This is a genomic window from Halorubrum sp. GN11_10-6_MGM (genome assembly GCF_005435165.1).
GTDB lineage: Archaea > Halobacteriota > Halobacteria > Halobacteriales > Haloferacaceae > Halorubrum.
The window spans coordinates 54230-109825 of the sequence record NZ_SGUC01000007.1 but is presented as its reverse complement, the minus strand read 5'-3'; the positions used below and the strand labels follow the sequence as shown (position 1 = coordinate 109825).

55 protein-coding genes and 3 tRNA genes (1 of these 58 running past the window's edge) are annotated in these 55596 nt (G+C 70.4%); 23 read left to right on the top strand and 35 right to left on the bottom strand.

Annotated features, from left to right (window positions below; genetic code table 11):
• On the bottom strand, positions 1-10 hold the 5' portion of the coding sequence (locus EXE46_RS05855; RefSeq protein WP_137687547.1) for an NADP-dependent malic enzyme. It extends 2243 nt beyond the left edge of the window; the window shows 10 of its 2253 coding nt (coding positions 1-10); the start codon lies at positions 8-10; its stop codon lies beyond the left edge, outside the window.
• Between the two features lie 223 nt (positions 11-233).
• Between EXE46_RS05855 and EXE46_RS05850 the strand changes: the two genes are divergently transcribed.
• Complete coding sequence (locus tag EXE46_RS05850) at positions 234-1226, top strand: hypothetical protein (protein WP_137687546.1); 993 nt, start codon at positions 234-236, stop codon at positions 1224-1226.
• Between the two features lie 36 nt (positions 1227-1262).
• Here the strand turns inward: EXE46_RS05850 and EXE46_RS05845 are convergent, their stop codons facing one another.
• The 10 genes from EXE46_RS05845 to EXE46_RS05800 all read right to left on the bottom strand — a co-directional run bounded on the left by EXE46_RS05845 (position 1263) and on the right by EXE46_RS05800 (position 8113).
• Positions 1263-1988: a fumarylacetoacetate hydrolase family protein gene (locus EXE46_RS05845; RefSeq protein WP_137687545.1), complete on the bottom strand. Its 726-nt coding sequence runs from the start codon at positions 1986-1988 to the stop codon at positions 1263-1265.
• A 54-nt stretch (positions 1989-2042) separates the two neighbouring features.
• A complete protein-coding gene (locus EXE46_RS05840) occupies positions 2043-2549 on the bottom strand; it encodes a hypothetical protein (protein ID WP_137687544.1) in 507 nt (168 codons plus the stop codon).
• Positions 2549-2935, bottom strand: coding sequence for a hypothetical protein (locus tag EXE46_RS05835; protein ID WP_137687543.1), 387 nt, complete (start codon positions 2933-2935; stop codon positions 2549-2551). The genes EXE46_RS05840 and EXE46_RS05835 overlap by 1 nt, the downstream gene beginning before the upstream one ends.
• Positions 2932-3213, bottom strand: coding sequence for a ubiquitin-like small modifier protein 1 (locus EXE46_RS05830; protein ID WP_137687542.1), 282 nt, complete (start codon positions 3211-3213; stop codon positions 2932-2934). The genes EXE46_RS05835 and EXE46_RS05830 overlap by 4 nt, the downstream gene beginning before the upstream one ends.
• Positions 3214-3302: 89 nt before the next feature.
• On the bottom strand, positions 3303-3686 hold the full coding sequence (locus EXE46_RS05825) for a hypothetical protein (RefSeq protein WP_137687541.1): 384 nt from the start codon (positions 3684-3686) through the stop codon (positions 3303-3305).
• A gap of 101 nt (positions 3687-3787) precedes the next feature.
• Entirely contained in the window at positions 3788-4786 is a 999-nt protein-coding gene (locus tag EXE46_RS05820; RefSeq protein WP_137687540.1) for a phosphate uptake regulator PhoU, read from the bottom strand.
• A 183-nt stretch (positions 4787-4969) separates the two neighbouring features.
• On the bottom strand, positions 4970-5917 hold the full coding sequence (locus tag EXE46_RS05815) for a D-2-hydroxyacid dehydrogenase (protein ID WP_137687539.1): 948 nt from the start codon (positions 5915-5917) through the stop codon (positions 4970-4972).
• A gap of 94 nt (positions 5918-6011) precedes the next feature.
• Positions 6012-7229 (bottom strand): cystathionine gamma-synthase, encoded by a 1218-nt coding sequence (locus tag EXE46_RS05810; RefSeq protein ID WP_137687538.1) that lies wholly within the window; start codon positions 7227-7229, stop codon positions 6012-6014.
• 104 nt (positions 7230-7333) lie between these two features.
• Positions 7334-7442: transfer RNA gene (locus EXE46_RS05805), tRNA-Glu, on the bottom strand.
• Between the two features lie 104 nt (positions 7443-7546).
• On the bottom strand, positions 7547-8113 hold the full coding sequence (locus EXE46_RS05800) for a peptidylprolyl isomerase (RefSeq protein ID WP_137687537.1): 567 nt from the start codon (positions 8111-8113) through the stop codon (positions 7547-7549).
• Between the two features lie 110 nt (positions 8114-8223).
• Between EXE46_RS05800 and EXE46_RS05795 the strand changes: the two genes are divergently transcribed.
• Together EXE46_RS05795 and truA are read left to right on the top strand one after the other, a co-directional pair.
• Entirely contained in the window at positions 8224-8718 is a 495-nt protein-coding gene (locus tag EXE46_RS05795; RefSeq protein WP_137687536.1) for a universal stress protein, read from the top strand.
• Positions 8715-9671 (top strand): tRNA pseudouridine(38-40) synthase TruA, encoded by a 957-nt coding sequence (gene truA / locus EXE46_RS05790; RefSeq protein ID WP_137687535.1) that lies wholly within the window; start codon positions 8715-8717, stop codon positions 9669-9671. Before EXE46_RS05795 ends, truA begins: the two co-directional genes overlap by 4 nt.
• 54 nt (positions 9672-9725) lie before the next feature.
• Here the strand turns inward: truA and EXE46_RS05785 are convergent, their stop codons facing one another.
• Entirely contained in the window at positions 9726-10259 is a 534-nt protein-coding gene (locus EXE46_RS05785; RefSeq protein WP_137687534.1) for an Rrf2 family transcriptional regulator, read from the bottom strand.
• Between the two features lie 456 nt (positions 10260-10715).
• Between EXE46_RS05785 and nadE the strand changes: the two genes are divergently transcribed.
• Positions 10716-11699 carry an NAD(+) synthase gene (gene nadE, locus EXE46_RS05780; protein WP_137687533.1) on the top strand — a complete coding sequence of 328 codons (984 nt, stop codon included), beginning with the start codon at positions 10716-10718 and terminating at the stop codon, positions 11697-11699.
• A 33-nt stretch (positions 11700-11732) separates the two neighbouring features.
• On the opposite strand, the gene EXE46_RS05775 is transcribed toward nadE, so the two are convergent.
• Complete coding sequence (locus EXE46_RS05775; protein WP_137687532.1) at positions 11733-13202, bottom strand: M28 family metallopeptidase; 1470 nt, start codon at positions 13200-13202, stop codon at positions 11733-11735.
• 119 nt (positions 13203-13321) lie between these two features.
• Between EXE46_RS05775 and EXE46_RS05770 the strand changes: the two genes are divergently transcribed.
• Positions 13322-13392, top strand: a tRNA-Gly gene (locus EXE46_RS05770).
• 504 nt (positions 13393-13896) lie between these two features.
• Here the strand turns inward: EXE46_RS05770 and EXE46_RS05765 are convergent.
• Positions 13897-15324 (bottom strand): KaiC domain-containing protein, encoded by a 1428-nt coding sequence (locus EXE46_RS05765; RefSeq protein ID WP_137687551.1) that lies wholly within the window; start codon positions 15322-15324, stop codon positions 13897-13899.
• Positions 15325-15507: 183 nt separating this feature from the next.
• Here EXE46_RS05765 and EXE46_RS05760 point away from each other — a divergent pair, with 183 nt between their 5' ends.
• From EXE46_RS05760 to EXE46_RS05750, 3 genes are read left to right on the top strand one after another with little or no spacing between them, the layout of a single operon-like run.
• Complete coding sequence (locus EXE46_RS05760) at positions 15508-16335, top strand: NAD(+)/NADH kinase (protein WP_137687531.1); 828 nt, start codon at positions 15508-15510, stop codon at positions 16333-16335.
• Between the two features lie 46 nt (positions 16336-16381).
• Entirely contained in the window at positions 16382-16909 is a 528-nt protein-coding gene (locus EXE46_RS05755) for a hypothetical protein (protein ID WP_137687530.1), read from the top strand.
• A 50-nt stretch (positions 16910-16959) separates the two neighbouring features.
• Complete coding sequence (locus EXE46_RS05750) at positions 16960-17652, top strand: VTT domain-containing protein (protein ID WP_137687529.1); 693 nt, start codon at positions 16960-16962, stop codon at positions 17650-17652.
• A 320-nt stretch (positions 17653-17972) separates the two neighbouring features.
• On the opposite strand, the gene EXE46_RS05745 is transcribed toward EXE46_RS05750, so the two are convergent.
• The 3 genes from EXE46_RS05745 to aspS all read right to left on the bottom strand — a co-directional run bounded on the left by EXE46_RS05745 (position 17973) and on the right by aspS (position 20550).
• The gene (locus EXE46_RS05745; RefSeq protein ID WP_137687528.1) at positions 17973-18704 is read right to left on the bottom strand and encodes a DUF4382 domain-containing protein; all 732 of its coding nucleotides are present in this window, start codon (positions 18702-18704) and stop codon (positions 17973-17975) included.
• Between the two features lies 1 nt (position 18705).
• Positions 18706-19005 carry a hypothetical protein gene (locus EXE46_RS05740; RefSeq protein WP_137687527.1) on the bottom strand — a complete coding sequence of 100 codons (300 nt, stop codon included), beginning with the start codon at positions 19003-19005 and terminating at the stop codon, positions 18706-18708.
• A 240-nt stretch (positions 19006-19245) separates the two neighbouring features.
• Positions 19246-20550 (bottom strand): aspartate--tRNA(Asn) ligase, encoded by a 1305-nt coding sequence (gene aspS, locus EXE46_RS05735; RefSeq protein ID WP_137687526.1) that lies wholly within the window; start codon positions 20548-20550, stop codon positions 19246-19248.
• Positions 20551-21111: 561 nt separating this feature from the next.
• Between aspS and EXE46_RS05730 the strand changes: the two genes are divergently transcribed.
• On the top strand, positions 21112-21444 hold the full coding sequence (locus tag EXE46_RS05730; protein ID WP_137687525.1) for a hypothetical protein: 333 nt from the start codon (positions 21112-21114) through the stop codon (positions 21442-21444).
• A 44-nt stretch (positions 21445-21488) separates the two neighbouring features.
• Here the strand turns inward: EXE46_RS05730 and larC are convergent, their stop codons facing one another.
• Both larC and EXE46_RS05720 read right to left on the bottom strand, forming a co-directional pair.
• Entirely contained in the window at positions 21489-22967 is a 1479-nt protein-coding gene (gene larC, locus EXE46_RS05725) for a nickel pincer cofactor biosynthesis protein LarC (RefSeq protein ID WP_137687524.1), read from the bottom strand.
• A 128-nt stretch (positions 22968-23095) separates the two neighbouring features.
• Positions 23096-23287 carry a hypothetical protein gene (locus EXE46_RS05720; RefSeq protein ID WP_137687523.1) on the bottom strand — a complete coding sequence of 64 codons (192 nt, stop codon included), beginning with the start codon at positions 23285-23287 and terminating at the stop codon, positions 23096-23098.
• Positions 23288-23516: 229 nt separating this feature from the next.
• On the opposite strand from EXE46_RS05720, the gene EXE46_RS05715 reads away from it, so the two are divergent.
• The 4 genes from EXE46_RS05715 (at position 23517) to EXE46_RS05700 (ending at position 27017) form a co-directional block, all read left to right on the top strand.
• The gene (locus EXE46_RS05715; protein ID WP_137687522.1) at positions 23517-25739 is read left to right on the top strand and encodes a CDC48 family AAA ATPase; all 2223 of its coding nucleotides are present in this window, start codon (positions 23517-23519) and stop codon (positions 25737-25739) included.
• 72 nt (positions 25740-25811) lie between these two features.
• Positions 25812-26045, top strand: a complete 234-nt coding sequence (locus EXE46_RS05710; RefSeq protein WP_137687521.1) for a hypothetical protein — start codon at positions 25812-25814, stop codon at positions 26043-26045.
• Between the two features lie 74 nt (positions 26046-26119).
• Positions 26120-26653: a DUF5815 family protein gene (locus EXE46_RS05705; RefSeq protein ID WP_137687520.1), complete on the top strand. Its 534-nt coding sequence runs from the start codon at positions 26120-26122 to the stop codon at positions 26651-26653.
• 139 nt (positions 26654-26792) lie between these two features.
• Positions 26793-27017, top strand: a complete 225-nt coding sequence (locus EXE46_RS05700; protein WP_137687519.1) for a hypothetical protein — start codon at positions 26793-26795, stop codon at positions 27015-27017.
• A gap of 126 nt (positions 27018-27143) precedes the next feature.
• Here EXE46_RS05700 and EXE46_RS05695 read toward each other — a convergent pair whose 3' ends face one another.
• The gene (locus EXE46_RS05695) at positions 27144-28160 is read right to left on the bottom strand and encodes a hypothetical protein (RefSeq protein WP_137687518.1); all 1017 of its coding nucleotides are present in this window, start codon (positions 28158-28160) and stop codon (positions 27144-27146) included.
• Positions 28161-28404: 244 nt separating this feature from the next.
• On the opposite strand from EXE46_RS05695, the gene carB reads away from it, so the two are divergent.
• Positions 28405-31632, top strand: a complete 3228-nt coding sequence (gene carB / locus EXE46_RS05690) for a carbamoyl-phosphate synthase large subunit (protein WP_137687517.1) — start codon at positions 28405-28407, stop codon at positions 31630-31632.
• Positions 31633-31707: 75 nt separating this feature from the next.
• On the opposite strand, the gene EXE46_RS05685 is transcribed toward carB, so the two are convergent.
• Positions 31708-32301, bottom strand: coding sequence for a nitrous oxide reductase accessory protein NosL (locus tag EXE46_RS05685; RefSeq protein ID WP_137687516.1), 594 nt, complete (start codon positions 32299-32301; stop codon positions 31708-31710).
• A gap of 104 nt (positions 32302-32405) precedes the next feature.
• On the opposite strand from EXE46_RS05685, the gene EXE46_RS05680 reads away from it, so the two are divergent.
• Genes EXE46_RS05680 through EXE46_RS05670 form a run of 3 tightly spaced genes read left to right on the top strand, consistent with a single transcriptional unit; the run spans position 32406 to position 36093 of the window.
• The gene (locus EXE46_RS05680; RefSeq protein ID WP_137687515.1) at positions 32406-34451 is read left to right on the top strand and encodes a NosD domain-containing protein; all 2046 of its coding nucleotides are present in this window, start codon (positions 32406-32408) and stop codon (positions 34449-34451) included.
• Positions 34448-35233 (top strand): ABC transporter ATP-binding protein, encoded by a 786-nt coding sequence (locus EXE46_RS05675; RefSeq protein ID WP_137687514.1) that lies wholly within the window; start codon positions 34448-34450, stop codon positions 35231-35233. The genes EXE46_RS05680 and EXE46_RS05675 overlap by 4 nt, the downstream gene beginning before the upstream one ends.
• Complete coding sequence (locus EXE46_RS05670) at positions 35230-36093, top strand: copper ABC transporter permease (protein WP_137687513.1); 864 nt, start codon at positions 35230-35232, stop codon at positions 36091-36093. The genes EXE46_RS05675 and EXE46_RS05670 overlap by 4 nt, the downstream gene beginning before the upstream one ends.
• 37 nt (positions 36094-36130) lie before the next feature.
• Here EXE46_RS05670 and EXE46_RS05665 read toward each other — a convergent pair whose 3' ends face one another.
• Positions 36131-36484, bottom strand: a complete 354-nt coding sequence (locus tag EXE46_RS05665) for a hypothetical protein (protein WP_137687512.1) — start codon at positions 36482-36484, stop codon at positions 36131-36133.
• A 112-nt stretch (positions 36485-36596) separates the two neighbouring features.
• Between EXE46_RS05665 and EXE46_RS05660 the strand changes: the two genes are divergently transcribed.
• From EXE46_RS05660 to EXE46_RS05650, 3 genes are all read left to right on the top strand, one after another.
• Positions 36597-37109, top strand: a complete 513-nt coding sequence (locus EXE46_RS05660; RefSeq protein WP_137687511.1) for a helix-turn-helix domain-containing protein — start codon at positions 36597-36599, stop codon at positions 37107-37109.
• A gap of 75 nt (positions 37110-37184) precedes the next feature.
• Positions 37185-37874 (top strand): SCO family protein, encoded by a 690-nt coding sequence (locus EXE46_RS05655; protein WP_137687510.1) that lies wholly within the window; start codon positions 37185-37187, stop codon positions 37872-37874.
• A gap of 80 nt (positions 37875-37954) precedes the next feature.
• Entirely contained in the window at positions 37955-38608 is a 654-nt protein-coding gene (locus EXE46_RS05650) for a DJ-1/PfpI family protein (protein WP_137687509.1), read from the top strand.
• Between the two features lie 39 nt (positions 38609-38647).
• Here the strand turns inward: EXE46_RS05650 and EXE46_RS05645 are convergent, their stop codons facing one another.
• The 4 genes from EXE46_RS05645 to EXE46_RS05630 form a co-directional block, all read right to left on the bottom strand.
• Positions 38648-39115 (bottom strand): universal stress protein, encoded by a 468-nt coding sequence (locus tag EXE46_RS05645; RefSeq protein ID WP_137687508.1) that lies wholly within the window; start codon positions 39113-39115, stop codon positions 38648-38650.
• A gap of 54 nt (positions 39116-39169) precedes the next feature.
• Complete coding sequence (locus tag EXE46_RS05640; RefSeq protein WP_137687507.1) at positions 39170-39529, bottom strand: hypothetical protein; 360 nt, start codon at positions 39527-39529, stop codon at positions 39170-39172.
• Positions 39530-39587: 58 nt separating this feature from the next.
• Positions 39588-40640, bottom strand: coding sequence for an HTH-type sugar sensing transcriptional regulator TrmB (gene trmB / locus EXE46_RS05635; protein WP_137687506.1), 1053 nt, complete (start codon positions 40638-40640; stop codon positions 39588-39590).
• 151 nt (positions 40641-40791) lie between these two features.
• Positions 40792-41541, bottom strand: a complete 750-nt coding sequence (locus EXE46_RS05630) for a proteasome assembly chaperone family protein (RefSeq protein ID WP_137687505.1) — start codon at positions 41539-41541, stop codon at positions 40792-40794.
• A 200-nt stretch (positions 41542-41741) separates the two neighbouring features.
• Between EXE46_RS05630 and EXE46_RS05625 the strand changes: the two genes are divergently transcribed.
• Positions 41742-42812 carry a mechanosensitive ion channel family protein gene (locus EXE46_RS05625; protein ID WP_137687504.1) on the top strand — a complete coding sequence of 357 codons (1071 nt, stop codon included), beginning with the start codon at positions 41742-41744 and terminating at the stop codon, positions 42810-42812.
• Between the two features lie 44 nt (positions 42813-42856).
• On the top strand, positions 42857-44446 hold the full coding sequence (locus EXE46_RS05620) for an MATE family efflux transporter (RefSeq protein WP_137687503.1): 1590 nt from the start codon (positions 42857-42859) through the stop codon (positions 44444-44446).
• A 54-nt stretch (positions 44447-44500) separates the two neighbouring features.
• Here the strand turns inward: EXE46_RS05620 and EXE46_RS05615 are convergent, their stop codons facing one another.
• The 6 genes from EXE46_RS05615 to EXE46_RS16770 form a co-directional block, all read right to left on the bottom strand.
• Positions 44501-44728, bottom strand: coding sequence for a flagella cluster protein (locus EXE46_RS05615; RefSeq protein ID WP_137687502.1), 228 nt, complete (start codon positions 44726-44728; stop codon positions 44501-44503).
• Between the two features lie 100 nt (positions 44729-44828).
• On the bottom strand, positions 44829-46031 hold the full coding sequence (locus EXE46_RS05610) for a DUF418 domain-containing protein (RefSeq protein ID WP_137687501.1): 1203 nt from the start codon (positions 46029-46031) through the stop codon (positions 44829-44831).
• A 191-nt stretch (positions 46032-46222) separates the two neighbouring features.
• A complete protein-coding gene (locus tag EXE46_RS05605) occupies positions 46223-47287 on the bottom strand; it encodes a Gfo/Idh/MocA family protein (protein ID WP_137687500.1) in 1065 nt (354 codons plus the stop codon).
• Positions 47288-47373: 86 nt separating this feature from the next.
• Positions 47374-47865: a hypothetical protein gene (locus EXE46_RS05600; RefSeq protein WP_137687499.1), complete on the bottom strand. Its 492-nt coding sequence runs from the start codon at positions 47863-47865 to the stop codon at positions 47374-47376.
• A 122-nt stretch (positions 47866-47987) separates the two neighbouring features.
• Positions 47988-49766, bottom strand: coding sequence for a thiamine pyrophosphate-binding protein (locus EXE46_RS05595; RefSeq protein WP_137687498.1), 1779 nt, complete (start codon positions 49764-49766; stop codon positions 47988-47990).
• Positions 49767-49865: 99 nt separating this feature from the next.
• Positions 49866-53183 carry an LAGLIDADG family homing endonuclease gene (locus EXE46_RS16770; RefSeq protein ID WP_158413925.1) on the bottom strand — a complete coding sequence of 1106 codons (3318 nt, stop codon included), beginning with the start codon at positions 53181-53183 and terminating at the stop codon, positions 49866-49868.
• Positions 53184-53313: 130 nt separating this feature from the next.
• Between EXE46_RS16770 and EXE46_RS17035 the strand changes: the two genes are divergently transcribed.
• A complete protein-coding gene (locus EXE46_RS17035; RefSeq protein WP_199234111.1) occupies positions 53314-53457 on the top strand; it encodes a hypothetical protein in 144 nt (47 codons plus the stop codon).
• Between the two features lie 182 nt (positions 53458-53639).
• Here the strand turns inward: EXE46_RS17035 and EXE46_RS05580 are convergent, their stop codons facing one another.
• The 3 genes from EXE46_RS05580 to EXE46_RS05570 form a co-directional block, all read right to left on the bottom strand.
• Positions 53640-54398 (bottom strand): hypothetical protein, encoded by a 759-nt coding sequence (locus tag EXE46_RS05580; RefSeq protein ID WP_137687497.1) that lies wholly within the window; start codon positions 54396-54398, stop codon positions 53640-53642.
• A gap of 33 nt (positions 54399-54431) precedes the next feature.
• Entirely contained in the window at positions 54432-55142 is a 711-nt protein-coding gene (locus EXE46_RS05575) for a thermonuclease family protein (RefSeq protein WP_137687496.1), read from the bottom strand.
• Between the two features lie 250 nt (positions 55143-55392).
• A tRNA-Tyr gene (locus EXE46_RS05570) sits at positions 55393-55466 on the bottom strand.
• Between the last annotated feature and the right edge of the window lie 130 nt (positions 55467-55596).

The window sequence follows — 55596 nt, the reverse complement described above, 5'->3', positions numbered from 1 at the left end:
CTAGTCCCATGTCTCTCTCCATTCGTGAACGGAGTAAAAAGCTATCCGATGGTGTCGAATATACGATTCGACGTTCGACGATCCCGCTTCGAGCGTGAGGGACCTCGCAGCTCGCGCCGACCGCCGACGAACCGGTCGGCTGCCTCGCGACCGCTCCAGTAACGAACGGCCGTCTTCCGAGCCCGCGCTGCCGACCCGCAGTCGTTTAGGGCGGACGCGACGAAACCGAACGCATGAAGGTTCGCGGCGAACGCGAGTGCCAGTCCTGCGGCGCGCGGTGGTCGTACTACGAGACGGGCTCGGTCGCGTGTCCGAGCTGCGGCGACCTGCGGAGCGTCGGCGTCGACGCTCGCACCGCACACACCGACGCGCCCGTCTCGCTCGATCTCGCCGCTCACCGCGAGCGGTTCGGCGACGCGCCCGGGACCCTCCCTCGGTCGGGAGCCGACGAGCTCAAGTCCGACCTCCGGGAGTACTGCCGGAAGCGCGGGTTCATCCGCGGTGGACGCCTCGCGCCGCTCGACGGGACATACCTCGCGGCCCGCGAACTGCTGGAGGCGGTCGACTGCTTCGAGCGACTGCGCGACCCCACCGACGCCGACCGCGAGTACCTCCTCGCGCTGCTCGCCGGCGCCGCCGACGGCGAACGTCCGCCGACGGACGAGGTCCCGACCGCGCTCCGCGAGGCACGGGGGATGGCGGCCGTGCGCGCGGTCGAGGCGTACCGCAGCGACGCGCTCGACTTCCTCGACGAACTCGAGTCCCAGGCTGAAACCGAAGCCGACGACGAACGGGGCGTGAGGGACACCGCCGAGGCCGACGGGAGCGACGACTCTTCGCCGGTCACCGTCGACGGGAGCGACGACTCTTCGCCGGTCACCGTCGACGGGAGCGACGACTCTTCGCCGGTCACCGTCGACGAGAGCGACGACTCTTCGCCGGTCACGGCCGACGAGGGCGATGACTCACCGTCGGTCACCGTCGACGGAGCCGACCCCGTCTCCAGAGTCGCCCCCGCCCGCGCCGCGTTCGAGCGCCTGCGCGACCGAGTCGCGCGCGCCGACGCGCTCGGGGGCGACCTGCCCCCGGCGGCCGCGGACGCCCTCGTCGAGGCCGCGGAAGCGATCGGCGAGTACGTCCGGAACGGCGACGAGACGGCGCTGGCGACCGTCGACGACCTGATCGACGACGCGAGCGTCGACGACCTTGATCCCACCGAACGCTGAGACCAGTCAACGGTCACTCGGCCGAACCGAGCGGGATCACCCCGAATCCGGAGCAACCACCCGGTTCGAGAGCGTTCCGACCCCCTCGTAGGTGATCTCGACGCGCTCGCCGGGTTCGACGAGGCCGGGGTTCGCCGGGCTGCCGAACGCGATACAGTCGCCGGGTTCGAAGGTGAACCGCTTCGAGAGGTACGAGACGATTTCGCGAGGCCCGAACAGCATCAGCTCGGTGTTGGCGTCCTGTCGCAGCTCGCCGCCGACGGTCGTCTCGACGTCGAGGCTCGTCGGGTCCACGTCGGTCTCGATCCACGGCCCCAGCGGCGCCGACCCGTCGAACGCCTTGCGCGCGGTCCGCCCCTGCTGGTCGAGCGCGTCGACGTCGTTCATTACCGTGTAGCCGCGCACGACGTCCGGCACGTCCTCGGGGGCGAGGTCGCGGCACCGCTCGTCGATCACGGCGACCAGTTCGCCGGCGTACGTCAGTTCGTCGGTCCACGCTGGATACCGTATCTCCTCGCCGTGCGCGAGCAGACTCGCGGGAGGCTTGATGAAGAAATCGGGCTCTTCGGGCCGTTCGTACTCCATCTGGTCGAGCGTCTCGGCGTAGTTCCGGCCGACGCAGTACAGCGCGCTGGGCTCACACGGCGGGAGCAGTCGCCCATCGCGACCGACCTCGTACCGACCGTCGTCGGAGACGACCGCGCCGTCGACGTAGCGTCCAGCGACGGGGCCGTCCGGCGTGAGCAGTCGAGCGAGTCGCATGCCGGAGTGTCTGCGTTGCGGTCCGAAAAGGCGTCGGTGACGGCAGGGTTCGGGTCAGCCGTCGGTGTCCCCCTCGCCACCGCCCGCAGCTTCGGTATCGCGGGCGTCACCCTCCGTACCGTCGCGGGCGCCTCCCTCCGCGTCGACGCCGATCACGACGCCCGACCGGATCTCCAGGGCGGTGTCGAACTCCTCGCGCCGACCGCTCCCTGAGCCGATCCGCTCGACGGCCGCTTCGTGGGCGCGGACCACGGCGTCGCGCTCGCGCTCGGAGAGCCCGACGCGGTCGGCCACCGCGTCCCAGTGGTCGGGTTCGACGAGGAACGTCTCGCGGTCCGGCTCGACCGCGATCCGCTCGTATCTCCGGCGGTACGCGTCGATTCTCGGGCCGAGGTCGGCCTGAACGCGCGCGAGCAGTGCCGGCACGCGCGCGGCGGGGACGCTCGCGAGCGCGGCCGTCTTCACCAAGGCGGTCCCCTCGATCGGATACGGACCGCGGGCGCGATCCGCGTCGTCTGGGTCCTCGCGATCGGACCCCCCGTTTGCGTCGTCGTCGGACATCACCCGCCGGCGCGCATGGCCTTCTGCCGGTACTTCGGGAGGAGGTCGGCGAGCACGTCGGGGTCGCCGGCGAACTCGGCCGTCACCTCCGTGAGTTCGATGGCGGCCGCGGCGGTCACCGTCTCGGCGCTGAGGGTCACCCGCCAGCCGTCGCCGTCCACGCGCGTCGCCTCCGCCGGGTCGTCGGTCCCGACGAGTTCGCCGCCGAGGTTCCGGAGGTAGTGGGCGGCGAGTCTACGGGAGATCCCGCGGTACGCGACCGTCTCGCGTTCCCGGCCCTCCTCGGCCGGCGGGAGGCCCGGCGTGTCAGCCGCCGCGGCGCCCTCGTCCGCCCCGCTCTTCTCCTCCACGGCGTCCGCGTCCGCCGCCGCCCCGTCGTCGCTCATGCTCCCCCGGCGACCGGCGGGAACACCGAGAGCCGGTCGCCGTCCGCCATCGGCGTGTCGAGGCCGTCGAGGTGGAGCACCTCGCGCCCGTTCTTCAGGACGTTGATCTGGGGCGCGAGCCCGCCGTCGACGATCAGCCGCCCCGACATCCCCTCGTACTCCGACTCCAGTTCGCGCAACACGTCGCCGACAGTGGAGCCGTCGGCGAACTCCGCGTTTACCGTCTTCCCGCCGGCAGCCTCGCGAAACGTCGCGAAGAACCGCAGTTCCAGTTCCATATCCGTACGTCGTGTCGCGGCGGCTTAAAAGCGGCCGGCCGCGGAAGGCGCTCCGACAGCGACCCGCAACCAGCGCGAGTCCGTACCGGTTACAGGTCCGACAGCCGGATTCCGTCCTCAACCAGCCGGAAGTTCCGTTCACGGTCGAGGTCGTCGGCGAGCCACTCGTGGTCGTACAGCTGCCCGATGAGTTCGAGGTAGAGGTTCCGCCACGCGATCGCGTATATCGGCGACTGCCCCCACGCGCGCAGTTCCGGGACGAACTCGTGGTACGTGCTCGCCTGCGTCTCCATGCGCTCGACCGCGTCGGCGACGACCTCGGCCGCCTCGTCGGGCTCGGCCTCGTCGAGCGCGTCGTTCAGCCGCGACTGGATCCCCGCGATAGCGCGTCGCATGTCGCGTTCGGCGGTCCCCTCCTCCTCCGGAAGCGACTCCACGACGCCCCTCGGTACGCCGAGTTCGATCTCTGGCATGCGATCACCTCGGGAGAGCGCGCTGAAAAAACCCGTTCACCCGGCAACGACGAGCGCGACGCCCAGCTTCTCGGCGGCGGGAGGCCTCGGCGGAACGTTGCTCACGGCGTCGGCGCGGCCTTCTGGAGGGCCGTTTCCGCGATGTTCCCACCGTAGTCGGCCGATCGGAGGACGGAGTCGACGACGAGCCCGAGCAGCTGCGCGCGCGTCGGGTCGAGTTCGCGAAGCAGTTCGTCGATGGCGCGGACTCGCTCGTCGATCGCTCTGACGCCGGTCCGCGCGTCGTTCGCCCGACGCGTCGCCGCCTCGGTGTCGTCCTCGAACAGCGCTTCCATCGCCGTGTCGATCACGTCGACGGCGTCGCCGTGGAGGTCGCTCACCGCCTCGACGACCGCCTCGGGCAGGGGCTCGTCGATGTTCAGCGTCAGGTGGGCGATCTTCGTCGCGTGGTCGCCGATCCGCTCCAGCTGGCGGGCGCTGGAGTGGTAGTCGAAACACTCCTCGCGCGGGAGGCCGAGCTCCTCGGCGGCCTTCGGCGTCCGCAGCGTGGCGCGAAAGATGCGCGAAACGACGAGCCACAGCCGATCGAGGTCGTCGTCGCGGCCGATCACGTCGCGCGCGAGGTCGTGGTCGTGCTCCGCGAGCGCGGTGATCGCGTCTTCGAGCATCGACAGCGATATCAGCCGCATTCGCGTGACCGCGGTGTGGATCGACAGCTCCGAGGAGTCGAGTAAGTCCTGAACGACGACGCGGTCGCGCGTCTCCTCTAACACCTCCAACCCGACGAGGCTCTGGACCGCGTCGCGGATCGACGAGCGCTGCTCGGTGGTGATCTCCCCGGCCTCCAGCTCGATGACGTCGAAACCGCTGACGTACATCGTCGTCACCGCGCGCCGGAGCGCCTGCCCGGACAGGTCGGTGATGTCCAGCGTCCCCCGCGTCCGCTCCGACTCGGACAGGGGCGTGAGAAACAGCGAGTCGCCGTCCGGGTGGAACTCGATCTCCGTCCCGGCCTCGACGTCGTTGTCGGTCGCCCACGTCTTCGGGATCGAAACGGTGTACGTCGAGCCGCCGGTGACCTGGACCTTCCGCGTTTCCATACCTCGCCCTCCGGAGCGGAACACCTTAATTTTGATCAAAATATATACCCCGATTCAAAAACGGAGGGCGATTCGACCGAATACGCCTTTCCAGCCGTTCAGGTAGGCATACGAATTGATATTACCAAACAAATAGAACTATATAGATGTATGTACTTCGGGCGTTCTGGCCCTCAGTAGCGTTCAGACCACGCGGTTCCGCAGCTCGTCGCCGGCCTCCAGCCGCGCGACGTTGTCGGCGAGGATCTCCGCGACGCGCTCGTAGTACTCGGGCGTGTGACCGGCGTTGTGCGGCGTGATCGTCGCGTTCGACAGCCCCCACAGTGGGTGGTCTTCCGGCAGCGGTTCCGGGTCGGTGACGTCGAGCGCCGCGCCGCGGATGCGGTTGTTCCGAAGCTCCGTCACCAAGGCGTCGGTGTCGACCACCGGACCGCGAGCGATGTTGACGAGGATCGCGTCGGGGCGCATCGTCCGCAGCGCGTCGGCGTCGACCAGCCCCCGCGTCGCCTCCGTGAGCGGACACGCTAACACGACGTACTCCGCGTCGGTGACCGCCTCGTGGAACTCGTCGAACCCGTACACCTCGTCGGTCGGGCCGCCCTTCTCGGGGGAGTAGCGCACGCCGACCGTGTCGGCGTCGAACGACTCCAGCCGGTCGACGACCGCCTGCCCGATGGCGCCGAGCCCGACCACGGCGACCGTCGACCCGTACACCTCGGTCGTCTCGTAGGTGCGCCACTCGCGGCGGGTCTGCTGGCGGTACGCTCGGTGGAACTGTCGCGCGTGCGCGATCATCGATCCGATCACGTGTTCGGCGATGTTCGGTCCGTGAACTCCCGACGCGTTCGTCACGGCGACTCCGTGGTCGGCGAGCAGGTCGCGCGGCAGGTGACCCGTCCCCGCGAACACGCAGGCGAACAGCTCCAACTCCTCCGCCGCGGCCAGCAGCTCCTCGTCGATGTTGAGCCCGACGGCCACCCGCGCCGTCCGGATCAACTCGCGCTCCTCGGCGGGAGTCCGGGCCCGCGCAACCTCTGCGTCCGGGAGTCGCTCGCGGATCGCCGCCGCCAGTTCGTCGGGGCCCAGCCCGTGGATCGTCTGTCGAAGCACCAAGACGTCTGGATCGCTCATGGGGAGGAGACTCGACGCGGTCGGTATAAATGGTGGTCGTCCGGCAAACGCCGCTGTCGCCCCCGCGGCGCGAGACGGTGGCAGGCTGAGACGCCTACGACAGCGCGGCGTCGAACGCCGCCCGGAGGTCGGCTTTCATGTCGTCGACGTGTTCGATCCCCACCGAGACCCGGATGAGTCCGTCGGTGAGTCCGGCCGCGAGACGCTCCTCGCGCGGGATGGCGGCGTGGGTCATGGCGGCGGGCTGCTCGATCAGGCTCTCGACGCCGCCGAGCGACTCCGCGAGCGTGAACACCTCCGTCTCGCTCACGACGGTCGAGGCCTCGTCGAGGGTGCCGTCGAGTTCGAACGAGAGCATGCCGCCGAAGTCGTCCATCTGCTCGGCCGCCAGCTCGTGGTCCGGGTGCGACTCCAACCCGGGGTAGTAGACGCGCTCGACCGCGTCGTGGTCGTCCAGCCACTCGGCGAGCGCCATCGCGTTCTCGCAGTGGCGGTCCATCCGGACGGGGAGCGTCTTCGTGCCGCGGAGGACGAGGAACGCGTCGAACGGGCCGGGCGTCGCGCCCACGGAGTTCTGGTAGAAGCCGAGCCGCTCGTCTAACTCCTCGTCGTCGACGATCAGCGCGCCGCCGATGGTGTCGGAGTGCCCACCGAGGTACTTCGTCAGCGACTGGGAGACGACGTCCGCGCCGTGTTCGAGCGGTCGCTGGAGGTACGGCGTCGCGAACGTGTTGTCGACCGCACAGAGCGCACCGTTCTCGTGGGCGATGTCGGCGAGCGCGCCGATGTCGTTGACGTTCATCAGCGGGTTCGTCGGCGTCTCGACCCACACCAGCTCCGTCTCCTCGCGCATCGCGTCGCGGACCGCGTCGTGGTCGGTCGTGTCGACGAACGTCGTGTCGACGTCGTACTCGTCGTACACCTGCGTCAGGATGCGGTGGGTGCCGCCGTACACGTCATCGCCGGCGACGACGTGGTCGCCCGCGGACAGGAGGTTGAGGACGGTGTTGATCGCGCCCATACCCGAGGAGAAACAGCGCGCGTGGCTGCCGGACTCCAGCGAGGCGAGGTTGGCTTCCAGATCGCTTCGCGTCGGATTGCCCGTCCGGCTGTACTCGTAGCCGCGGTGGTCGCCGGGCGCGTCCTGCTCGTAGGTCGAGTTCGCGTGGATCGGCGTCATCAGCGCCCCCGTCTCCGGGTCCGGCTCCTGCCCGGCGTGGATCGCGCGGGTCTCGAACCGGCGGTCGTCTGGCCGGTCGCCGTCACTCCCTTCGGATCGGTCGCCGTCACGCTCGTCGGATGGGTCGCTCATACGCGGACTCCGTCGTCGAGGGAGGTGATTCTTCCCCTTCGGATCGACGCGACGCGAGGCCGACCGCCCGGAAAACGAGACGCGTCGCTCGCGGAAGTAATGGATGCTCGGTCAGGGATTTGAACCCTGGTCGTCGGCTGACTTCCGAACCGGCGCCGAAGCGCCGCGTCCGCCGAAAGGCCAACATGATTGGCCGGACTACACCAACCGAGCGCGAACGGTGCTTACGGTGGGGACAATTTAACTCTTCTCAACTCCCCCCGGCGTGGGAGGGGAGCGCACGCGGGCGGGGCCGCGGTGGACCGCGGAGTCCGGAGCTACTCGTCGATGTCGACGTGCTCGATCTCGACGGCCTCGCGGGGGTCGTCGTTGCGCCCGGTCGGCACCGAACCGATCTCCTCGACGACGTCCATCCCGTCGATCACCTGCCCGAAGACGGCGTGTTTGCCGTCGAGGTGCGGCGTCGCGTCCAGCGTGATGAAGAACTGGGAGCCGTTCGTGTTCGGACCGGAGTTCGCCATCGAGAGAATTCCGGGGCTGTCGTGGGTGAGCTCGTCGTGGAACTCGTCGTCGAACTGGTAGCCGGGGCCGCCGCGGCCGTTCTCCATCGGGTCGCCGCCCTGGATCATGAAGTCGTCGATGACGCGGTGGAAGACGTTGCCCTCGTACAGCGAGTCGCCGCGCACCTCGCCGCTTTTGGGGTCCTCCCACGTGTTCGTCTCCGGCGCGGGCTCCGCGTCGGCGGCGGGGTCGTGGCGGGCCAGCCCGAGGAAGTTCTCGACCGTCCGCGGCGCGCGGTCGGCGAACAGCTCGACGACGACGTCGCCGTGGTTGGTCTGGAGCGTCACCTGCGGGTTGTCGGGGTTGGAAACCTCTCGTGCCATGTACTCCGGGACGGGCGCCGGTCGGAAAACCTTGCCCATCCGGTGCTCCGCGGCCGCGAACAGGGGCTCGCGCCGACAGGACTTTGCGGGTGGACGTTCCCTCACCACGCATGTACGACGACATCCTCCTGCCCGTCGCGCCCGGCGGCGAGGCGGACGACGCGATCCCGCACGCGGCCAGCCTCGCCGAGCGATACGGCGCGACGGTCCACGTCGTCTCGGCCGTCGACACGGCGGTCGACACGCTCGTCGGCCCCCGGTCCGGGGCGTTCTCCGAGCGCGTGGAGGCGGCGGCCGAGGCGCGCGTCGAGGCGGTGACGGCCGAGCTGGAGGCCGCCGGCGTCGAGACGGTCGGGAGCGTCGTCCGCGGCGAGCCGCTGGACGTCATCGAGAACGCGATCGACGACGGCGCCGACATCGTCGTCATGCCGAGCCACACGCGACGGGGGATCCGCCGGCTCCTCCTCGGCAGCGTCACCGAGAAGGTCGTCCGCGTCGCGTCGGTGCCGGTGGTGACCGTGCCGATGGACGACGACGAAGCGGAGGACCGAGGAGACGAATCGGGGACTTCGAACGCGGACGACGACGGCGAAGCCCCCCGGTGACGGACGCGTCGAGCGGGCACGAGACGGTCACGCGCGCCTTCCGCGTCGCCTACGACGGCCGGGAGTACGCCGGGTTCCAGCGCCAGCCGCACGCGCGGACGGTCGCCGACGTCCTCCTCGGAGCGCTCGCGGAACACGGCGTCGTCGATCGGGGCGACGGACCGACCCACGCCACGCCGCCCGGCTACGCGGCGGCCGGCCGGACCGACGCCGGCGTCTCGGCGGTGGCCCAGACGGTCGCGTTCGAGGCGCCGACGTGGCTCACGCCGCGCGCGTTCAACGGTCACCTGCCCGGGTCGGTCCGCGTGTGGGCCGCCGCCGACGTCGGGGAGGGGTTTCACGCGACCCACGACGCGCTCCGGCGGACGTACCGGTACCACCTCCACGCGCCCGTCGCCGGCGGGGACTCCGCGGGCGGTACGGCCGACACCGCCGAGAGCGCCCGGCGTGATCCGGAACACGCGGTCGACGACGGCCGTCTCCGGGCGGCGCTCGCGCGGTTCGGGGGCGAACACGACTTCCACAACCTGACGATCGACGAGACGGGAACGGTCCGCGATCTGGACGTGCGGGCGACCCGCGAGGGCGACACGCTCGTCGTCGAGCTCTCGGCGGACGGGTTTCCGCGCGCGCTCGTGCGGCGGATCGTCGCCGCGGTCCGGGCGGTCGGTCGCGGCACGGCCGAACTCGCGTGGATCGACCGGCTCCTCGCCGCCGAACCCGTTCCCGGCGAACATGGGGTCGGGCCCGCGCCCCCGGAGCCGCTCGTGTTGTGGGACGTGACCTATCCCGACGCCGCGTTCGTCGATTCCGACGGGGCGTTCGAGGTCGACCGCGAGGCCGCGGAGAGCGCGCGCGTCGCCTTCGGCGAGCGCCACCGCGACGCGCGCCACGCCGCGGCCGCGACCGGCGCGGTCCGAGACAGGCTCTTTTCGGCCGTCACAGAGGAGTGACTCGCCTCGGCGAACGGGCGCCGCTCGGGCCCCCGATCCACCGGTAAGCGCCGCCTAGGCCGCCGATCCGCTCGTCGGCGTCTCCATGCCGTCGACGCGGACCAGCAGGGTGTTCCCGCTCACGTTGGTCGCGTCGACGGTGCCCGAGAGGCGCAGACCGGTCGCGGGCGTCGGGCCGACGGTCACATGATCGCCCGCGTCGAAGGGACCGACCGGACCGCGGATCACGAGTTCGGCGCGACACAGCTCCGGGTTCGCGACGCTCGATAGGTCGATCTCCGCGACGGTGACGTCCTCGACCGGGTCGCCCTCGCGCTCGACCGGCGTCGTCGCGGCGTCCTCCAGTCGCTCGATGCCGAGCGTGTCGTACGCCGCGTCGGTCGGGACGTACCCGCCGTCCGGCCCGGCGACGCCCTCGACGAGGCCGAGGGTGCTGAGGGTCCCCATCCGGTTCCGGACCGTTCCCGGGTTGCGATCGATGGCGTCCGCGATCTCGCTCCCCTGTACCGGCGCCTCCCGACCCTCGGAGAGGTTCACGAGCGCCGTGAGCACCCGGTCCTGACTCGAACTCAACTGAATATCTGACATGGACGGAAAGAAACCCGAACTTTAGATAAATGTTTGGTTATAAAGACATTATATGCTTAGAGCTGTTCTTGTATCCCAGATTATCGGATCTTGATCATAAATTGTAGCCGCTTCTTTCGAGACGCGAACTGGACGACTATCCGAGGCAGCGTAAACGATATACACAGATTTTCTCCAATATAATATTACATTTGTTGCTGCTTTCTGCTTTTACATTTCTTAGTTAGCGCTAACTGTATCAATTCCTTATACGATCTACACCGCAAGTATTTACCACCGCGACCGGAAGCGGCGGGCGACAGATGACGATCCAACGTGACGCTCGCGATCACCCGCAGAGACGCGCCCGCGCTCGGCGACGGTTCGCCGACGGGTCGCCTCTCGGCGGCGAGTTGCCTCTCGCCGGCGGAACGCCCCGACGGCGGGTGCGGCCGACCGGTCGGGCAGGAGGGGTAGATGGCTGACCGCGAGTCGACGTTCGGCTCCGAGGAAGTCCCTGTCCCCGGGCGTTCGGCGACCGGGTCCGCGTCGGAAGGCGAGCGGGACGCCGGTCGCCCCGGACCCGGACCCCGCTCGCTGCTTCCGGACCGAGATCCCGTCACGGAGCGCGACCGAGTCAGCTCGTTCCTCGCCGACCGGGTCGACGCCGCGGGCGCAGACGGCGTGGTGGTGAACATGAGCGGCGGGCTCGACTCGACGGTGACGGCCGCGCTCGCGGTCGAGGCGCTGGGCGCCGACCGCGTGTACGGGCTGATCCTCCCGTGTAACAAGATCGGTGCGCCGCACGCCCGCGACGCCGAGGCGCTCGCCGAGGCGCTGGGCATCGACCACGACACGGTCCACCTCCAGCCGCTGTTCGCGCAGTTCGGCGCGGTCGCCCCCGACCGGTTCGACCTCCACGACGAACCGGTCCGGTCGGGGAACGCGGTCGCCCGGCTCCGGATGGCCGTCGCGTACCTCGCCGCCAACGCGACCGGCCGCCTCGTCTGTGGCACCGCGAACCGGAGCGAACTCCTCTTGGGCTACCTCACGAAACACGGCGACGGCGCGGCCGACCTCTTCCCGCTCGGACACCTCTACAAGACCGACGTCCGGGCGCTCGCGGCCGAACTCGACGTGCCGGAGTTCGTCGTCGAGAAGGCGCCGACGGCCGGATTTCTTCCGGGACAGCGCGACGAGGACGACCTAGGTGCCCCCTACGAGGTCGTCGACACGGTCCTCCACCTCGGCGTCGACCGCGGGCTGGACCCGGAGTCCGTCGTCGAACGAATCCGCGCCGAGATCGACGCAGATGCTCCCGACGCCGATATCGACGCGGATGCCCCGGACGCCGAGCTCGCTGCCGTCGACCGCGAGCTCGTCGCCGACCTGCTCGGCCGTCACCGCGCCACCGCGCACAAGCGTCTCCCGCCGCCGACGCCGGACGCCGACATCGAGTGACCGTCTCGTCGCGGCCGGGGCGCTCCCTGCGGCTCAGTCCCAGCCCGCCGGCCAGAGGTCGGCGGCGCGCATCCCCGTCTCGAAGTCGGCCTCGCGGAACGCGGCCGCGAGCTCGTCGCGGTCGAGCCGGGGGAGGTCGCGCTCGGGCGCCGCGAACTCGGCGACGAGCAGCGCGACCAGCATCGCGTGTTCGCGGACGTTCCGGTCGTCGACCTTGTCGCGCGTGTCGGCGTGGGTGTGCCCCCACCCCCGCCCGCGGTCGCCCGAGTCGCTGTGGAGCTGGAGCGCCGGCACGCCCCGGCGCACGAACGGCCACTGGTCGGAGAACGGGTGCGGCTGCGCGTCCACCGCGATCGGTTGGCGCGTCGCGGTCGACACCGCCTCAGCGACCGACGCGGCCGCGGTGGAGGCGTGCGCGAGCGCGACGAGGTCGCGGAATCGCCCCGCCCCGTCGACGTTGACGACGCCCGCCACTCGGTCGAGGTCCAACCGGTCCGCGAGGTGTTCCGCGCCGAGCAGCCCCACTTCCTCCGCGCCGACCGCGACGACGTCGACGCCGATCGGGAGGTCCGCGTCGGAGAGGATCCCGGCCGCGGTCGCGACCGTCGCGATCCCGCAGCCGTTGTCGAGCGCGCCCTCCGCGATGTCGTGGGCGTCGTAGTGGGCGAGCAGGAGCACCCGGTCGTCGGTGTCCGGCCCGGCCCGGCCGACCACGTTGCGGCTCTCGCCCGGCGTCGTCGACGCCTCGACCGACAGTTCGACCTGCGCGACGTCGTCCGCGGCGATGCCGTCCGCGGCGCCGCCGACGCCGCCGCTCGCGCCGCCGGTCGCCCCGGAACCGCCTCCGACGGCGTACTCGCGGAGCCACGCGCCGGTCTCCTTCGAGACGCCGACTGCGACCGCCTCGGCCTCCTCGCCGAACGTGAGCGATCCGGTTGGCGGGAGCTGGCCGTCGAGGTGGTTGACGAACACGAAGCCGACCGCGCCGGCGTCGATCGCGTAGCCGAACTTCTCCATGCGGTGGACGAAGCGTCCGCCCTCCGGGGTCGTCGTCGAGGCGACCGCGATCCGCCCCTCGACGTCGCGCTCGTCGATCTCCGCCGGGGTGCCGTACCCCACGTCGACGAGCTCCCCGGCGACGCTCCCCCCGGGCGAGTACGGGAGCGCCAGGGCCTCGAAGGAGCGCGTCGCGGGTTCGCCCTCCCGTCCCGAGACGGTCACGTCGAGCGACGCCGACCCGCGCTCCCACGCGGGCAGCTCGAACGGCTCGGTGCGCACGTCCGCGAGCCCCGCGCGCTCGAAGGCGTCGGCGACGAGCCCGGCGGCCCGGCGCTCGCCCTCGCTGCCGGCCATTCGGCTTCCGATCGCCGTGAGGTCGGTGAGGAAGCGCCACGGTTCGTCGTCGGTCCACGTCGCGCCGAGCGCCGGCGCGAGGTCGTCGGCGCGGTCGCGCACGCGGTCGACCGCGTCGGAGCGCGTCGCGTCAGCTGCGTCGTCGGTCATGGGCGTGCCTCCGTCGGTGACGGCTTAAGCGTGTGGCTCGCGGCACTCGGGTCGGGGGCGGGCGGTCGCGCCCGTCGAAACGCTACGTTCAAGTGGGACGGTCGGATACCTCGATCCGAGCACCGTTGGTCCAGTGGTAGGACATTAGCTTCCCAAGCTAATAGCCCGGGTTCAATTCCCGGACGGTGCACTTCCGACTGACTTCGTCAGTCGACGTTTGCCTCGCTTCGCTCGGCAAACTCCCGTCCGTCGTGCCCCGTCCGTTGTCCCGTTCGCTCCGCTCACGGGACTCCCGGACGGTGCATACCTGCGGCGAACAACTCGTGAGCCGCAGGTATACCGATGGAATTGAACGGGTCCGGTGGGAGGTTCCGAAGCCCCGGTCGGTTCCGGTCGATGGCCTCGCTGCGCTCCTCGCTCACTACGCTCGCTGCGGTGCTTACGTCGGCCGTCTTCCCGGAACCGACCGCCCCTTCGAGTCCCGTCCCACACGGCGACCGCACCTCGTTCCTCCCCAGCCTCGTCGCTCGCTCGGGGCTCCCTGCGGTCGCCCCGTCACTTCGCGACTCCCTCGCGCGGCGCTGCGTCGCGGTCGCCCGAGGCGACCGCTCGCAGGCGCGCGCCACCGCACCGGCTATTTATAAGTCAGGACAGCAATCCGCCTCGTAATTTAAAAGTCGATCCCGCGACCGACTCAGAAGATGTTCGCCTGATCGTACACCGAGATCCCGGTGTCCGTGATGTCGTACGGCTTCGTCTCGCGGGAGTGGTTCGCGTCGCGGATCTTCTGGATCTCGACGGCGAGGCGCGTCTCCCGGAAGTCGGAGCCGCGGACGTACTGGAGGACGAACACCGCGTCGGTGAGGTACTCGACGATGCCGTGCCGGGAGGCGTACGGGGTCTCTTCGCTCGCCTCGGAGGTGAGCAGCGTGGTGACGCCCGCCTCCTTCAGCGATCGCGTGAACCCGAACACCTCCGAGCGGCGCTTCGCCGGGTGGTCGTACATCATCTCCAAGAGGGAGACGGAGTCGAGCACCAGTCGGTCGGCGTCGAACTCGGCGATGAGCCGGACGAGGTCGTTCCGGATCGACGCGAGCGAGTTCGCCATCTCGATGGGGTCGATGGCGACGACCGCGAGCCGGTCCTCGGCGGCGTGCTCGCGGAACGACCACCCCTTCTCGGTCGCCGTGTCGAAGATCGACTCGCGGGTCTGTTCGAGCGTGATGTAGATCCCCTTGTTCCCCGATTCGAGCGCGTGGTTGAGGAACTGGAGCGCGAACGTCGTCTTCCCCGTCCCGGCCCCGCCGATGACCGACAACAGCGACCGCTTCGGCACGCCCCCGAGGATCATGTCGTCGAGCCCCTCGATGCCGATGTCGGTCCGCGAGATCTCCGACTCGAACTCGTCGGGATCGACGTCGAAGCCGGCCTTGCCGCCCCCGCCGCTCCCGGGGCCGTCCCCGCCGAACTCGCCGAACCCGAAGTCGTCGTCGGACGCCGCCGCGCCGCGGTAGCCGCCGAAGGGATCGCTGGAATCGCCTGACATCCCACCGTTCGACTCCCGACCACCGGGCGTCTCACCACCGCTCGACTCCCGACCACCGGGCGTCTCACCACCGCTCGACGCTCCACCGCCCGGCGTCTCACCGCCGTCCCGGCCGCCCGCTCGGGCGTCGGACCCGCCCCCGCTTCGGCTTCCACCGAACGGATCGTCCGCACCGAAGGGGTCGTCCTCGCCGAAGGACCCCACCTCCCCGTCGCCGCCGACGTCGCCGAACGCGTCAGCCGGAACGCCGCCGCTCGCCGCGTCATCGTCGCCGAACTCGTCACCACCGAACTCGTCGCCGCTGAACTCGTCACCGCCGAACTCGTCGCCGTCCGAGTTGGTGCCCTCCCGGACGCCGCCGAAGGGGTCGTCGGAACCGTCGTCGCTCGCGCTATCGGGTTCGGTCACCGTGTCGTCGGCCTCGCCGTCCGCGGAGTCCGCGTTCGCGCCGTCCGCTTCGGTGTCGTTCGCCTCAGCGTCGGCGGCGTCGTCCTCTGCGCCCTCCACCGGCCGCTCGTCGTTCTCCTCGTCGGTCTCGCGCAGCGCGCGCTCGAACCAGTCGTCCTCCTCGCTCATCGCGTCCTCCTCGCTCATCGCGTCCTCCTCGCTCATCGTTTGCGCCGCCCGTGGGGGGTCGACATGGGCCGAGCAACGCGGTCAAGCGGCTTGAAACTTTCCGGCGAGGTATCAGCTCCCGAGAATCCGGCGGTGGCGCCCGATGTCCGCACGCTTTTATCCGGGGATCGGGATGGGTTCCGCATGGAAGTAGGCATCGTGGCGCGAAAGGGGAGCGAGCGGGCGGTGTCGCTCGCTGCGACCCTCCGAGACGTCGCCGTCGACGCGGGCGAGAGCGTCTGGCTCGACGAGGAGACCGCCGCCGCGCTCGACGCCGGCGACGACGCCCGGCCGGTCGACGCGTTCGACGACTGCGACCTCGTCGTCGCCGTCGGGGGCGACGGGACGTTCCTGTTCGTCGCGCGCAACGCCGGCGACACCCCGATCGTCGGGGTGAATCTCGGCGAGGTGGGCTTTCTCAACGCCGTCTCCCCGGCCGACGCCGCGGCGACGCTGCGCGCCGAGATCCGGGCGTTTCGCGGCGGCGGACTCGACGTCCGCGAGGCGCCGCGGCTCGCCGCGAGCGCGGGCGACTGGACGTCGACGCCGGCCGCGAACGAGGTGGTCGTTCAGGGCGACCGGCGCGGTCCGGGCGGCGGGATCGACTACGAGGTCCGCGTCGACGGGTCGCGATACGCCGGCGGCCACGCCGACGGGGTCCTCGTGGCCACGCCGACCGGATCGACCGCGTACAACCTCTCGGAGCGCGGGCCTCTCGTCCACCCGGAGGTCGACGGGCTGATCGTCAACGAGATGGCCGCCGACGAGGGGATGCCACCCCTCGTGGTGGACACGGACGCGACGGTCACGGTCGCGGTCGCGGGCGAATCGGGTGCCACCGTCGTCAGCGACGGCCGCGACACCGCCGCGCTCGACGGGCCGGTCGAGGTGACCGTCGAGCGCACCGCGCCGCCGATACGGATCGCGGGCCCGCCGTCCGACTTCTTCGAGGCGCTCGGGAAGCTGTCGTGACCCCGACGCGCAAGTTTCAATCTCCGGCCGACCGGAGGCTCCGAGCATGAACGTCCCGCTCGGGCTGGCGCCGTTCGCCGGGCAGTCCCGCGGCGAACACGCCCTCGTCCTCGTCGGCGGCGCGCTCGCGTGTCTCGTCGGCTACGCCGGCGCGGCCGCCGCGTTCTTCGGGCTGGCCGCGCTGGGGCACGGCGAACCGGTCGGCCCGCAGCGGATCGCGGGCGTCTTCGCCTCGCTGGCCTGCTGGGGCTTCTACGCGCTCGCGTTCGTTCGGGGCAAGGGCGGGCCGGTGACGGACGTGCTCGCGTACCCGCTGGCGACGGTGACCGTGGTTCCGTTCGCGTTCCGGTGGGCCGTCTTCGGGCCCGCGTGGGACGCGCTCGCGGACCGGTTCGGCTTCTTCCTCTTCCAGCCGGCGCTGTTCGTCGACGCAGCCGCGCACGTCGTCCCCGGCGTCGTCCTGTGTGCCGGAGTCCTGACCGCGTGGGCGAGCCTGCTCGGCGAGGAGGCCGTCGCGACGTGGCGGCGCGAACACCTCCCGGAGGCGTTCCGGGAGGCGTTCGTCGAGGAGTGAGACCCGGCGGACCCACAAAGCGTTTACCGGACGGCGGCCGACGCGATGGCGTGAATCGCCGGTCGACGGTCGGGACGTACGCGGTCGCCGGAGTCGCCGTCGCCGCGCTCGCGGCGGTCGCGCTCGCGGTCTCCCCCGAGGTAGCGCTCTCGCGGCTCCGCTGGCTCGCGGGCGATCCCGTTCGGTTCGGCGTCGCCGTCGTCGCGCTCGCGGCCGTCAGACCCCTTCTCGCGTGGCCGACGACACTCCTCGCCGTCGCCGTCGGCTTCGGGTACGGCTGGGGCGGGACGCCATTCGCGCTCGCGCTCGTCGTGGGCACCGCGCTCCCGCCGTACGCGCTCGCTCGGGCGGGACGCCTCCGCCTCCGCGACGACTCGACTCCGGGCGAGACGCCGGGAGTCGCGGACCGTTTCTGTCGCGCTGGTGAGCGCTTCGCGGCGGAGTCGGGGAGCGTGCGCGCCGTGGCCGGGACACGCCTGCTGCCGCTCCCCTCGGACGCGGTGACGGTCGGGGCCGCGGCGGCGGGCGTCGGGCTCCGACCGTTTCTGGCCGGTGCTGCGCTCGGCGAGCTGCCGTGGGTCGTCTGCGGGGTCGCGGTCGGCGTCTCGCTCGACCGCCTCGCGGCGGGGGGCGTCTCGCTCGTCGACCCGGCCGTGATCCTCGGCATGGCGGCCGTCGGCGCGCTGGTACTCGCCGGACCCCTCTACCGGACGTTCCTTCGACCGGATTCGGCGACTGCCTGACCTGCGACCGGATTCGGCGACTGCCTGACCCGGCGGAGGTACGCGTATGAAAAGCGCCGAAACGGCGGACGGATCGAAGAAAGCGAAGACCGCCCGTGCGTCGCCGTCGCGCGGACGATCGTGCGGGTCGTGTGCCTCTGACGGCGAACGGCTGCCTCGACTCGGGGACCGACCGCAGCGGCGCGCGCATTCCCCCGGTCCCCGAATCCCGGGAACCGACCCAGCCCTGACCCCGGAGCCGCGGTACGGTCCGTGCTCGCCCGGCGCGAGCGACGGGCGCGACCGCGACTCCAACGGGGGACCGAGGGAGCGCGAGACCGCTACGAGCCGTCCTCGGTCGAGTTGCCGTCGTCCGTCGTGTCGTCGCTCGATTCCTCGTATTCGACCTCGATCCCGCTCGGAACCGGCCGGAGGAGGTATCGACCGTTCCCCCGCAGCACCGGCGCGAAGTCCGCGGTGAACGTCGTTCGGGTGTTCTCGCGGATCTCGAACGCCTCGTTGAACTTCAGCGGCGCGTTGCCCGGCAGGTCGACGGGCGCGTCGCTCCCGTCGGTGAGCGTTCCGTCCGCGGCCGACACGTCGAGTTGGAGGTACGGGTACTCGCCCGTCTGTAGCTCGCGCTCGTCGATCAGCTGCGTCTCGCCGTTCTGGAGCTCGACGAGGTCGGCCTCCTGCGCCTCGTCGAACTCGTGGTACTCGCGACCGTCCGCGGACTCCTCCTCGCCGTCCTCGTCGTCGGCGGTGTCGGTCTCGTTGCCCCCGGCGTCGGTCTCGTTACCGTCGGCCGCGTCGGTCTCGTCGTCGCCGTCGGTCTCGGAGTCGTCGGACTCCGGTTCGGCGCCCTCCGGCCCGAGCCAGAACCCTTCGACGGTGACGACGAGCGACTCGAAGTCGTCGATGTCGGCCGGCTGGTCGGTCACCTGCGTCGCGAGCGTCCCGCTCGCGCGGCCGACGCAGCCGGCGAGCCCGGCCGCGCCGAGCGCGGCGGCGCCGGTCGCCTGAAGGTAGCTCCGACGGTCGAGCGCGTCGAGGTCGGGCGTGCGGTCGGTCATGTTACGCACCCCCGTCGGCGTCGGTCCCATCGTCCGCGTCGCCCTCGCCGGCACCGTTCCCGGCGATGTCGCTCACGGTCTCGCCGAGGTCGTCGACGCCGCCGGCGAGGAACTCGTTCACGCTATCGAGGATCCCGCCGACGAAGTCGGGCACTTGGTCCGGGAGATCGCTCGGCGGGCCCGCGTCGCCCGAGGCGTTGTCCGGACCGGGAGTCGCCGCGACGGCACCGGCGGCCGCGCCGGTCCCGATCAGTACCACCGTGGCCAGCGCCACGAGCAGCGTCGTTCGGATCGCGTTCATGACGACTCCCCCTCGGAGCGCTACACGGTTTAATACTGTAAGCCGTTCAGCCGAATTACGCCCGGTTTAACTCGGTTTAATCGACGCGAGAGGCTCCGAGAATCGAATGTGGTCGAAACGGACGGTTGCTTATAAAAGGTGGCGGCCGGCCGACGGATCGGCACCGTCCGCACGGAGAGCGCAGCGTCGCCCGCGCGGCGGGAGTGGTTGTCGTCCGCGCGGCCGGGTGGCGGGTAGCGGTTAGGGTTCCAGCCGGTTCGGGTCGCGCGGGAACATGATCGCCTCCTTGATGTTGCTCAGGCCGGCGACCTTCTGGACGAGGCGGTCGATGCCGAGGCCGTAGCCGCCGTGCGGGGGCGTGCCGTAGCTCAGCGCCTCGATGTAGAACTCGAAGTTCGCGGTCTCGACGCCCTCCTCCTCCATGACCTCGACCATGCGCTCGACGTCGTGTTCGCGCTGCCCGCCCGAGGAGAGCTCCTGTCCCTTGTAGATCAGGTCGAACTTCCGGGAGGCGATCTCGTCGTCCGGCACGTCCTGCATGTAGTAGAACTTCTCGTCGGGGTAGCCGACGACGAAGAACGCGGGGTGGCCCTGCTCCTCGAAGTGCTCGCCGAGCAGCTTCTCTCCCTTCGTGTCGAGGTCGGTCGGGTCGTCGGGGAAGTGACCGTACTCGGTTTCGAGGATGTCGAGCGCCTCGTCGAAGGTGATCCGCGGGAAGTCGTCCTCCGGGACGTCGAGGTCGACGTCGAGGAGGTCGAGCTCGCGTTGAGCGTTCTCGGCGACCTCGCTGAGCGCGTACCGCAGCGACTCCTCCTGGACGTCCATCACGTCGTCGTGGTCGTCGATGTACGCCAGCTCCACGTCGAACATCGCGATCTCGGAGACGTGCCGGGAGGTCGCGAAGTCCTCGGCGCGGAACGCGGTACCGGTCTCGTAGACGGCCTCGTAGCCGGAGGCCATCAGCATCTGCTTGTACAGCTGGGGGCTCTGCGAGAGGAACGCGTCCTGGTTGTAGTAGAGGATGGGGAACAGCTCCGCGCCGCCTTCGGCGCCGCCCTTCGAGATCAGCGGCGTCTTGATGTCGACGTACCCCTCGTCCTCGAACCACTCCTCCATCGCGGTGACCAGCTCCGAGCGGAGCGTGAACACCGCGAGCGTCTCCGGCTTCCGGAGGTCGAGCGCGCGGTTGTCGAGCCGGGTCGAGAGGTCGACCTCGATGTCCTTCGAGATCTCCAGCGGGAGCGGCGAGTCGGCCTCGTCGATGACCTCGTACTCCGTGGGCGCGATCTCGACGCCGCCGGGCGCCTGATCGCTTTCTAACGGCTCGCCGACGACGCGGACCACGTCCTCGGCGCCGACGTCCTGAACGGCCTCGAACAGGTCCGGCTCGCGCTCCTCCTTGAAAACGATCTGGATGAGTCCCTCGCGGTCGCGCACGATGAGGAAGACGAGGCCCCCCAAGTCGCGGATCTCGTGGACGTGGCCGGCGATGGCGACCTCGTCCGCGTCCGGTTCGACGTCCGACGTGTGAATTCGCTCGATCATGACGGTGACTGCTTACGCGCAACTGGTTGGGCGGTCGGCATAGGCCTGTCGTCTCGACGGTGACGGAACGCGGCGCCCGCGGCCGCTCCGGCGGGTTCTCGGCGAGTCTCGTCCCGGCGCTGCCGTGGCATGTGGTCACATAACTAGCACAATTTTAATACGAGACCCCCACACGAAGCTGTCAACGGCGCACCTCGCGCCTCGGAGCCCGATCATGACCCGTTCCACCCTCTCGACGCTCGCGCGGTCCCCGAGCGTCGCGTTCCTCGGGTGGACCGGGATCGGCTACGGGGCTCCGAACCCACGGTCCGTCCACCCGACCGCGTGACGCGCGTCGGCTGGGGAGGTTTCCCCGCGGGACGGACCGCACCTCACTCTCTCCAGCCGCCGCTGTCCGTCGCGCGCGTCGAGTCGGACGACCGTTCCCCTCGCGAGCGCCGCCGACGGCCGCGTCGATGACGTCGGCCGTCAGCGGCGTTCGAGGACGCGAACCGGTCGGTCCCCGGGGTTCGAACCGGGACGCCGACCGGCCGCGCCGCGTTCGACTCGCGGCGAGGGCGTATGGCAGCAGCCATCCACACGCCGTCCGTCGAGGCGACGGTGACCGTCCGCGTCTCGCAGGCGGCCGCCGGCGACCTCGCCGCCGGCGCCAGAGCACAGATCGAGCGAATCGACGGCCTCCGCGTCGAGGAGATCGAGATCGCCGGCCTCCGGCCCGGCCTTAACGACACCACGGTCGAAGCGGTCGCCACCCTCGCGGTCGGCGAGGAGGCGGCCCCGGAGTCGGCGTCCGATGACGCGGCGGGGATCGTCGCCGACCGCGTCCGGGAACGCCTCGCCGACGGCTTCGGCGTCGATCCCGAGCGGGTCGAGCGCGTCGACCCGCCCGACTGACGGGGCGGGCAGGGAGCGGTCGACCCCGACGACTGTCTTCCCGCCTACTCGTCTCCGAGCCGTTCCCGCACGTCGGCCTCGGCGCGCCGGAGCACCTCCCGAATCGGGAGGTCCGTCGCCGCGGCGACCGCGGCCGCGTCGTCGTACTCCCCGCTGACGTCGTACACCTCGCCGTCCGTGGTCGAGGCGACCTTCACGGCCACCTCGCGGTCCGCGCCGTCGATCCGGAGCGTCGCCGTCTCGAACTCGCGCTCCGCGACCCAGCGGTGGGTCGCGCCCGACTGGCGCACCCCGAGCGTCCCGGTCTCGCGGGCGAGCCGCTCGGCGACCGCCTCCGCGTCCTCGGGCTTACAGATCACCGTCACGAGGTGGCCGGGGCGGGACTTCTTCATCGTCGTCGGGACGATCGTCACGTCGCGCGCACCGGCGCGCGTGAGCGTCTCCTGAAGCCCGCCGAGCACCTCCGGGGGAGCGTCGTCGAGGTTCGTTTCGAGGACGGCGATGTCGTCGCGAGCGAGCCCGCCGCCCGAGCTCCGCTCCCGGCCGGCCTCGCTCTCGGCCCGCCCCCCGTCGCCGACGAGCACGCGGAGGACGTTCGGATGGCGCTCGAAGTCGGCGTCGCCGGCGCCGTAGCCCGCGCGCTCGACCGCCAGATCCGGGACCGCGTCGACCCCGTCGGCAACCGCGCCGAGGATCGCGGCGCCCGTCGGCGTGAGCAGTTCGCGGTCGATCGGCCCGCCGACGATCCAGAAGTCGGCGCGGGTCGCAACCTCGGTCGTCGCGGGGGCCGGAATCGGGTACGTCCCGTGGCTCATCTCGACCGTGCCGCCGCCCGTGGCGACGGGCGTCGTCACCACGCGCTCGGGGTCGAGGTCGTCGAGCAACAGCGCCGCGCCGACCACGTCAGCGATCGCGTCGTCCGCGCCCACCTCGTGGAAGTGGGTGTCGTCGAGGTCGGTGCCGTGGACCGACGCCTCGGCGCGACCGAGCAGCTCGAAGGCGTCGAGCGCGGTCGACTCGACCGCCGCGGGGAGATCCATCGACTCGACGAGGTCGACCACCTCGCGGTAGCTCCGGTGGACGCCGGCGCCTTCGGCGTGGGTGGCGTCTGGAGAGGCAGCCGTCTCGTGGTAGTGGCTGTGATCGTGATCGTGGCTGTGATCGTGATCGTGGCTGTGATCGTGATCGTGACCGTGGCCGTGATCGTGGTCGTGACCGTGACCGTGGCCGTGATCGTGGTCGTGATCGTGACCGTGGCCGTGATCGTGGTCGTGACCGTGACCGTGGTCGTGACCGTGATCGTGGTCGTGGTCCGCATCGGTCTCCCCCGCTCCGTCGTCGACGAGGACGTCGACGCTCGTCGCGCGGATCCCGTTTTTGTCGGTTTGGCCGACCTCGTACCGGATCGGGAGGGCGTCGCTCACGGGGGCCAGAACGTCCGGGTCGGCGCCGGCCGCGATCAGGGCGGCACAGATCATGTCGCCGGCGGCCCCGGTCCGACCGTCGAAGACGAGCGTTCGCATGATACTCCCGAGGCGACTGGCGGACAAATACTCCCGGATTCAGCGTCGGCGAAGTCCGCGAGGGGCGAGCCGTTTCGGGCTCGTACCGGCTCGCGAACCCGCGGGGAGCGACGGCGACCGCGTCTCGGTTATGAACGGTCCCCGCCGGTCGCGAACAGGTACAGCTCGCCGACGACCAACAGTCCGAGCACCGCGAGCGGCACGGCGACGAGGGGCCCGACGTCGAGGGCGTACAACACGGCGCCGACGAGCGCGCCGGCGACGAGGAAGGCGAGCCGCGAGCGGAGCGACCGCATCGGAGCGGAGAGCGAGTCGAACACGTTGGGACGTCGCCGCGAACGGGCAAAAAACGGCGGGTGCGACCGGCCGCGGTTCCACGGCGAAAACGCACGCTTACGACGAGGTTTTAAGAGCGGACTCCGTACCGTGCTATATAATGACACAGCCCGACGCGTCCGTCGGTCGGTCGCACGGAATCGACGGCCCGGAGACGGGCAACAGGCTTATTCCCGGACCGGCTCCAGATACGACCATCCCCCGCGAGGAACCATGAACGAAGTCCAACTCGAAGTGGCGAAGGCGTACCCGAACGACTCGGGGCGCGGCATCGCCCGACTCGACCCCGACACGCTGTTGCACCTGAAACTCTCGCCCGGCGACATCATCGAGATAGAGGGCGCGGAGACCACCGCCGCGAAGGTCTGGCGCGCGGACCGCCAGGACTGGAACACCGACACCGTCCGCGTCGACGGCTTCACCCGGCAGAACGCGGACGTCGGCATCGGCGAGCGCGTCACGATCCGGAAGGCGGAGGCCGAGAAGGCCGACAAGCTCGTCTTGGCCCCGCCCGAGGAGGCGTCGGTCCAGTTCGGCTCCGACGCCGCCGGCATGGTGAAACGTCAGATCCTCAAGCGCCCGGTCGTCGAGCGCGACATCGTCCCGGTGATGTCCTCGACGAACCACCCGTTCATGCGCTCGCCCGGACAGGCCATCCCGCTGATTGCGGTGGAGACGGAGCCCGACGGCGTCTGTCTCATCACCGAGGACACGGAGGTCGAACTCCGCGAGGAGCCGATCTCCGGGTTCGAGAAGACCGGCGGCGGAATCACCTACGAGGACATCGGCGGGCTCCAGTCGGAGATCCAGCGCGTCCGCGAGATGGTGGAGCTGCCGATGAAACACCCGCAGATCTTCTCGAAGCTCGGCATCGAGCCGCCGCAGGGCGTCCTGCTCCACGGTCCGCCGGGCACCGGGAAGACGCTGCTCGCGAAGGCGGTCGCCAACGAGACGTCGGCGTCGTTCTTCTCGATCGCCGGCCCCGAGATCATCTCGAAGTACTACGGCGAGTCCGAACAGCAGCTCAGGGAGATCTTCGAGGACGCGAAAGAGGAGTCGCCCTCGATCATCTTCATCGACGAGCTCGACTCGATCGCGCCCAAGCGCGAGGACGTGACCGGCGAGGTCGAGCGCCGCGTCGTCGCCCAGCTGCTGACGATGATGGACGGGTTAGAGACGCGCGGGCAGGTGATAGTCATCGGCGCGACGAACCGCGTCGACAGCGTCGACCCCGCGCTCCGCCGCCCCGGGCGGTTCGACCGCGAGATCGAGATCGGTGTCCCCGACGAGGTCGGCCGCAAGGAGATTCTCCAGATCCACACCCGCGGCATGCCGCTGTCGGACGACGTGAGCCTCGATCACCTCGCCGACGAGACGCACGGGTTCGTCGGTGCCGACATCGAGAGCCTCACCAAGGAGGCCGCGATGAAGGCGCTGCGCCGCTACCTCCCCGAGATCGATCTCGACGAGGAGGAGGTGCCGCCGAGCCTCATCGACCGGATGATCGTCAAGCGCGACGACTTCTCGGGCGCCTTGAACGAGGTAGAGCCGTCGGCGATGCGGGAGGTGCTCGTCGAGCTCCCGAAGATATCGTGGGACAACGTCGGCGGGCTCGAAGACGCCAAACAGCAGGTGCAAGAGTCCGTCGAGTGGCCGCTCACCTCGCCGGAGAAGTTCGACCGGATGGGCGTCGACGCCCCGAAGGGCGTCCTGCTGTACGGTCCGCCCGGCACCGGGAAGACGCTGATGGCGAAGGCGGTCGCCAACGAGACGAACGCGAACTTCATCTCGGTCCGCGGGCCGCAGCTGCTCTCGAAGTGGGTCGGCGAGTCGGAGAAGGCGATCCGGCAGACCTTCCGGAAGGCCCGGCAGGTGAGCCCGACGATCATCTTCTTCGACGAGCTCGACAGCCTCGCGCCCTCGCGCGGGCAGGAGATGGGGAACAACGTCTCCGAGCGCGTCGTCAACCAGCTGTTGACGGAGCTCGACGGCCTCGAAGATATGGGCGACGTGATGGTGATCGGCGCCACCAACCGGCCGGACATGATCGACCCCGCGCTGCTCCGCTCCGGGCGGTTCGACCGCCTCGTGATGATCGGCCAGCCGGACCAGGGCGGCCGAGAGCAGATCCTCGACATCCACACCCGGGACACGCCGCTCGCGCCCGACGTGAGCCTGCGCGAGGTCGCCGAGATCACCGACGGCTACGTCGGCTCCGACCTGGAGGGGATCGCCCGCGAGGCCGCCATCGAGGCGCTGCGCGACGACGACGACGCCGAGGAGGTGGAGATGAAACACTTCCGGCGCGCGATGGAGTCGGTGCGCCCGACGATAAACGACGACATCCTCGCGTACTACGAGGACGTCAGAGAGCAGTTCAAGGGCGGCGGCGGCGAGTCGCTCCGCGACACCGGCGGCCGGATCGGGTTCCAATAACGCGGTCGGCGGTCGGCTGTCGGCGGCTTCTCTTGCGGGGACGTTTTGGGCGTCGCACGCGTAGCCGGAGGCATGTCCGACGACGTGACCGTCGACGTGGAAGTCGAGGTAGAGGTCGACCGCGACGAACTGGAGGTCGAACGCGAGGACGCCGAGGTCCTCGAAGCGACGTACGAGGCGAACGGGATCGAGATCGAGGTCGAAGCGGAGGTAGAAACGTACGGCGGGAGCGGCGCCGAACACGACGACGGCGAGAGCGCGGCCGAAGCCGAGGACGGCGAAAGCGGCTACGAGGACTTCGAGTAGCGAACCTCGCCGTTCCCGAACCCTCGACCGACCCGTTCCGCTCCTTTTAACCTCGACAGCGACCAATCGCCGGTATGTCTCAGCCCCGCGTCCCCGGCGGCGACGAGAACGCGCTGGAGCTACCCTGCGGGGAGACGATCGGCGTCGGCGATCTGGACCTCGGGATGCGCGAGTACGAGTGCGCCTGCGGCGAGGCTCACGCGGTCGTGATGGACGTCCACCCCCCGGAGCGGTTCCTCCCGGACTTCCTCGTCGAGGTCCTCCGCGAGGCGATCGACACGACCAGCGAGGAGATGCCGGAGTTCGACACGCCGCACCTGCTCGGCGTCGTGTTAGAGGAGTTCCCGGAGGCGGTCGTCTCGCACGACGCCAGCGAGAACGCCGACGTCGGGTACGCGATGGTGTGGGTGACCGAGTTCGACTCCCGACGGCTCCACGAGATCGTCGTCGAGCTCGTCGTCGAACTGATGGAACACGCCGTGAGCCACGCCGACGACGACGAGGCGCTGTCGGCGTTCGAAGAGGAGATGGTCGCGTTCGACGTGAGCGAGTTCGTCGAGCAGTACCGCGCCGAGCGCGACCTCGAAGCCGAGGACCCGTACGCCTGAACGGGCCGCGGTCCCCGTCGCGGTCGCGTCTCGGAACCGTCCAAACACCGGAGAACGGCCGTGCCACGCCTCGTGTCAGACGATTGTCCGACTTCTGTCTCACTGAACCCTATATGTTCGGAGACCGTACGTAAGACGTATGAGCGCCGGTGAATACGACCGGTACGACCGGATCCGCGGCGTGCTCGCCGAGGCCGACGAGCCGCTGACGGCGCGGGAGATCCTCGCGCTCGTCGAGGAGTGCGACGGCTGCGAAGAGATCGACAGCCCGCACCGCGTCGCCACCGTGCTGGGCCGCCGGGCCGAGCGCGGCGAGGTCGAGGTCATCGCGGGACAGCCGTACCGGTACCGGCTCGAGACCTGAGTCGGTTCCGGCTCGAGACCTGAGTCGGTTCCGGCTCGAGACCTGAGTCGGTTCCGGACACCGAAGCGCCCGTCTGCGCCGCGGAGTCGGTGCGCCGTTGACCGTCGGCGACAGCTTGCGAGCGTTCTACGGCGTGACGACCAGATCGAACCGATAGCCGCCGTCTCGGTACTCGACGACGACGTTCCGGAAGGCTACCCGGTCGTCGTTGGCGTCGATCGGTTCGAGGTCGCCCGCGATGCCGAGCGCGCCGAGGGCCTCGTCGAGCCGCTCCGACGGCGGCGCGCCCTCCTCGTACCGGCGCGGTTCCTCGGCGATCGCGTCGTCGAGGACCCTCCGGGCGGACGCCGAGAGCCCCGCCGCGTCGAGGTCGCGCTCGACGATCGCGTCGCGCGCGTACGCGGAGAACTCGGCCCGCGAGTCGGCGACCTCGGCGATCGCGTACGTCCACTCCGGGACCTCGACGGTCCGCCGCTCCGCGACCGTCCGGAAGTGCTCGCCCTCGTACTCGACGAACGCGAACGACGGTGCGGGGACGAGCGCGCTGGCCGCCGCGTCGAGCCCGCGGTGGAACTGGACCGTCTGGAGCTCGTCGAACTCGGGGTCGCCGAGGAAGCCGTCGTTGCCCGCGTACACCGCGTCGAGCGCCGCGTCGAGCACGCGTTCGTCCTGATCCGAGAGATCGAACGGCGGCCGCGCCACCGCCGCGTCGTCGGGGGGCGCCTCGTCGACGCGTTCGACCGCGAAATGCCACCGATCTCGTTCGAGGACCCGCTCGTCGGCGACGCGGACCTCGTAGAAGCTCCCGTCGCGGCGGAGAAACGTCGGGCGCGGCCGCGTTCCGGTGCCCCACGCGGTGCGGCCGACGAGCGGCCACTGTTCGACGGTGACGCTCCCGGTTTCGAACAGCTCCGCGAGGTGCGCTTCCTTCCGCTCGGTCGCGAAGTCGACGCGGGTCGCGGCGTCGACGGCCGCGGGATCGGGTCGCAGGTAGGGGCGACCGATCGACGAGAGGTCCAGTTCGTCGGCGATGAGCGCGTAGGCGCCGGTGTCGGACCGGACGCATCCGGCGGTCGCGGTCGTCGCGGTGGTCGCGGCGGCTGCGCCGAGCAGTCGGAGGGCACGGCGGCGGGAACAGGGCATGTTCGACTCGGGTTTTTCCACGGCCGACAAATCCCTTGTGGTGGACGGCTCGCCCGCTCGATTCAGCGCCGACACGTCGGCCGAACCGCAGTTCGAGAACCGCGGTCACGGTGAAAGGCGCCAGATATTGTGTGGGATCACACCGACGACCATGGTACGAGTTCACTTGCGAAAATCGTAAAATCACTGCGAGATTCGTACTCTACCGCCGACTTTATTACGATGAGCGTATTCCGTCCGCGTAATGAGCGAGGACCGGACGATTCTCCTTATCGGCAGCGGACCGATCCAGATCGGACAGGCGGCCGAGTTCGACTACTCCGGCGCGCAGGCGTGTCGCGCCCTCCAAGAGGAAGGGGCGCGCGTCGTCTTGGTGAACTCGAACCCCGCGACGATCATGACCGACCCGGAGACGGCCGACCGGGTGTACATCGAGCCGATCACGCCCGAGGCGATCGCGGAGGTCATCCGCATCGAGGAGCCGGACGGCGTCATCGCGGGCCTCGGCGGTCAGACCGGCCTCAACGTCACCGCCGAACTGGCGGAGGAGGGGATTCTGGAGGAACACGACGTCGAGGTGATGGGGACGCCGCTCGACACCATCTACGCGACGGAGGACCGCGACCTGTTCCGCCAGCGCATGGAGGGGCTGGGCCAGCCGGTGCCGAAGTCGACGACCATCTCCTTAGACGAGGGCGAGTCGGTCACCGACTTCGACGAGGACGCCTTCCGCGAGCGCGTTCAGGACGCGGTCGACGCGGTCGGCGGGCTCCCCGTCATCGCGCGGACGACCTACACCCTCGGCGGCTCGGGCTCCGGCGTCGTCGACGAGTTCGAGGAGCTCGTCGAGCGCGTCCGCAAGGGGCTCCGCCTCTCGCGCAACAGCGAGGTGCTGATCACGGAATCCATCGCCGGCTGGGTCGAGCTGGAGTACGAGGTGATGCGGGACGCCGACGACTCCTGTATCATCATCTGTAACATGGAGAACATCGACCCGATGGGGATCCACACCGGCGAGTCGACGGTCGTCACCCCCTCGCAGGTGATCCCCGACGACGGTCATCAGGAGATGCGCGACGCCGCGCTCGAAGTCATTCGGGACCTGGGTATCCAGGGCGGCTGTAACATCCAGTTCGCGTGGCACGACGACGGCACGCCGGGCGGCGAGTACCGCGTGGTGGAAGTGAACCCGCGCGTCTCGCGCTCCTCGGCGCTCGCCTCGAAGGCGACCGGCTACCCGATCGCCCGCGTCACCGCGAAGGTCGCCTTGGGCAAGCGGCTCCACGAGATCGAAAACGAGATCACCGGCGAGACGACCGCCGCCTTCGAGCCCGCCATCGACTACGTGGTGACGAAGGTGCCGCGGTGGCCGATCGACAAGTTCGACGACGTGGACTTCGAGCTCGGCACGGCGATGAAGTCGACCGGCGAGGCGATGTCCATCGGTCGGACGTTCGAGGAGAGCATGGTGAAGGCGCTGCGCTCCTCGGAGTACGACCCAGCCGTCGACTTCGAGGAGGTTGGAGACGACGAGCTCGAATCGGAGTACCTCGAACGCCCGAGCCCCGACCGCCCGTACGCGATGTTCGAGGCGTTCGACCGCGGCTACTCGGTCGACGACGTGATCGACCTCACCGGCATCCACCGCTGGTACGTCGAGCGGTTCGAGAAGATCGCCGACGGCACCGCCGCGGCCGCCGAGGGCGACTTCACCGAGGCCGCGATGGTCGGGCGCACCGACGCGGAGATCGCGGCGACCGCGGCCGCCGGCGGCGTCGACGCCGAGGTGGGGCGGGTCGAGAGCGCGGTACCGGACCGCACCTACAAGCAGGTCGACACCTGCGCGGGCGAGTTCGAGGCGTCTACGCCCTACTACTACTCCGCGCGGCTGCCCGAGTTCCTCCAAGGGGCCGACACCGCGGGCGCCGCGAACGAGGTCCGCGTCGACCCCGACGTCGAGAGCGTCGTGGTCGTCGGGGGCGGCCCGATCCGGATCGGGCAGGGCGTCGAGTTCGACTACTGCGCGGTCCACGCGGTGCGCGCGCTCCGCGAACTGGGCATCGACGCGCACGTGATCAACAACAACCCCGAGACGGTGTCGACCGACTACGACACCTCGGACGGGCTGTTCTTCGAGCCGATCTCCGCCGAGGAGGTCGCCGACGTGATCGAGACGACCGGCGCCGACGGCGTGATGGTCCAGTTCGGCGGGCAGACCTCGGTGAACGTGGGCGAGCCGCTCGCCGAGGAGATCGACCGCCGCGGGCTCGACTGCGAGATTCTGGGCACGAGCGTCGAGGCGATGGACCTCGCGGAGGACCGCGACCGCTTCAACGTCCTGATGGACGAGATGGGGGTCGCACAGCCCGAGGGCGGCACCGCGACGAGCGAGGCGGAGGCGCTGGAACTCGCCCACGAGATCGGCTACCCGATCCTCGTGCGCCCCTCCTACGTGCTCGGCGGGCGCGCGATGCGCGTCGTCGAGGACGACGCGGAGCTGGAGGAGTACATCGAGGAGGCGGTCCGCGTCTCGCCCGACAAGCCCATCCTCGTCGACCAGTTCCTCGACGACGCGGTCGAACTGGACGTCGACGCCGTCGCGGACGGAGAGGACGTGCTGCTCGGCGGCGTGATGGAACACGTCGAGAGCGCGGGGGTCCACTCCGGCGACTCGGCGTGTATGATCCCGCCGCGCTCGCTCGGCGACGAGACGCTGGCGCGGGTCCGCGAGGTGACCGAGGACATCGCCCGCGCGCTCGACACCGTCGGCCTGCTCAACGTCCAGCTCGCGGTGACGGGCGTCAACGACCCCGACGCCGAAAGCGAGGTGTACGTGTTGGAGGCGAACCCGCGCTCCTCGCGGACCGTCCCCTTCGTCTCGAAGGCGACGGGCGTCCCGATCGCCAAGCTGGCGGCGAAGGTGATGACCGACGACCTGACGCTCGCCGACCTCGACGTCGACGAGCAGGTCCCCGAACACCGCTCCGTGAAGGAGGTCGTCCTCCCGTTCGACCGCCTGCCGGGCTCGGACCCGCGGCTCGGCCCGGAGATGAAGTCGACCGGCGAAGTGATGGGCACCGCGACCTCCTTCGGCAAGGCGTACGACAAGGCGCAGGACTCGACCGGGAAGCCGATCCCCGAGTCCGGCACCGCGGTCGTCGACCTCTCGGCCGAGGAGTTCCCGGACCCGGACACCGAGGCTGGCGAGGCGCTCGTCGACGGGTTCGCCGAACACTTCGAGCTGAGCGAGGCGACGGACCTGATCGAGGCGGCGCAGCGCGGCGACCTCGACCTCATCGTCTCCCGCCAGCGCGACCTGCTGGAGGTCGCCGTCGAGGAGGAGATCACCTACTTCTCGACGCACGCGTCGGCGAAGGCGGCGCTCGAAGCCCTCGACCACGCGGGCGACGACCTCGACGTGATGGCGGTCTCGGACCGCCCGAAGCGCGTCGAGAAGTGGGGCGGCGAGTAGCCGCGAAGCTCGGACCGGACGCCGTTCGCACTCGGCGAGCTATTTATTTGTGCCCGGCGGCAGTCGTCGGCTAGCTTATAACGCCTCCAGCGTCGCGCGGTCAACCTCGGTCGCGGGCATCGCCTCGCCGCCGTACTCGGCGACGAACTCGTCGACGTCGCCCTCGTCGCTGAACGGGATCAGGTCGGGCCCCATCGAGCCGATCACCGCGCTGCGCGCGACGACCGTGAGGCCCGACGCGCGGGCGAACGCCTCGCTCTCGACGTGCGAGGAGAACATCGTGTCGCCGCCCTCCTCGAACACCTCCTGATCGACCGCGGAGTAGTCGGTGAGGAAGGTCGCGAGCGGCGTCCGTCCCGCGTCCTCGGCGTCGAAACGGTAGGTGTACGCACAGGTGGCGCTACAGAACTGCGCCGGGCGGCCGCCCTCCGGCTCGGCGTCCTCGAAGTGGACCTGCCCGACCGTCCCCGGGTGGTCGGCGACGATCATCCCGCACTGGTCGCAGGCCTGCCCGTCGTCGATCGAGACGGGAGCGATCGAGGTCGACCCGCCGCCGGCGCAGCCGGCGACGGCACCGAACCCGGCGACGGCGATTCCGGCGAGCACTCGTCGCCGCGGGAGGCTCTCCGAACTGGCGGGCGTGGGAGTCGATGGGGCGCCGTTCGTCATGGTCGTAGTTGGAGTACCGGCCTCTTAGCCCCTCTGGACGCGTTCAACGGCGCGTTCGAGGAACGAACCAGACGCCCTAAGTCGCCGCCGACCGAAGCGTTCGCGTGGCAGTTTTCGATCCCGACTCCGCCCGGTCGCGTCGCGTCCGTTTCGCGGTCGTCGCGCTCGTCGCCCTCGCCGCCGTCGGGACCGCGGGCGCGTTCGCGGCCGACCCGAGCGAGTCGGTCCCCGAGCCGGTGCGGTTCGACGACGCCGTCGAGCTCGGGCTCTCCTCGGAGACGGACGCACAGATGGCCGGCGACGCGACCCTCCCGCGGGTCCAGGTGTTCTACTCGCAGCTCCAGTACGTCGTCGGCTACAACGGGATCGGCTCGTTCGTCGACTCGCAACGAGACGGGCGGACGGAGCGCCAGTTCGGCTACCCGCTCGTCGCGTACGTCGAGACGTTCGACCACAGGGACCCGGGAACGACCGAGTCCGGGCTGTTCGCCGCGACCGGCGCGGGCGGATGGACCCCGGTCTCCGAGGCCCGGTACGTCGTCGGGAGCGACGCGCTGACGCCGTCGGGCGAAGTCGTCGTCCCGTTCCGGAACCGCGAGGCTGCGGCCGCGTTCGTCGACGACCACGGTGGGTCGGTCGTCGGCTGGGAGTCGGTCCGGACTCGGTCGTTCGCGGTCGACTCCGCGGCGACCGTACGATCGCTCGCGCCGGAGCGCTGGCGGACGGCGAACGAGCGGCTCGCGGCGGCGGAGCGGCGCGCGGACCGACCGGTTTCCGTCGTCGTCGGCGAGGACGCCCCGACCATCGACGCCGCGGTCGCGGCCGCCCCGCCGAACACGACGGTCCGCGTCCCGCCCGGGACGTACGAGGAGACCGTGACGGTGAACCGGTCCGTGACGATCGCCGGCGCCGGCAGCGGGCGGGTCGGGAGCGCCGAGGCTCCCACGGACGACGCGGAGGCGACCCGCGTCGTCGGAAACGGGACCGGCTCGGTCGTCACCGTCCGCGCGCCCGACATCGCTCTCACGGGCCTGCGTATCGCGGGGACCGGAAACGAGACCCGAGATCCGGAGGCGGCCCGCGAATCCCGCGATCGAGAGGGTAAGGCGTGGGACACGAACATCCAGCTCGGCTACGGCCACGGCGACGCCGGGGTCAAGGCGGTCCGCGCGCCGGGACTCGTCATCGACGACGTCAGCGTGGACGCGAACGCGAGCGGGCTCCTGCTGCGAGAGGGCTCGCACGCGACCGTTAGCGGGCTCCTCGTCGAGGGGGCCGACGAGTGGCAGGACGGGTTCATGGGAATCGCCGGGATGGAGTCGCGCCTGACCGTGACCGACAGCCGGTTCGAGGGGGGTCGCGACGGGATCTACCTCCACCGCGCGGACGGGTCGGTCGTCCGTAACTCGACGTTCGTCGACAACCGGTACGGGACGCACCTCATGTACACCGGCGACGCGCTGGTCGCGGACAACGCCTTCCGGAACGAGCTGTTCGCCGGCGTCACCGTGATGACGCGTCCCGCCGGAAACGCGATCGTCGGGAACGACGTCCGCAACTCCAGCGCCGGGATACAGGCGTCGGGCACGCGGACGTACGTCGGGTACAACACGCTGGTCGGCAACGAGCTCGGCTTCTCCACCAGCGCGCGCGGGTCGCTGTACGAGCACAACGTCGTCGTCGGCAACGCGCTCGGCGCGCGCGCGACGACCGTGGTCCCGTCCAGCCGGGTCGTCGCGAACGACTTCGTCGGCAACGCGGACCACGCGACGGCGGGCGCCGGCGCGCTGCGCGTGTGGGCCGACGGCGACCGGGGGAACTACTGGGAGGGCGCGAACGCCGGCCCGCACGACCCCGGGGAGCGGGCGTACCGTCCGACGTCGCCGGTCGACGCCGCGCTCCACCGCGAGGTGAGCGCGATCGCGGTTCGCGAGTCGCCCGCCGCGCGGCTCCTCGGTCGCCTCCGCGGGACCGTGCCCGGCGCCCGGTCGGGAAGCATCATCGACCCGTCCCCGGCGGTCGCGCCGTATCACCCCGACCGGGTCGACGCGGTCACCGGCGCCGCCGCCGGCGACGGACCGGTCCGGGCCGACTGGCGGTCCGCGCTCGCGGTCGGCGGGAACGCCACGGGAACGGAGGGGTCGGCGTGAGCGAGCACGCGGCCGCGACGGTCGACGGCGTCGCGCGCGCCTACGGCGGCGTCCCGGTCCTCGACGGCGTCTCGCTGTCGGTCGAGACGGGCGTCACCGCGGTCGTCGGCCCCAACGGGTCGGGGAAGTCGACGCTGCTCGGTGTCCTCGCGGGGGCGGTCGAGCCCACCGACGGGGGCGTCGAGTACGCCGACAGCGACTCTCGCACCGGCTCCGAGAAACGCGTCGGCTACCTCCCGCAGCGCGTGCCGTTCCGCGACGGCTTCACCGCTCGGGAGACGCTCGGGTTCTACGCGGCGCTCGCCGACGGCGACCCGGACGCCGCGCTGGCGGACGTCGGCCTCGGCGACGCGGCCGACAAGCGCGTCGAGGACCTCTCCGGCGGGATGCGACGGCTGCTCGGGATCGCGCAGGCGACGCTCGGCGACCCGGACGTTGTCGTCCTTGACGAGCCGACGAGCGGGCTCGACCCCGAGATGCGGGAGCGCGCCTTCCGAGCGGCCGCCAGTGCGGGCGACGACGCCGCCGTCGTCGTCAGCTCGCACGACCTCGATCTCGTCGACGCCCACGCGGACGCCGTCGTCGTCCTGCGTCGGGGACGGGTCGCCGCGTCGGGGCCCCGCGATCGGCTCCTCGACGACCACGGCGTCGACGACGTCGAGGGGCTGTACCGGGCGGTCGCGGGCGGGTCGGGCGATCGACCGACTGCCGACGACCGAGGCGACGCCGACGGCGAGGCGAGCGAGGAGTCGGTCCACGTCACGGGGGTGTCCGACCGGTGAACACCCCGTTCGGGGGCGTCTGGATCGTCTTCCGTCGCGAGCTAGCGACGGTACGACGGACCCCCGGCTACGCCGTCCTCGCGGTCGGGCTGCTCGTCGTCCTCGGCGGACTCGTCGCGGTCGGCGGCGGCGGCGCGACCGGGTTCGTGCCCGCCGTCGTCGACCTCCTGTTGCCGACCGAGGTGCTGGTGCCGCTGCTCGCGGTCGTGTTGGGGTACCGGGCGCTGTTCGCCGACGCCGCGAGCGGCGAACTCGCCGTGATCCGGACTTATCCCGTGAGCGCGGCCGCGTACGTCTCCGGGGTGTTGCTGGCGCGGACGGTCGCGCTCGTGGCGCTCGTCGGCGGGCCGTTCGCGCTCGTCGGCGCGTACGTGTGGCTCACCGCCGCGCCCGACACGGGGATCTTCGCGACGCACGCCGGCGTCGACTCGCCGATCCTCTTCGTCCGCTTCGTCGCGCTCGTCGTCCCGTTCGGCGCGGCGTACCTCGCGCTCTCGGCGGCGGTGTCGACGATCGCGACGAGCCGGCGGAGCGCGGTCGCGCTCGGCGTCCTCGCGCTGCTCGTCGGCGTCCTCGGCGGCGACCTTGTGGTACTCCGATCGCTGTCCGCCGGGGCGGCGCCGGGAGGAATCGGGGGAGCGCTCGCGCTCTCGCCCAACGGGGCGTTCAGGGGACTCGTCTTCGAACACGTCATCGGCGTCGCCTTCGCACCGGAGGGCGGGTTCGTCGACACCGGGCGGGCGGTGGCCTCGCTCGTCGGCTGGACCGCGGTCGGGGTCGTCGCGGCCGTCGCGAGCGTCGCGTTCGGGCCGCGGGTCGACGTCGGGGTGGAGCGGCTCCGCGAGCGGCTCCGTCGGTAGGCGTCGCGGCGGCGCTCGTGGCGACCGCGGCACCCCATCAGTCGGAGGCGGCGTCGTCGCCGATCGCGCCGGGCGCGTGGGCGTACACGGCGTAGAGGACGAGCGCGGCGATCAGGAAGTCCAGACTGTGGGCGACGAGGTGGTGGACGGGCATCGGCACGACGCCGAGGACCGTGCCGGCGCCGACGACCGACCGAGCCAGAAGCGCGCCGACCGCGAGGGCGATCAGTCGGTACTGCGCCCGGCGGCGGCGGCGATACGCGGCGAGGCTGACGGCGAAGAGGACCGTCGTTCCGAGCCCGGCGACGACCACCACCGCGAGGATGGGGAGCGACCCCTCCACCGACCACCCGGCGAGCGCCGGCGTCGCCCCGGAGATCGACTGCGTCACACCGCCCCTTGGGAGGGGACGGGTAAGAAGCCGTTCCCCGCGCGGCGTTCCCAGCCGCGGAGACCGCACGGGCGCCTTTTATCCCGCGAGGGGGTAGGACGGCCAGCCACGAATGTCGGACACCAGAGCCCGGATCCGACGCCACGTCCGCGACACCCCCGGCGTCCACTTCAACCGGATCGGCCGCGACCTCGACATCGCGACCGGGCAGACGCAGTACCACCTCCGCCGGCTCGTCCGCGACGGCGAGCTCGCGGTCGAGCGGATCGGCGGGCGCGCGCACTACTTCGATCCGGCGGTCGACGCGTGGGACCGCCGGACCCTCGCGTTCCTTAGACGGGAGACGGCCCGCGAGATCGTCGTCCGGCTCCACGCGGACGGCCCGACCCGACCGGCGGCGCTCGCTGACGACCTCGACCTCGCGAAGAGCACGGTGTCGTGGCACGTCTCGACGCTCGCCGACCACGGGGTCGTCGAGAAGTCCCCCGACCGCCCGATGACCGTCTCGCTGGCGCGCCCCGAGCGGACGGCCGCGCTCCTCGGCGAGGTGTCACCGTCGCTGCCCGACCGGCTCGTCGACCGCTTCGTCCGCACGGTCGACTCGCTCTTCGACGCCGAGGAGTGACGATATCGGCGCCGGTCCCGATCGTTCGTCGATCGCACCAGACGCGTTATGCGACGCTCGGCCGTTCGCCTCGGTATGAAGCGCCGCACGCTGCTCGCCGGGGCCGGAACGGTCGCTTCCGGATCCCTCGCGGGCTGTACGTCGCGCTTGTTCGGCGAATCGCCGGACGGCGTCGTGCTCGACCCGCAGGAGGACCAGATCGCAGACAGCGAGGACCTCGCGTACCCCGCGTACGGCCAGCCGCTCCCGTCGTTCGAGCTGCCGGCCCCGCTCGCGGACGGGACGTTCGACAGCGACGCGCTCGACCGGACCGCCCTCGTGACCGGCGTGTTCACCTTCTGTCCCGGGGAGTGTTCGATCCTGCTCCGGCAGTGGGCGACGGTACAGCGCCGCGTCGCGGCGGCGGAGCTGACCGACGAGGTGTACTTCCTCCCGATCACCTTCGATCCCGAGCGCGACGACGCGGCCGCGCTCCGCGACAACGCCGCCTCGGTCGGTGCCGACCTCGACGCTGGCAACTGGATCTACCTCCGGCCGGCCACCCCCGAGCGCGCGGAGGCCGTGGTCGAAGACGAGCTGGGGATCGGTTTCGAGCGGACGACCGACAGCGACCGGCTCCCGGGGTACGACTTCACCCACAACGTCGTGACCTTCCTCGTCAACCCCGACGGGACCGTCGAGCGCGCCTACCGCGGCGAGCGGCTCGACCCGGACCGCGTCGTCAGCGACGTCGAGCGCGTCGCGGCCGCGTTCGCCGACGACTGACGCGCGCGGCGGGAACGGTGCGGTGGCACGGCGTCGCCGAGAGGGGAACGCACAAGCCGTCCGCCGTCGTTCGGACCGTCATGAACGTCGACGTGCTGCTGTACGACGGGTTCGACGAACTGGACGGGATCGGCCCGTACGAGGTGTTCGACTACGCGCTCGGCTACGCCGCCGAGGAACGCGGCGCGACCGAGGGCGCGTCGGGCGGCGATGCCGGCCGCGTCCGGTACGTCACGCTCGGCGAGCGCGAGCGGGTGACCGCGAGCCACGGGACCCGCGTCGGCGTGGACGGGACGCTCCCCGACCCGGAGGCGGCGGACGCGCCCGACCTGCTCGTCGTGCCCGGCGGCGGGTGGAGCGCGCGCGACGAGGAGGCGAGCGCGTGGGCCGAGGCGCGGAAGGGAGACGTGCCACGCGCGCTGAGGGCACACCACGAGGCCGGCACGCGGATCGCCTCGGTGTGTACCGGGTCGATGCTGCTGGCGGAGGCGGGCGTCACCGACGGGCGGCGCGCCGTCACGCACGCCTCGGCGATCGAGGAACTCCGGGAGTCGGGCGCCGAGGTCGTCGACGCCCGCGTCGTCGACGACGGCGACCTCCTCTCCGCGGGCGGGGTCACCTCGGGGATCGACCTAGCGCTGTACGTCGTCGAGCGAGAGTTCGGCGAGGCGGTCGCCGACCGCGTGTCGACCGTCATCGAGTACGAGCGGCGGTACGAGGTCGCGGAGGCGTAGCGGCGGGTCGCGGAGGCGTCCGGCCCGACGGACGCCCGGCTAGTCGCCGGCGTCCTCGGGAAGCGGCGCGGCGTCCTCGTCGACCTCGTTGGTCGTGGTCCCGCCGTCGGCGTCGACGGTGATCACGGTACAGTCGAGCTCGCCGCGGAGGAACGAGTCGATGTCGGGGTCCGAGAGCAGCTTCTGGACCATCCGGCGCCACCGGCCGGCCTGCTTCGATCCGATGACGACGACGTCGGCGCCCTCGGCGACGATCTCTTCGAGGATCGTCTCCTCGACGAGGAAGCCGCGCCGGACGACGTAGCGGGCGCGGTCGATCCGACCGATTCGCTCTTCGACCGCGCGCTTGAGGTCGCTGCGCGAGACGCCTCCGGAGCGCTGATATAAGTCCACGTGGAGAATCGTCAGCTCGGCGTCGCGCTCTTCGGCGACGCGGACCGCCTCCCGGAGCGTCGCGGCCGAGTGCGACGAGGGAGGATATCGGACCGGGACCACGACGAGGGTCATGTCAGAGCGGTGGGAGCCGCGACGTAAATACGCTGTCGGTGTGGCGGCTGGCCGTCACGGCGGGGAGCGCTCAGAGGGGCCCTCGGCCGAGACGACCTCGACGTCGCCGGTCGGGGGGTCGAGCCGCACGGCGTGGCGCGTGTGTCGGGCGTGGGTCCGCGCCCAGCGGCGCGCCGGGCGCTCCGAGAGGAACCGCTCGCCGTCGGGACAGCGGTCGCAGCTGGCGAGCCACGGGGTCACGTCGTCCGGGTAGTGGCCGGTGTGGCGCTCGTGGTCGAGCGCGAACTGCTCGATCGCGTGGCTCCCCGGGCCGAGGTCGTCGCGGTCGCGGTCGAGTTTCCACTCGCGGTCGCACCGTTCACACGAGACGGTCGGCGCCGCCGGGTCGTCGTCGGAACGCGCGTCGTCGGTCACGACCCGGCTTCGGTCTCCGGACACTTGAACGGCGACGCCGCGGCGTTGCGCACTCGCCTCACAGCGCCGGCGGCTCGTCGCGGCCGATGACGATCTCCTGCCCCTCGACGTCTTCCAGGGCGGCGACGCGGCCGCCGATCTCGACGCGCCCGTTCTCGGTCTCGACGACGAGCGACGCGACCTCCTCCGTGTCGACGAAGGCGACGTCGACCACTTTCCCGCGGACCGTCACCTCCTCGCCGGTCTCGATGTCGCGCCCCTCGACGGTCGCGTAGAACTGCTCGCCGTCGAACTCGCGGACGTCCTTCACGGCGCGACGGATCGAGGCGTAGCGTCGGGGGAATGGTCGCTCCTCGCCGTCGGCGGCGAGCGTCTCCGCGGTCGTCCACAGCACGGTCCCGAAGAAGCCGGAGACGAGGAAGCCGAGCGCGGAGCGGTTGAAGATGACGCCGTAGCGCTCGCGGTCGTCGCGCAGGGCGTCCTGCGTGGCGTAGACGGAGTACTCCCCATCGCCGACCGCGAGGACGGGCGTCGTGATCCCCCGTCGGGCGCGGGCGATGGTCGCGACCTCCAAGTAGTCGAACTCGGTCGGGTCGGGGGCGTTCGACGCGGGCGTGACGAGCAGCTCGACGCTGACGCCCGCGGCGACCTTCGCGGCGAGCTCGTCGCGGAACCGGCGGAGGAGGCCGGGGGTGAGCGACAGCGCGAGCTCGTACTCCGCGTTCGCGATCACCTCTTCGAGGTACCGAAGGATCGTCGAGCGCGACTTCACGAGCGACACCGCCTCCGTCTCGCGGGTCGGCGCGGTGTATCGGGCCTCGAGCTCGTCGACCATCTCGGCGAACGACGAGCGCAGGTCGCCGAACGCGTCGTCCGGGTCGACTGCCACGATCTTCATCGGCCGCGACTCGCGGAGCTCGACGAGTCCGCGGTCGGAGAGGCTCCGGACGGTGTCGTACACCCGCGGCTGCGGGATGTCGGTCCGGTCGGCGATGTCGCTCGCCGTCAGCTCTCCGTGTTCCAGCACCGCCAGATACGCGTCGATCTCGTACTCGCCGAGGTTGAACCGGTCCCCGACGCGATCGAGGGTGTCGCGGAGATCGTCTGTCATGGTCGGACGGACGGGGGCAGGGATTATAGCTTTTTACTATGAGTCGAGTTGTACGCGTTTTCAGAGTTCGGTCACACGCTCGAACCGTCGGCCGGCCACAGGTGCCGCCGACCGGGTACACCACCGACCGACCACGCGTGCCGCCGACTGGTCACATGTACATCCGATCGTAGGTCCCCTCCGGCTCCCGCTCTTCGATCCGCTCGGCGAGGTCCTCGTAGCGACGGCGGATCTCTTGGGCGAACGCCTCCAGCGGGGCCGCGTCCACGCCGAGGTCGTAGATCGCGTTCGCGGTGTCGACGAGCCGCACCGCGGCGTCGACGTCGGGCGCCTGCGCGTGGACGGGCGTGACGAACACCCCGACGCCGAGCGGCGAGTCGATGCCGCGTTCGAGCAGTCCGGCGTTCGCCCCGTCGAGGAACCCCGACTCCATCGCGGGGACGTCGGTCTCGTCTCCGAGGCGAGCGGCGCGGTAGTCCTCGGTGGCGATGTGGAACGTGCGGTGGGCGTCGGGGCCGTGCGCCACGGGGACGCCCGCCAACACCGCGATCTCTCCGATCCCGTTCTCCTCCGTCCAGTCGAGGAGGGCGTCCGCGAACAGTTCGCCGAGGAACGGCGGGACGAACTGCTCGGCGACCAGAACGGTTACGTCGAGCTCGGGGGCGGTGTACAGTCGGATCGGATGTCGCGGCGTCCCCTTCGTGAACGGCGTGATCGACGGAGCGCCGTCGATCCGGACGTGACCGGTCGCTTCGAGGTCGAGGTCGTCGATCAAGTAGTCGACGGCGGTCAGCCCGGCGAGCCCGAACGAGGAGAACCCGGCTATCAAGGTTTCGCCCGGATCGGAGTCGTGTTCGACGCTGAACCTCGGTACGGTCGGATCCTTTGGTGGTTGCGACATGTTCTCCCGTTCGCTCAGCCGCGTCATAGTGGTTCCCCCGCCGCGCGTCATAGTGGTTCACCCCGCCGTGCTGGCCGTCGGAGGCGATCGTCGGGGAGCGATCGCGGGATTCGGTCGTTGAGGGTCGGTCGTCGGGGATCGGCCGTCTCCGACCGGCGCGGGGAGAAACGCTTTTTCCGGTGGCCGACGCCGGATTCGGCATGGGCTTCCCGGCGGTGGCGGCGGTCGCGGGAATCGCGTCGCGGCTGGACGGCCTCGGGTCTCGGATCGCGGGCCTCCCGGGAACGAACGTCCTGATCGTCGTCGCGTCGCTGGCGATCGGGGTCGTCGTCGCCAACTTCGTCGTCCGACTGATCGGTCGGCCCGTGGCTCGGCGCGTGTCCCGGCAGAGCGTCGCGCAGACGATCGTCCGCGGCGTCCGGGCGGGGACGATCGCGGCCGCGCTGCTCGTCGGCCTCAGCGCGGCCGGATTTCAGTTCGAGGAACTCCTCCTCGGGACGGCGGTGTTCTCGGCGGTCATCGGTATCGTCCTCGCGCCGCTGGTGGGGAACTTCATCAACGGCGTGTTCGTCCTCGCCGACCAGCCGTTCGAGATCGGCGACATGATCGAGTTAGAGGACGGGACCGCGGGGTTCGTCGAGGACATCACGATCCGGTACACGAAGATTTTCACCGTCGACAACACCTTCCTCGTCGTGCCGAACGGGACGATGCGCGAGCGCGACGTGACGAACTTCTCCGCCGAAGACGAGCGCACGCGCCGGTCGATCGACGTGCTGGTCACCTACGAGAGCGACATCCCCGAGGCCCGCCGACTCATCGAGCGCGCGGCGCGGGACTGCGAGGCCGTCATCGACGGCGGCCCCGACATCCGGATCGGCGTGGCGCGGTACATGGCCGGTCCCGACTGCCGCCTCCACGAGTTCGGCGACGACGGGATCCTGTTGCGGCTTCGGTACTGGGTGAAGAAACCGTACAAGCTGGCGAAGGTCCAGTCGGACGTGAACACCGAGATCCGCGAGCGCCTCGCCGACGCCGACGTCGAGATGGCGTACCCGCACCGTCACCTCGTCTTCGACGACACCTCCGGCGTCGCCCGCGTCGACACCGATTCGGAGGTGGCGGCGCCCGTCGATGGCGATTCGGAGGCTGCGGCGCCCGTCGACGCCGACCGCCCGGGGGGAGCGGCCGGATCTGAAGCCGCCGCGACGGAGGGCGAGGCTTCGGGTGATGTACCCTCGAGATCTCCTGACAGCGAGGCGGACCGCTGACCGGATCGGAAGCCTGATAGAGCGCGCCCGGCGTTTATATAGCAGTGAGCGACGAGCCCGCTGCCGATCCCTCCGACCCGCCAGACGACCTCGACGGAGCGAGCGACGGTCCCGAGAGTGGCGACGACGCCCCCATCGACGAGGAGTCGATCACCGAGGGAAGCCTCCTGCGCCCGCTGTTCCGCTTGGCGTGGCCGATCGTCGTCATCCAGCTGTTACAGGTGACGTACAACATCGTCGACACGCTCTACCTCGGCCGCCTGTCGGCGGAGGCCGTCGGCGCGATCAGCCTCGCGTTCCCCCTCATCTTCCTGCTGATCGCGGTCGCCGGCGGCTTCACCACGGCGGGCGCGATCCTTGTCGCGCAGTACACCGGCGCCGATGGCGACCGCTCCGCGGGGCTCGTGGCGGGACAGACCATCTTCACCGTCTCGGTGCTGTCCGTGTTGATCGGGATCGGGGGCTACTTCTACACTCGGCCCGCCCTCGAACTCCTTCCGAGCGACCCGGCCACCGCGGCGACCGTCATCCCCCTCGCGGCCGACTACATGGAGGTCATCTTCGCCGGGATCCCCCTGATGTTCGGGTTCTTCGTCTTCTCGGCGCTGATGCGCGGCTACGGCGACACCCGGACGCCGATGGCCGTGATGTTCGTCTCCGTCCTCCTGAACGTCCTGTTGGACCCGTTCTTCATCTTCGGGTTCGACGGGAACCCGCTGTTCGAGTGGCTCGCGGCGGTGCCGGGCGTCGCCGCGCTCGACCCGGTCGCGCTGGAGGCGACGCTGCTGTCGGCGACCGGTGTCACCGGGATCGGCATCGAGGGCGCCGCGCTGGCGACGATCCTCTCGCGGGGCGTCGCGACCGCGATCGGGCTCTGGGTCCTCTTCGGCACCGGCTACGGCCCCGACGTGACGCTCGGCCACCTCGCGCCCGACCTCGACTTCATCCGCGACATCTTCCGGCTCGGGCTCCCCTCCAGCGTCGAGCAGACGACGAGCGCGCTCGCGATGATCACGCTCACGGCGATGATCGTGACGTTCTCGCCGCCGGTCGTCGCGGCGTACGGCCTCGGGAACCGGCTCATCTCGCTCGTCTTCCTCCCTGCGATGGGGCTCGGGCGCGCCATCGACACGATGGTCGGGCAGAACCTCGGCGCGGACCGCGCCGACCGCGCCGCCAAGGCGGTGAAGTTCGCCGCCACGACCGGCGCGGGCGTGATGTTCCTCGTCGCGGTCGTCGCCATCGCGTTCACCGAGCCGATCGTCGGGGCGTTCCTCGGCGACGTGCCGGACGCGCCCGCGACGATCTCCTACGCCGTCGAGTACGTCCGGATCCGGTCGGTGGAGTTCGCCTTCATCGGCGTCTCGCAGGTGATCTTAGGTGCGTTCCGCGGCGCCGGAAACACGAAGACCGCGATGGTCATCTCGATTCTCACCCTCTGGGTCGGCCGGGTCGCGAGCGTGGCGTACCTCGTGTTCGTGGCCGGCTGGGGCGAGACCGGCGTCTGGGTGGGGATGGCGCTCGGGAACGTCCTCGGCGCCGTCGTCGGCGTCGCGTGGTTCTCGCGCGGCACGTGGACCGAGCGGTACATCGACGACCCCGAGCCCGCCGTCGACCCCGTGGGCGACGACTGACCGGCGAGGCGTTCCCCGGCGGTCGCGCGGCGTGGACCGAACGAGAGCGCGGGCTCAGTGCCTGAACAAGTACACCGCGTCGCCGTCGCGGAGCAGGCAGAACCGGGCGCCGTCGTTCTCGGGGAACGTCGTCCCGCGCTGCTCGGTGACGAACAGCCGCGAGAAGACGTCGTCGCACACCGGACACGCCATCTCCGCACGGTTCTCCCAGAGGCTCGTCGCGCCCGCGTCGCGGAGCTGTTTCAGTTCGTGGCGGTGGTCGTGGACGTCGAAGCCGGGCATGGGCGAGACGTTCGCCGCCCGGGTGTTGAACGTGTCCTCGCGAGTCTCAGTTCGGAGAACGGGCGCGTCCGGATCGCCGCGCCGAAGAGCGCGGCGCCGATCAGTCCCCGAGCCGCATCGGCTGCGCCTCCCCGTAGGTGAGCGTCCGCCACACCCACTCGACGGGGCCGAACCGGAAGTAGCGCAGCCAGAGAACCGAGAGCGGGATCTGGACCGCCCAGATGGCGACGACGATCCCCATCGCCTCGACGCGGCTCACGGAGCCGAACAGGCCGAGTCCGTGGCCGTAGAAGATCGTCGTTGCGATCACGGTCTGGAGCAGGTAGTTGGTGAACGCGGTGCGCCCGACGGCGGCGAGCGCGCGCGTCACGATCCCGTCCCCGCGCCGGCGGACGAACAGGGTGACCAGCCCGACGTAGCCGCCGGCGACGAGGAGGCTCCCGACGTAGTTGAACTGGCGCCAGTACAGCGCGGCGCCCGCGCTCCAGTCGTTCGCCTCGATGTACGCGACGCCCGCGACGACGATCCCGACGCCGACGACGCCCCCGGCGACGAGCCGGCGGTAGAACGCCGTCGAGCGCTCACCGGTCAGCACGCCCCGCTTGTACAGCGCCATGCCGAGCAGCATGACCCCGCCGACCCGCCAGAAGCTCGACCCGATGAACCCGCTCGTCTGTCGCTGGAACGAGGAGTCGACGCGGTGGCTCATCTGTTCGAGCCAGCCGCCGCGATAGGTGGCCACCTCCTGCCGGATCGCGGCCTCCGAGGGCAGCCACTGGCCGGCGATCGCCTCCCCGCCGATCGACACGGCCGCGAACAGCTCGATCGCCGGGACGAACAGCAGAAAAATCCCGGCCAGCCCGGCGAGCCGACGGGCGTCGAGGTCGCGGACGAACAGCAGGAAGATACCGGTGAGTCCGTACGTGACGAGGATGTCGCCGTACCACAGCAGGTAGGCGTGGAGGAGTCCGATCGCGATCAGCACCGCGGTCCGGCGGAGGTGGAGCCGGACGGCGTCTTGGCCCTTCTCCTCTTTGCTCTCGACGAACAGGAGGACGCCCGCGCCGAACAGCGCCGAGAAGATCGTGATGAACTTCGACTGCGCGAACACGTGACCGACGAACCACGTCCAGTAGTTCACGCCGGCGAAATCGCCGTACACGTTGGGGTTGAGGAGGGTCTGTTCCGGCATCGAGAAGACGCGAATGTTGATGACGAGGATGCCGAGCAGCGCGAACCCCCGGAGCGCGTCGAGGCTGGTGATGCGTTCGGAGGGCGGCGTCGGGCCGGGATCGCTGGTCACGAGTTGTGCGCGAGGACGGCCCCCAACACCGAATAGGTTCCCATTGCGGACGATAGATGAGCGTTTTCGCCGGGCGCGATTCGGTGACCGAGACCGTCGAATCCCCTGCGCTTCGAGTCCCGCCCGCTGCCCGCGAGGGCACCGGGTCGGTTTATAAATCGTCGTCGCCGCCTCCGAATGATTGCTTCGCCTCAGTCGAGTCGCACCGCCGCGCCGGTCTCCGAGGACCGGTAGATCGCGTCGATGACGCGCTGGACGCGGAGCCCCTCCTCGACGGTGTTGATCGCGGGCGCCTCGCCCGCGGCGACCGCGTCGAGGAACGCCGCCTGCTCGGCGGCGTGGCCGTCCTCCTCGCGGGTCTCGACCTCGGTGTCTGCGAGGTGGTGGCTCCCGCCGACGCCCGCCTCGTGGATCGCGAGGTCGTCGCTGCCGCGGTCGAACGTCGCCCCCGCTTCCGTGCCGCGAACGACGAACTCCTCGTTCGACGGGCGGTTCGTCGCCCACGCGACCTCAAGCGAGACCGTCGAGCCGTCTTCGGCGCGGATGAACGCGGAGGCGGAGTCGTCGACGTCGAACCCCTCCGGCCCGGCGTCCTCGCCCCACATGTGGATGTACGCGTAGTCGTCGCGGCCGCCGAACTCAGAGCGCGTCTCCCCGGAGACCTCGACGACCTCGGGGTGATCGAGGAAGTGGAGCGCGAGGTCGATCGCGTGGACGCCGATGTCGATGAGCGCGCCGCCGCCGGCGACCTCGCCGGACGTGAACCACGATCCGCGGCCGGGGACGCCGCGTCGCCGGACGTAGTTCGCCTCGACGTGGCTGGTCTCGCCGAACCGCCCCTCGTCTTGGTAGTGTTTGATAACCTGAACCGGCTCCGCGAACCGGTTGTTGAACCCGACGGTACAGAACCCCTCGGCGTCGCGGGCGGCGTCGGCGATGCGCTCGGCGCTGTCGAGCGTGTGCGCGAGCGGCTTCTCCAAGAGGACGTCGAGGCCGGCCGACAGCGCCGAGGTCGCGTACTCCTCGTGGAAGCGGTTCGGCGTGGTGACGAACACGGCGTCGCAGGCGTCGTAGAGGTCCGTCTCGTCCTCGTAGGCTGGCACGTCGAACTCCTCGTGGAACCGCGCGCGGGCGTCCGCGTCGATGTCCATCCCGCCGACGAGGTTCGCGCCGCGCTCGGTCAGCTTCGTCGCGTGGTGGGCGCCGATGCCGCCGAGGCCGACGATTCCAACGGCGACGTCGTTCGGATGCGTCATGGGTGAGATTCACAACGAGTGTTGTTAAGACTCACGTCCCGGGGAGCGCGAGCGGACGCGACGCCCAGAGACGGGGCGAGAAGATCTCACGCGGCCGGGAGCGCGAGGACCGCGGCGAGCGCGCCGTCGACCGCCGCCGTCGCGGCGCCGACCGCCGTGGGCGACACCGCGTCGACGGTCTCGAAGAGGTCGCCGAGCGCGCCCGCGTTCTCGGTGAGCGCGTCGCGCGCGTCGAGGAGCGCCCGGAACCGCTCCGGTTCGCGAGCGATCACGAACCGACCGACTGCGGCGCCGGTCCCGAGGAACGCGAGGAGGGCGAGCGCTCGCGAGATTGCGAGGAGTTTCAACAGGATCGGAAGCACCAGCGCCAGCGCCAGCGCGGCGACGACCCCGGTGACGACCGCGCCGAGCGAGCCGCCGTCGGCCAGATCGACGACGCCGGCGCCGGAGAGCAGGACGAACCCGCCGACGCCGAGGGCCAGCGTCCCCCACATGAACGCCGCCAGCAGGCGGACGGGGCCGTCGTACCCGCTCCCGGCGCCGTCCGGCACGTCGTCGTGGACCCACGGATTTCGCATGCGAGAACCTCGGAAAGCGACGCTGATATAGATCGCTTCAAATCTCGGAAACGCTCGGCGTGAAAGGGACACGCCGTCGGAGCCGGTGAGGTTCCCCGGACCCGCTCACGCGCGACGCGCCGTCACTCGTCGGGGCGCTCGCCGGGCCGCCCCCCCGTCATCCACTCGCTCGCCTGCGGTTCGGCCGGGTCGGTGACGACCTCGACGAGCGCCGGCCCGTCGCGGTCGCGTGCGCGTTCGACGGCGTCGCCGACGGCGTCGCGGTCGCGGACCCGCTCCGCCGGCAGGCCCATCCCCGATGCGACCGCGACGAGGTCGAGCCCGGCGTCTGCCCAGCCGTAGGCGCCCTCGGGGAACTCGTACGAGCGCGACGCCTCCTCGCTGATGATCGCGTAGTCGTCGTTGTTGAGCGCGACGACCGTCACGTCGATCCCCTCCGCCGCGAGGGTGTGGAGCTCGTGAACGCACATCATGAGCCCGCCGTCGCCGGTGAGCGCGACGACGTCGCGGTCGGGGTTCGCCAGCTTGGCGCCGATCGCGGACGGGAGGCCGGTCCCCATCGTCGCCCACGAGCCGGGGTTGACGTAGGAGCGCGGCCCGGAGGCGGGGAACGAGACAAGCGTCCACAGGCGGAACCCGCCGGCGTCCGCGGTCACCACCGCCTCCTCGGGGACCGCGTCGCGCACCGCCGAGAGGACCTCGACGGAGCGGAGCGGGCGGTGGTCGCGGTCGTCGTCGACGTCGGCCGCCCCCGCCAGCGCCGCGAACCGCTCGCGGTCGGCGGTCCGAACCGCCCCGGCGCGCTCGGCGCCCGAGCGAGCGCGGGAGTCGTCGCCCGCGCCGTCGACGGCGGCGCCTCGGTCGAGTCGGTCGTCGAGCGCGCGCAGGAAGCGGTCGGCGTCGGCGACGACGCCGAGGTCGGTCTCGTAGCCGAACCCGACGTCGTCGCCGTCCAGCGTGACGTGGATCAGCGTCTCCGGCATCGAGACGGACCACGAGGCGGTCGCGACCGCGTCGAGGTCGGAGCCGACGACGAGTCCGACGTCCGCGCCCGCGAGGAGATCGCGGAGGTCGGCGCTCGCACCGCCACAGAGGACCCCGGCCGACAGCGGGTGCGTTTCGGGCAGCGTCCCCTTCCCCTTGTACGTCGTCGCGACGGGCGCGTCCAACTCCTCCGCGACCGACCGGAGCGCGTCGGTCGCGCCCGAGCGCCGCACCCCGCCGCCGGCGAGGACGACGGGCGCGGTCGCGTCGCCGAGCAGGGAGGCGGCCTCCTCGACCGCCTCGGCGGGCGGCCCCGAGGGCGGCGAGGGCGCTCGGTCGCCCACCGCCGGCTGCGGGGTCCGGCCCGCGAGGACGTCCTTCGGGATCCCGACGCGGACCGGCCCTTGCGGGTGTTCGCGGGCGGTCCGGATCGCCTCGACGACGGCCGGGACCGCGCCCGCGGGCGAGTCGACGAGGACGTTCTCCTTGACGACGGTGTCGTACGTCTCGGGCGGCGTCTCGTGGATGCCGTCGCCGCCCCGGACCGACCGCTCGGTCTCGACGGCGAGGTGGAGCAGCGGGACGCAGTCGTTCAGGGCGTTCTTCAGCCCGTTCATCGCGTTCGTGTCGCCCGGCCCCGGGACGACGCAGGTGGCGGCCATCGCGCCCGGCTCGCTCGTCTCGGCGTAGCCCCACGCCTGGTGGGGGACGGCCGTCTCGTGGCGGGCGACCACGAACCGGGCGTCGCGGTCGGCGAGCGCGCGGTTCAGCGGGAGGGTCTGCTTCCCGGGGATGCCGAAGACGGTGTCGACGCCGCGGTCGAGCATGGCGTCGACGACCGCCTCGGCGACGGTCGGGGGCTCGGCGTCCGGCGGTCCGGACGGGGCGTCGTCACCGGCGGAGTCGTCCGCGTCCATACCGCGACGTCGTCGAGGCGGGTGTTGAAGGCTTCGACGCGACCGAACGATCCCGGAGTGAACCCGCGCAGTCCCGCGGTCGGATCCCGCCTCGGTCGGTCACTCCGCGACGTTCGTCTCCCGGACGCGGACGCCCTTCCGACCGAGGTGACGCATCTGTCGCTGCGCGAACTCCTCCTCGCTCGACCCGCGGGTCGCGAGGACGTAGACGAGCGCGGAGCCGGAGGGGCGCATCGTCCGCCCCGCGCGCTGGGAGCCCTGCCGGCGGGACCCGCCGAGGCCGCTCGCGACGACCGCGAGCTCGGCGTTCGGGAGGTCGATCCCCTCGTCGCCGACCCGCGAGACGACGAGGACGTCGAGGGCGTCGTCGCGGGCCCGGTCGGCGTCCTCGGCGTCGTCGTCGTCAGCACGGAACCGACGGAACAGTTCGGCGCGCTCGCGGTGCGGCGTCTCGCCGCTGATGAACGGGGCGTCGAGCGCGTCGGCGATCGCTCGCCCGTGGTCGAGGTACTCGACGAAGACGAGCGCCTTCTTGTCGCGATGGGCCGCGAGCAGATAGCGTATCTCCTCGACCTTCGCCGGGTTCTCGGCCGCGGCGCGCCGACGCTCCCGACCGTCCGCGGCGGCGTACTCGCTTTGCGCCAGCTCGTCGCGCCACGGGACGTACCGGATCTCGACCTCGGGCTCTTGGACGAAGCCGGCCTCGAAGAGCGCGTCCCAGTCGGCGCCGATGGGTTGGCCGATGAGGGTGTAGATCTCCTCCTCGCTGCCGGTCTCGCTGACCGGCGTCGCCGAGAGGCCGAGGCGGTGTTTGCTCTGGAGCTCGGCCGTCCGGGAAAAGACGGGGGCGGTGATGTGATGACAGTTATGCGTTAGATAACCATCCGCAACGAACGTATGATCTCGCGTCTCGAAGTCATAAACCGTCTCAACACCTTTTTGAGTAATCGAGGTGACCTCGGCAATCTGTAAATCTTCGAGCCTCGCTAACCGATCTGCGTGCTGTGCTGCCTTCATACGACAGCGTTGTTCGCGTTCGTCGATCACTTTCTCCGTTCTTTCATCCGCTCGGGAGACCAAGGTATACGCATGACTGGTCGAGACATTTAGTTCGTCGCCGATCTCTGCGTACGTGACTCCATTATCCTCTCGCATCGCATCAACTGAGATCGGATCCGTCTGTGCGTACCTTCGAAGCCCCTGGGCGAGAGAACTCAGGTGTCGTTGGCCCAGACGGTTGTCTCCACGAATGACATCTCCGATCGTCTGTCGAGCGACACCGATCATGTCCGCGATCTGTTCGTTCGAGAGTTCCACGTCGTCTTTGATTTGTTCTAGGTATGTTCCAACAGGAACTCCCGTCGTAGGAGTCTCGCCGAGAGAGATTCGCTCCGATTTGTGTTGTAGCCTGAATCCGACTTTCTCAGCGAACAACACACCGTATCGGGATGCCACCAGTACGCGGTGCTGATCGCTGTGGGAGTCCTCTCTGTCTATCTGAAGATGACTTGACGGAATGCCGAGATGCTGTAGAAGCAGGATGACGTCTTTTGCGAGGCGCTCTGAGACTGTGTTAAACTGTATCCGTCCTTTCTCATCAACGGATCCCTCGGCGTCAAACAACCCCCTCAACAACGCACCGGTTCGATTCGGATGCCATCCGTATGCTGCTGGAGGGACAGTCACTCTCCGTGCCTTACTCCCGGACAGGAGATCCCAGGGGAGTCGGTCCGCAAAGCGTTTCGACCATAACGTGAGATCGCCCCTGCTGTTCTCAAAGACCGTGTAGTCGATCTCGGTCCGGTTACACAGGTTTTCAAGAATATCTATCTGCTCCCGTTTGTTCCGTGCGAACGAGAACTTCACGTGGCCGTGGCGATCTCGGTGCCCGTCTCCGAGGAACCAGCCGAGCAGTTCAGCAGATGCGGTGTTGGACGCGTCCGTATCGGTATAACCTCCCGACTCCGTTTGCGGTCTAACGACGAATTCACCCTCCGAGACACCTTTTTGTTCCGAAATACGCCCCGTATCGGGATCAAAAACGAAGTGAGTGTGTCCCTCGGTCGCCGTTATCGGATATCCTTGACGTGTTTCGATCTGTTCGACCGGTGCCGTCGACTTATAAATTCCCGTGACCGGAGTGAATCGGTATACGCCCCGCTCTCGATCGAAGGTGCGGACGGAGAGATCGACATCTGTCGTCCACCCCTCCTCTAACTCATATTCTGTATCAATCTCATCGAACGTCGTTCGTCCAGAGGGTGTTTCGACAATAGTGTTGCCTGTCAGACACTCGTCGAAGCAGATCAGCCCCCACTTCCGGGAGTCGAAGAGACTCCGGTGGCGATCCATCCCCGCGATCTGGTAGGTGGCGATCGTCACCGGACGGATCTCCTTCGTGCCGCCGTGGTAGAGCCCGACGTCCGCGGGGTCGACCGTGGAGTGGTCGAGCAGCTCCTCGCGCCACTGGTCGGCCAGCTCGCGGGAGGGGACCAAGATCAGCGTCTCGCCGCCCACGGCGGCGATCGTCGCGATCGCGGCGACGGTCTTCCCGGAGCCGGGCGGCCCGACGTACACCCCCGCCTTGCGGTCGAGGAACTCATCGACCCACGTCTCCTGGTAGTCGCGGAGGTCGGTCGTGAGCTCGACGTCGACGGGCTCGCCGGTTTCGAGGTCGCGTTCGTCCTCGACCGGGTAGCCGGCGTCGTAGAGCGCGCGCTTGATCTCGGCGACGGCGCCCTCGTTCACCCACGCCTCGGTGTCGGAGATCGGCGCGCGGAGGTGGTCGTCGTCGAGGTGCTGGTCGGCGACGTTACCCATCAGGCTCTCCGAGGCGGCTTCGAGGACGACGTAGTCGTCGTCGTGGGTGTACAGTCGGAAGCGGTGCGCGCGACGCCACTGGTCGCGGACCCAGTCCTCGAGGTGTTCGAACCGGCGCGGGAGGACGGAGCGCAGCGCGTCGACGAGCGCGTCGGCGTCGTCGAACGGCGCGGCCCACACGTCCTCCTGTCTGACGCGATAGAGATAGCCGCGCGTGCCGGGTTCGGTGCCGGTAGTGTCGACGAGGTGCGCGAGCTGCGAGAGCCGCGCCCGCGTGTACTGGGTCGGGCGGTCGACGACGATCTCGCGGCGCTCCGGGAACACGACGACTCGCTCGCGGCTCGCCAACGCGCCCCAGTCGCGCGGATAGAAGACGACGGGGTCGGCCTCGACGTCGAGCCGGTCCACGTCGCCGCGGTCGACGAGCGCGGCGAGCGCGTCGCGGGCCGCGGCCTGCGTGGTCCCGAGTCGGCGGGCGACCTCGCTCGCGGTCGCGACCGGCCGCTCCTCGGCTTCGAGCGCCTCGTGGAAGCGGTCCAGAGAGAGACCGTCGTCGTGATCGGTTCCGGCGGCGTCGTCGCCGGTGTCCTCGGTCATCACCGTCGCTTCGGCCGCGACGCGGAAATGGATAGCGTCATCGGGCGACCGGCTCCACGGTCGGTCTCGCCCGGAGTCGTCCGTCGCCGGCACAAAACATATACGGCGGATCCGGAAAACGTCCGTCCCCATGCTCGACGCTGAATTCGAGGTGTGTACCGAGTGCGGTAACCTCCACATGGAAGGCGGGGCAGCCCCGGAGCGCGTGGAAGAGTGCGCGGCCTGCGGCGGCCGCGTTACCGACGTCGAACTCGACGACTTCATCGGATTATAACGCTCGTCGGGAGGTCAGCGGAGTCGACGTCGCGTCCGCGTTGCTCCGGCGACCGCAACTCCCTCGCGCGTGATGACTCGCGGCCGCCGGTGGCGACCGCTCGCAGGCACGCGCCACCGCATGCCGTGGCTACGGACTATCAACGCCGCCGCTCGGCTATCGCGTATAAACGGAGTTGCGAGCTATCGACCCGGCGACCGTTTTCGGCACCGCCGCGAGGTGATCGCCTCCTTCGAGCGGAACCGACAGCCGCACTCGGTACAGCGCACGAACGGCTCGCCCGGTTCGGTTTCGAGGCGGTGCTCGCCCACCTCGAACGGCCGGGTGACGGTCCGCGGCCGGATCCGGTCCGGAATCGGCGTCTCTGCGGACTCGCTCAGCGCGGCCCGCACCGCGATGGTGTCGACGTCGACGCCGTCCCAGCGCGCGGCCGCGAGCGCCGCCTCGCGGTCCGCGACTTCGGTCCAGCCCGTGACGACCACGGGGGAGTTGGTCTCCGTGTCGCTCACGACCACGACGAAGCGGACGCCGCCCTCGACGAGGGCGAACCGCCAGCCGTCGGTTCGGTTCCACCGGAGCTGTCCCTCCCGGATCGCGTCGCTCACGGTCCGCGTCGAGACGTACCGACCCGGCTGTTCGAGCCGCTCGCGGAAGTGGTCGGTGAGCGCGTAGCGGGAGGGGTCGCGAACCGGCGGGTCCTCCGGCGATCGGGCGGCGGTCTCCCCGCCGTGTGTCGGGTCGACCGACCGATACTCGCCGTTTCGGTCGGTCTGCTCGGGTCGCCCGGCCCGAGCGCGGCGGCGCGCCGGCGACTCCGGCGGGGACCGGGGCCGCGCGTCTGCCGTCCCGCTCGCGGCGGCGGTCGTGGAAGCGGTCCGACGCTCCGTCGATCCGGGTCCGAGGGGCTCCGCGTCCCCCGACCCGCCCTGTCGGGATGCCACTGGGTACCCGTACCGAGCGCGCTCTTAAGTGTGTTACGCCGACACAGGGATCGCGGCCGCTCCGATCCCGAATGCGGGGACCGACTCGCGGGCCTCGCCGTCGCCGTCGTCAGGGAGCGGCGGGAGGTCGGCGTCGTCGACCTCGCTCGCCTCGGTCGAGGAGTCCGACTCATCGAACGCCCAGAGCCCGACCTCGCCCGCGCGCGCCTCGGACTCGGCCGCCGCGTACGCGTCGCGCAGGGCGAACTCGGTGTCGTACAGGCGGGCGTACCCCTCCGTCAGCAGCCGCTCGTTGAACTCCTCGCCGTCGACGTACAGCACCGCGAGCAGGCGGCCGTACCCCCCTCGGCGGTCGCCGCCGGTCACGACCGTCACCTCCTCGCCGGCGAGCTCCGACTCCGCGAACGCCGAGGCCTCGGCGCCCCACGCCCGGAGGTGCGCCCGGCCGGCGTCGGTGTTCGGGACCCCCTCGAACTCGTCGGGGCTCGTCGACTCGGCGCTCGTCTCGGGCGTGTCGACGCCGAGGAGCCTGACGGTGTCGACCTCCCCGTTCGGGAACTCCACCTCCATCGTGTCGCCGTCGACGACCCTGACGACCGTGCCGGTCCACGCCGTGTCGCCCGGGTCGTTCGGATCGACGCCGTCGGGGTCGGACGGGGGAGAGCCGAGGTCGGCGGTAGGGGCGCCGGCACAGCCCGCTAGCGCGACGAGAACGACCGCGACGACCGCCCGGCGAACACACATACTCGTCGTGTCGCCGGAAGCTGTGAAAAGTTGAGGGTGTCGAACGAGGGTCCCGCTGCCGAGCGTTCGGCTCTGCGTCCGTTACGAACCGACCGACAAGGAGTCCGCCCTCCCCGAATTGAACTCGCCGAGACGGTCCTGCTCGTTCGCTTCGCTCACTGCGCGGGCTGCGACTCGTCTGCCCAATTCGGGTCGGTCGTCCCGCACGGTCAACACTCGCTCGCTGTCGCTCGCGAGTGTTGAGGTTTAGTCCGCCCTCCCCGAATTGAACGGGGGACAAGTCGATCTACAGTCGACTGCTCTACCAGGCTGAGCTAAGGGCGGTTACCGAAACATAGCCGCCGGATTCGACTTAAGGGTTCCCTTTCAGAGCAGGTGTGATCCGCCGTACCGCGCCGCGGATCGACCGACTCGAAGCCTCCCGCTCGCGCCGCGCACCGAGCGCCCTCGCCGC

Bases quoted from the DNA above. Each gene is read 5' to 3' on its own strand.
- EXE46_RS05695 (WP_137687518.1), bottom strand. From the start codon at position 28,160: ATGCCCTGTTCCCGCCGCCGTGCCCTCCGACTGCTCGGCGCAGCCGCC.
- EXE46_RS05840 (WP_137687544.1), bottom strand. From the start codon at position 2,549: ATGTCCGACGACGACGCAAACGGGGGGTCCGATCGCGAGGACCCAGAC.
- EXE46_RS05595 (WP_137687498.1), bottom strand. From the start codon at position 49,766: ATGGACGCGGACGACTCCGCCGGTGACGACGCCCCGTCCGGACCGCCG.
- EXE46_RS05615 (WP_137687502.1), bottom strand. From the start codon at position 44,728: ATGCCCGGCTTCGACGTCCACGACCACCGCCACGAACTGAAACAGCTC.
- EXE46_RS05660 (WP_137687511.1), top strand. From the start codon at position 36,597: ATGTCGGACACCAGAGCCCGGATCCGACGCCACGTCCGCGACACCCCC.
- EXE46_RS05575 (WP_137687496.1), bottom strand. From the start codon at position 55,142: ATGTGTGTTCGCCGGGCGGTCGTCGCGGTCGTTCTCGTCGCGCTAGCG.
- EXE46_RS05820 (WP_137687540.1), bottom strand. From the start codon at position 4,786: ATGGAAACGCGGAAGGTCCAGGTCACCGGCGGCTCGACGTACACCGTT.
- EXE46_RS05795 (WP_137687536.1), top strand. From the start codon at position 8,224: ATGTACGACGACATCCTCCTGCCCGTCGCGCCCGGCGGCGAGGCGGAC.
- EXE46_RS05775 (WP_137687532.1), bottom strand. From the start codon at position 13,202: ATGACCGACGACGCAGCTGACGCGACGCGCTCCGACGCGGTCGACCGC.
- EXE46_RS05705 (WP_137687520.1), top strand. From the start codon at position 26,120: ATGTCTCAGCCCCGCGTCCCCGGCGGCGACGAGAACGCGCTGGAGCTA.
- EXE46_RS05810 (WP_137687538.1), bottom strand. From the start codon at position 7,229: ATGAGCGACCCATCCGACGAGCGTGACGGCGACCGATCCGAAGGGAGT.
- EXE46_RS05655 (WP_137687510.1), top strand. From the start codon at position 37,185: ATGAAGCGCCGCACGCTGCTCGCCGGGGCCGGAACGGTCGCTTCCGGA.
- EXE46_RS05710 (WP_137687521.1), top strand. From the start codon at position 25,812: ATGTCCGACGACGTGACCGTCGACGTGGAAGTCGAGGTAGAGGTCGAC.
- EXE46_RS05630 (WP_137687505.1), bottom strand. From the start codon at position 41,541: ATGTCGCAACCACCAAAGGATCCGACCGTACCGAGGTTCAGCGTCGAA.
- EXE46_RS05650 (WP_137687509.1), top strand. From the start codon at position 37,955: ATGAACGTCGACGTGCTGCTGTACGACGGGTTCGACGAACTGGACGGG.
- EXE46_RS05600 (WP_137687499.1), bottom strand. From the start codon at position 47,865: ATGCGAAATCCGTGGGTCCACGACGACGTGCCGGACGGCGCCGGGAGC.
- EXE46_RS05825 (WP_137687541.1), bottom strand. From the start codon at position 3,686: ATGCCAGAGATCGAACTCGGCGTACCGAGGGGCGTCGTGGAGTCGCTT.
- EXE46_RS16770 (WP_158413925.1), bottom strand. From the start codon at position 53,183: ATGACCGAGGACACCGGCGACGACGCCGCCGGAACCGATCACGACGAC.
- trmB (WP_137687506.1), bottom strand. From the start codon at position 40,640: ATGACAGACGATCTCCGCGACACCCTCGATCGCGTCGGGGACCGGTTC.
- EXE46_RS05800 (WP_137687537.1), bottom strand. From the start codon at position 8,113: ATGGCACGAGAGGTTTCCAACCCCGACAACCCGCAGGTGACGCTCCAG.
- EXE46_RS05815 (WP_137687539.1), bottom strand. From the start codon at position 5,917: ATGAGCGATCCAGACGTCTTGGTGCTTCGACAGACGATCCACGGGCTG.
- EXE46_RS05645 (WP_137687508.1), bottom strand. From the start codon at position 39,115: ATGACCCTCGTCGTGGTCCCGGTCCGATATCCTCCCTCGTCGCACTCG.
- EXE46_RS05730 (WP_137687525.1), top strand. From the start codon at position 21,112: ATGGCAGCAGCCATCCACACGCCGTCCGTCGAGGCGACGGTGACCGTC.
- carB (WP_137687517.1), top strand. From the start codon at position 28,405: ATGAGCGAGGACCGGACGATTCTCCTTATCGGCAGCGGACCGATCCAG.
- aspS (WP_137687526.1), bottom strand. From the start codon at position 20,550: ATGATCGAGCGAATTCACACGTCGGACGTCGAACCGGACGCGGACGAG.
- EXE46_RS05685 (WP_137687516.1), bottom strand. From the start codon at position 32,301: ATGACGAACGGCGCCCCATCGACTCCCACGCCCGCCAGTTCGGAGAGC.
- EXE46_RS05785 (WP_137687534.1), bottom strand. From the start codon at position 10,259: ATGTCAGATATTCAGTTGAGTTCGAGTCAGGACCGGGTGCTCACGGCG.
- EXE46_RS05740 (WP_137687527.1), bottom strand. From the start codon at position 19,005: ATGAACGCGATCCGAACGACGCTGCTCGTGGCGCTGGCCACGGTGGTA.
- EXE46_RS05605 (WP_137687500.1), bottom strand. From the start codon at position 47,287: ATGACGCATCCGAACGACGTCGCCGTTGGAATCGTCGGCCTCGGCGGC.
- EXE46_RS05755 (WP_137687530.1), top strand. From the start codon at position 16,382: ATGAACGTCCCGCTCGGGCTGGCGCCGTTCGCCGGGCAGTCCCGCGGC.
- EXE46_RS05715 (WP_137687522.1), top strand. From the start codon at position 23,517: ATGAACGAAGTCCAACTCGAAGTGGCGAAGGCGTACCCGAACGACTCG.
- EXE46_RS05700 (WP_137687519.1), top strand. From the start codon at position 26,793: ATGAGCGCCGGTGAATACGACCGGTACGACCGGATCCGCGGCGTGCTC.
- EXE46_RS05830 (WP_137687542.1), bottom strand. From the start codon at position 3,213: ATGGAACTGGAACTGCGGTTCTTCGCGACGTTTCGCGAGGCTGCCGGC.
- EXE46_RS05745 (WP_137687528.1), bottom strand. From the start codon at position 18,704: ATGACCGACCGCACGCCCGACCTCGACGCGCTCGACCGTCGGAGCTAC.
- nadE (WP_137687533.1), top strand. From the start codon at position 10,716: ATGGCTGACCGCGAGTCGACGTTCGGCTCCGAGGAAGTCCCTGTCCCC.
- EXE46_RS05625 (WP_137687504.1), top strand. From the start codon at position 41,742: ATGGGCTTCCCGGCGGTGGCGGCGGTCGCGGGAATCGCGTCGCGGCTG.
- EXE46_RS05845 (WP_137687545.1), bottom strand. From the start codon at position 1,988: ATGCGACTCGCTCGACTGCTCACGCCGGACGGCCCCGTCGCTGGACGC.
- larC (WP_137687524.1), bottom strand. From the start codon at position 22,967: ATGCGAACGCTCGTCTTCGACGGTCGGACCGGGGCCGCCGGCGACATG.
- EXE46_RS05835 (WP_137687543.1), bottom strand. From the start codon at position 2,935: ATGAGCGACGACGGGGCGGCGGCGGACGCGGACGCCGTGGAGGAGAAG.
- EXE46_RS05765 (WP_137687551.1), bottom strand. From the start codon at position 15,324: ATGAGCGAGGAGGACGACTGGTTCGAGCGCGCGCTGCGCGAGACCGAC.
- EXE46_RS17035 (WP_199234111.1), top strand. From the start codon at position 53,314: ATGCTCGACGCTGAATTCGAGGTGTGTACCGAGTGCGGTAACCTCCAC.
- EXE46_RS05850 (WP_137687546.1), top strand. From the start codon at position 234: ATGAAGGTTCGCGGCGAACGCGAGTGCCAGTCCTGCGGCGCGCGGTGG.
- EXE46_RS05760 (WP_137687531.1), top strand. From the start codon at position 15,508: ATGGAAGTAGGCATCGTGGCGCGAAAGGGGAGCGAGCGGGCGGTGTCG.